The 57509-nt window shown below is 41.4% G+C and carries 66 protein-coding genes, 6 tRNA genes, 3 rRNA genes and 2 other annotated features (2 of these 77 cut by a window edge); all 75 genes read right to left on the bottom strand.

The genetic code is table 11. The features are described from left to right. Positions 1–509: the 5' portion of a tRNA pseudouridine(38-40) synthase TruA gene (gene truA / locus CEF19_RS10450; protein WP_100406023.1), read on the bottom strand. The gene continues 247 nt to the left of window position 1, outside the view; only the first 509 of its 756 coding nucleotides appear in the window; the start codon lies at positions 507–509; its stop codon lies off the left edge, out of view. 12 nt (positions 510–521) lie between these two features. Beyond that, entirely contained in the window at positions 522–1322 is an 801-nt protein-coding gene (locus CEF19_RS10445; RefSeq protein ID WP_100406022.1) for an energy-coupling factor transporter transmembrane component T family protein, read from the bottom strand. After that, complete coding sequence (locus CEF19_RS10440) at positions 1322–2194, bottom strand: energy-coupling factor ABC transporter ATP-binding protein (protein WP_100406021.1); 873 nt, start codon at positions 2192–2194, stop codon at positions 1322–1324. Before CEF19_RS10440 ends, CEF19_RS10445 begins: the two co-directional genes overlap by 1 nt. After that, positions 2170–2997, bottom strand: coding sequence for an energy-coupling factor transporter ATPase (locus CEF19_RS10435; RefSeq protein ID WP_100406020.1), 828 nt, complete (start codon positions 2995–2997; stop codon positions 2170–2172). Before CEF19_RS10435 ends, CEF19_RS10440 begins: the two co-directional genes overlap by 25 nt. A gap of 179 nt (positions 2998–3176) precedes the next feature. Continuing rightward, positions 3177–3539: a 50S ribosomal protein L17 gene (gene rplQ / locus CEF19_RS10430; protein ID WP_100406019.1), complete on the bottom strand. Its 363-nt coding sequence runs from the start codon at positions 3537–3539 to the stop codon at positions 3177–3179. A gap of 78 nt (positions 3540–3617) precedes the next feature. Beyond that, positions 3618–4562: a DNA-directed RNA polymerase subunit alpha gene (locus CEF19_RS10425; RefSeq protein WP_100406018.1), complete on the bottom strand. Its 945-nt coding sequence runs from the start codon at positions 4560–4562 to the stop codon at positions 3618–3620. A 169-nt stretch (positions 4563–4731) separates the two neighbouring features. Further along, positions 4732–5124 carry a 30S ribosomal protein S11 gene (gene rpsK / locus CEF19_RS10420; protein WP_100406017.1) on the bottom strand — a complete coding sequence of 131 codons (393 nt, stop codon included), beginning with the start codon at positions 5122–5124 and terminating at the stop codon, positions 4732–4734. Positions 5125–5144: 20 nt separating this feature from the next. Further along, positions 5145–5510, bottom strand: a complete 366-nt coding sequence (rpsM, locus tag CEF19_RS10415) for a 30S ribosomal protein S13 (RefSeq protein WP_100406016.1) — start codon at positions 5508–5510, stop codon at positions 5145–5147. Between the two features lie 22 nt (positions 5511–5532). Next, on the bottom strand, positions 5533–5646 hold the full coding sequence (rpmJ, locus tag CEF19_RS10410; protein ID WP_026688601.1) for a 50S ribosomal protein L36: 114 nt from the start codon (positions 5644–5646) through the stop codon (positions 5533–5535). A gap of 98 nt (positions 5647–5744) precedes the next feature. Next, the gene (gene infA, locus CEF19_RS10405) at positions 5745–5963 is read right to left on the bottom strand and encodes a translation initiation factor IF-1 (RefSeq protein ID WP_010896341.1); all 219 of its coding nucleotides are present in this window, start codon (positions 5961–5963) and stop codon (positions 5745–5747) included. 4 nt (positions 5964–5967) lie between these two features. After that, on the bottom strand, positions 5968–6273 hold the full coding sequence (locus CEF19_RS10400; RefSeq protein ID WP_100406015.1) for a KOW domain-containing RNA-binding protein: 306 nt from the start codon (positions 6271–6273) through the stop codon (positions 5968–5970). A gap of 16 nt (positions 6274–6289) precedes the next feature. Beyond that, positions 6290–7036, bottom strand: coding sequence for a type I methionyl aminopeptidase (gene map / locus CEF19_RS10395; protein WP_100406014.1), 747 nt, complete (start codon positions 7034–7036; stop codon positions 6290–6292). Further along, positions 7033–7686 (bottom strand): adenylate kinase, encoded by a 654-nt coding sequence (locus CEF19_RS10390; RefSeq protein WP_100406013.1) that lies wholly within the window; start codon positions 7684–7686, stop codon positions 7033–7035. The genes map and CEF19_RS10390 overlap by 4 nt, the downstream gene beginning before the upstream one ends. A 76-nt stretch (positions 7687–7762) precedes the next feature. After that, positions 7763–9055 (bottom strand): preprotein translocase subunit SecY, encoded by a 1293-nt coding sequence (secY, locus tag CEF19_RS10385; RefSeq protein ID WP_100406012.1) that lies wholly within the window; start codon positions 9053–9055, stop codon positions 7763–7765. After that, a complete protein-coding gene (gene rplO, locus CEF19_RS10380) occupies positions 9055–9495 on the bottom strand; it encodes a 50S ribosomal protein L15 (RefSeq protein WP_100406011.1) in 441 nt (146 codons plus the stop codon). The genes secY and rplO overlap by 1 nt, the downstream gene beginning before the upstream one ends. Before the next feature lie 31 nt (positions 9496–9526). After that, positions 9527–9715, bottom strand: a complete 189-nt coding sequence (gene rpmD / locus CEF19_RS10375; protein WP_100406010.1) for a 50S ribosomal protein L30 — start codon at positions 9713–9715, stop codon at positions 9527–9529. A gap of 13 nt (positions 9716–9728) precedes the next feature. Next, the gene (gene rpsE, locus CEF19_RS10370; RefSeq protein WP_100406009.1) at positions 9729–10229 is read right to left on the bottom strand and encodes a 30S ribosomal protein S5; all 501 of its coding nucleotides are present in this window, start codon (positions 10227–10229) and stop codon (positions 9729–9731) included. A gap of 21 nt (positions 10230–10250) precedes the next feature. Next, complete coding sequence (rplR, locus tag CEF19_RS10365) at positions 10251–10613, bottom strand: 50S ribosomal protein L18 (protein ID WP_100406008.1); 363 nt, start codon at positions 10611–10613, stop codon at positions 10251–10253. A 30-nt stretch (positions 10614–10643) separates the two neighbouring features. Then, entirely contained in the window at positions 10644–11180 is a 537-nt protein-coding gene (gene rplF, locus CEF19_RS10360; RefSeq protein ID WP_100406007.1) for a 50S ribosomal protein L6, read from the bottom strand. Between the two features lie 33 nt (positions 11181–11213). Beyond that, complete coding sequence (rpsH, locus tag CEF19_RS10355) at positions 11214–11612, bottom strand: 30S ribosomal protein S8 (RefSeq protein WP_100406006.1); 399 nt, start codon at positions 11610–11612, stop codon at positions 11214–11216. Positions 11613–11640: 28 nt separating this feature from the next. After that, complete coding sequence (locus tag CEF19_RS10350) at positions 11641–11826, bottom strand: type Z 30S ribosomal protein S14 (protein WP_012957149.1); 186 nt, start codon at positions 11824–11826, stop codon at positions 11641–11643. 32 nt (positions 11827–11858) lie between these two features. Further along, the gene (gene rplE / locus CEF19_RS10345) at positions 11859–12398 is read right to left on the bottom strand and encodes a 50S ribosomal protein L5 (RefSeq protein WP_100406005.1); all 540 of its coding nucleotides are present in this window, start codon (positions 12396–12398) and stop codon (positions 11859–11861) included. Between the two features lie 26 nt (positions 12399–12424). Continuing rightward, positions 12425–12736 carry a 50S ribosomal protein L24 gene (rplX, locus tag CEF19_RS10340; protein ID WP_100408277.1) on the bottom strand — a complete coding sequence of 104 codons (312 nt, stop codon included), beginning with the start codon at positions 12734–12736 and terminating at the stop codon, positions 12425–12427. 46 nt (positions 12737–12782) lie between these two features. Next, a complete protein-coding gene (rplN, locus tag CEF19_RS10335) occupies positions 12783–13151 on the bottom strand; it encodes a 50S ribosomal protein L14 (protein ID WP_100406004.1) in 369 nt (122 codons plus the stop codon). Positions 13152–13183: 32 nt separating this feature from the next. Then, entirely contained in the window at positions 13184–13444 is a 261-nt protein-coding gene (gene rpsQ / locus CEF19_RS10330) for a 30S ribosomal protein S17 (RefSeq protein WP_100406003.1), read from the bottom strand. A gap of 16 nt (positions 13445–13460) precedes the next feature. Beyond that, positions 13461–13664: a 50S ribosomal protein L29 gene (gene rpmC, locus CEF19_RS10325; protein ID WP_100406002.1), complete on the bottom strand. Its 204-nt coding sequence runs from the start codon at positions 13662–13664 to the stop codon at positions 13461–13463. Continuing rightward, complete coding sequence (gene rplP / locus CEF19_RS10320) at positions 13654–14088, bottom strand: 50S ribosomal protein L16 (RefSeq protein WP_100406001.1); 435 nt, start codon at positions 14086–14088, stop codon at positions 13654–13656. The genes rpmC and rplP overlap by 11 nt, the downstream gene beginning before the upstream one ends. A gap of 2 nt (positions 14089–14090) precedes the next feature. Next, the gene (rpsC, locus tag CEF19_RS10315; RefSeq protein WP_100406000.1) at positions 14091–14750 is read right to left on the bottom strand and encodes a 30S ribosomal protein S3; all 660 of its coding nucleotides are present in this window, start codon (positions 14748–14750) and stop codon (positions 14091–14093) included. 3 nt (positions 14751–14753) lie between these two features. After that, positions 14754–15095, bottom strand: a complete 342-nt coding sequence (rplV, locus tag CEF19_RS10310; protein WP_100405999.1) for a 50S ribosomal protein L22 — start codon at positions 15093–15095, stop codon at positions 14754–14756. Positions 15096–15121: 26 nt separating this feature from the next. Then, entirely contained in the window at positions 15122–15400 is a 279-nt protein-coding gene (gene rpsS, locus CEF19_RS10305) for a 30S ribosomal protein S19 (RefSeq protein WP_100405998.1), read from the bottom strand. 61 nt (positions 15401–15461) lie between these two features. Next, positions 15462–16292 carry a 50S ribosomal protein L2 gene (gene rplB, locus CEF19_RS10300; RefSeq protein WP_100405997.1) on the bottom strand — a complete coding sequence of 277 codons (831 nt, stop codon included), beginning with the start codon at positions 16290–16292 and terminating at the stop codon, positions 15462–15464. Between the two features lie 28 nt (positions 16293–16320). Next, entirely contained in the window at positions 16321–16611 is a 291-nt protein-coding gene (rplW, locus tag CEF19_RS10295; RefSeq protein ID WP_100405996.1) for a 50S ribosomal protein L23, read from the bottom strand. Beyond that, complete coding sequence (gene rplD, locus CEF19_RS10290; protein ID WP_100405995.1) at positions 16611–17234, bottom strand: 50S ribosomal protein L4; 624 nt, start codon at positions 17232–17234, stop codon at positions 16611–16613. The genes rplW and rplD overlap by 1 nt, the downstream gene beginning before the upstream one ends. A 25-nt stretch (positions 17235–17259) precedes the next feature. Then, a complete protein-coding gene (rplC, locus tag CEF19_RS10285; protein ID WP_100405994.1) occupies positions 17260–17889 on the bottom strand; it encodes a 50S ribosomal protein L3 in 630 nt (209 codons plus the stop codon). A gap of 92 nt (positions 17890–17981) precedes the next feature. Then, positions 17982–18290 carry a 30S ribosomal protein S10 gene (gene rpsJ / locus CEF19_RS10280; RefSeq protein ID WP_100405993.1) on the bottom strand — a complete coding sequence of 103 codons (309 nt, stop codon included), beginning with the start codon at positions 18288–18290 and terminating at the stop codon, positions 17982–17984. A 294-nt stretch (positions 18291–18584) separates the two neighbouring features. Next, on the bottom strand, positions 18585–19775 hold the full coding sequence (gene tuf, locus CEF19_RS10275; protein WP_100405992.1) for an elongation factor Tu: 1191 nt from the start codon (positions 19773–19775) through the stop codon (positions 18585–18587). A 133-nt stretch (positions 19776–19908) separates the two neighbouring features. Then, on the bottom strand, positions 19909–21987 hold the full coding sequence (fusA, locus tag CEF19_RS10270; protein WP_100405991.1) for an elongation factor G: 2079 nt from the start codon (positions 21985–21987) through the stop codon (positions 19909–19911). A 52-nt stretch (positions 21988–22039) separates the two neighbouring features. After that, entirely contained in the window at positions 22040–22510 is a 471-nt protein-coding gene (gene rpsG, locus CEF19_RS10265) for a 30S ribosomal protein S7 (RefSeq protein ID WP_100405990.1), read from the bottom strand. A gap of 38 nt (positions 22511–22548) precedes the next feature. After that, on the bottom strand, positions 22549–22968 hold the full coding sequence (gene rpsL, locus CEF19_RS10260) for a 30S ribosomal protein S12 (protein ID WP_100408276.1): 420 nt from the start codon (positions 22966–22968) through the stop codon (positions 22549–22551). 110 nt (positions 22969–23078) lie between these two features. Then, positions 23079–23327 carry a 50S ribosomal protein L7ae-like protein gene (locus CEF19_RS10255; RefSeq protein ID WP_100405989.1) on the bottom strand — a complete coding sequence of 83 codons (249 nt, stop codon included), beginning with the start codon at positions 23325–23327 and terminating at the stop codon, positions 23079–23081. Between the two features lie 90 nt (positions 23328–23417). Next, positions 23418–27041: a DNA-directed RNA polymerase subunit beta' gene (gene rpoC / locus CEF19_RS10250; protein WP_100405988.1), complete on the bottom strand. Its 3624-nt coding sequence runs from the start codon at positions 27039–27041 to the stop codon at positions 23418–23420. 120 nt (positions 27042–27161) lie between these two features. After that, a complete protein-coding gene (gene rpoB, locus CEF19_RS10245; RefSeq protein WP_100405987.1) occupies positions 27162–30701 on the bottom strand; it encodes a DNA-directed RNA polymerase subunit beta in 3540 nt (1179 codons plus the stop codon). 308 nt (positions 30702–31009) lie between these two features. Then, positions 31010–31615, bottom strand: a complete 606-nt coding sequence (locus tag CEF19_RS10240; protein WP_100405986.1) for a class I SAM-dependent methyltransferase — start codon at positions 31613–31615, stop codon at positions 31010–31012. Between the two features lie 81 nt (positions 31616–31696). Continuing rightward, positions 31697–32059 (bottom strand): 50S ribosomal protein L7/L12, encoded by a 363-nt coding sequence (rplL, locus tag CEF19_RS10235; RefSeq protein WP_100405985.1) that lies wholly within the window; start codon positions 32057–32059, stop codon positions 31697–31699. A gap of 84 nt (positions 32060–32143) precedes the next feature. Then, positions 32144–32641, bottom strand: a complete 498-nt coding sequence (gene rplJ / locus CEF19_RS10230) for a 50S ribosomal protein L10 (RefSeq protein WP_100405984.1) — start codon at positions 32639–32641, stop codon at positions 32144–32146. A 37-nt stretch (positions 32642–32678) separates the two neighbouring features. Next, positions 32679–32811, bottom strand: a sequence feature (ribosomal protein L10 leader region). Positions 32812–32867: 56 nt separating this feature from the next. After that, on the bottom strand, positions 32868–33563 hold the full coding sequence (gene rplA / locus CEF19_RS10225) for a 50S ribosomal protein L1 (RefSeq protein ID WP_100405983.1): 696 nt from the start codon (positions 33561–33563) through the stop codon (positions 32868–32870). A gap of 97 nt (positions 33564–33660) precedes the next feature. Continuing rightward, positions 33661–34086, bottom strand: coding sequence for a 50S ribosomal protein L11 (gene rplK, locus CEF19_RS10220; RefSeq protein WP_157800928.1), 426 nt, complete (start codon positions 34084–34086; stop codon positions 33661–33663). 157 nt (positions 34087–34243) lie between these two features. Further along, positions 34244–34777 (bottom strand): transcription termination/antitermination protein NusG, encoded by a 534-nt coding sequence (nusG, locus tag CEF19_RS10215; RefSeq protein WP_100405981.1) that lies wholly within the window; start codon positions 34775–34777, stop codon positions 34244–34246. A 75-nt stretch (positions 34778–34852) separates the two neighbouring features. Then, complete coding sequence (secE, locus tag CEF19_RS10210; protein WP_100405980.1) at positions 34853–35047, bottom strand: preprotein translocase subunit SecE; 195 nt, start codon at positions 35045–35047, stop codon at positions 34853–34855. Between the two features lie 101 nt (positions 35048–35148). After that, the gene (rpmG, locus tag CEF19_RS10205) at positions 35149–35298 is read right to left on the bottom strand and encodes a 50S ribosomal protein L33 (protein WP_100405979.1); all 150 of its coding nucleotides are present in this window, start codon (positions 35296–35298) and stop codon (positions 35149–35151) included. 118 nt (positions 35299–35416) lie between these two features. After that, positions 35417–36070 carry an RNA polymerase sporulation sigma factor SigH gene (gene sigH, locus CEF19_RS10200; RefSeq protein ID WP_100405978.1) on the bottom strand — a complete coding sequence of 218 codons (654 nt, stop codon included), beginning with the start codon at positions 36068–36070 and terminating at the stop codon, positions 35417–35419. Positions 36071–36142: 72 nt separating this feature from the next. Next, positions 36143–36652 carry an NYN domain-containing protein gene (locus CEF19_RS10195; protein ID WP_100405977.1) on the bottom strand — a complete coding sequence of 170 codons (510 nt, stop codon included), beginning with the start codon at positions 36650–36652 and terminating at the stop codon, positions 36143–36145. A 1-nt stretch (position 36653) separates the two neighbouring features. After that, positions 36654–37400 (bottom strand): 23S rRNA (guanosine(2251)-2'-O)-methyltransferase RlmB, encoded by a 747-nt coding sequence (rlmB, locus tag CEF19_RS10190; RefSeq protein WP_100405976.1) that lies wholly within the window; start codon positions 37398–37400, stop codon positions 36654–36656. Between the two features lie 15 nt (positions 37401–37415). Beyond that, positions 37416–37829 carry a Mini-ribonuclease 3 gene (locus tag CEF19_RS10185; protein ID WP_100405975.1) on the bottom strand — a complete coding sequence of 138 codons (414 nt, stop codon included), beginning with the start codon at positions 37827–37829 and terminating at the stop codon, positions 37416–37418. Positions 37830–37833: 4 nt separating this feature from the next. Continuing rightward, a complete protein-coding gene (cysS, locus tag CEF19_RS10180; protein ID WP_100405974.1) occupies positions 37834–39231 on the bottom strand; it encodes a cysteine--tRNA ligase in 1398 nt (465 codons plus the stop codon). 69 nt (positions 39232–39300) lie between these two features. Then, positions 39301–39936 (bottom strand): serine O-acetyltransferase, encoded by a 636-nt coding sequence (cysE, locus tag CEF19_RS10175; RefSeq protein ID WP_100405973.1) that lies wholly within the window; start codon positions 39934–39936, stop codon positions 39301–39303. 116 nt (positions 39937–40052) lie between these two features. After that, positions 40053–40268, bottom strand: a binding site (T-box leader). A 26-nt stretch (positions 40269–40294) separates the two neighbouring features. Further along, complete coding sequence (gene gltX / locus CEF19_RS10170; RefSeq protein WP_100405972.1) at positions 40295–41749, bottom strand: glutamate--tRNA ligase; 1455 nt, start codon at positions 41747–41749, stop codon at positions 40295–40297. Positions 41750–41834: 85 nt separating this feature from the next. Further along, positions 41835–42314: a 2-C-methyl-D-erythritol 2,4-cyclodiphosphate synthase gene (gene ispF, locus CEF19_RS10165; RefSeq protein ID WP_100405971.1), complete on the bottom strand. Its 480-nt coding sequence runs from the start codon at positions 42312–42314 to the stop codon at positions 41835–41837. Further along, the gene (gene ispD / locus CEF19_RS10160) at positions 42315–43004 is read right to left on the bottom strand and encodes a 2-C-methyl-D-erythritol 4-phosphate cytidylyltransferase (protein WP_100405970.1); all 690 of its coding nucleotides are present in this window, start codon (positions 43002–43004) and stop codon (positions 42315–42317) included. Between the two features lie 140 nt (positions 43005–43144). Next, entirely contained in the window at positions 43145–44245 is a 1101-nt protein-coding gene (locus CEF19_RS10155; protein WP_100405969.1) for a PIN/TRAM domain-containing protein, read from the bottom strand. Between the two features lie 184 nt (positions 44246–44429). Continuing rightward, the gene (disA, locus tag CEF19_RS10150; RefSeq protein ID WP_100405968.1) at positions 44430–45503 is read right to left on the bottom strand and encodes a DNA integrity scanning diadenylate cyclase DisA; all 1074 of its coding nucleotides are present in this window, start codon (positions 45501–45503) and stop codon (positions 44430–44432) included. Between the two features lie 3 nt (positions 45504–45506). Then, complete coding sequence (gene radA / locus CEF19_RS10145) at positions 45507–46880, bottom strand: DNA repair protein RadA (protein ID WP_100405967.1); 1374 nt, start codon at positions 46878–46880, stop codon at positions 45507–45509. A gap of 153 nt (positions 46881–47033) precedes the next feature. Continuing rightward, complete coding sequence (clpC, locus tag CEF19_RS10140) at positions 47034–49475, bottom strand: ATP-dependent protease ATP-binding subunit ClpC (RefSeq protein ID WP_100405966.1); 2442 nt, start codon at positions 49473–49475, stop codon at positions 47034–47036. An 18-nt stretch (positions 49476–49493) separates the two neighbouring features. Next, a complete protein-coding gene (locus CEF19_RS10135; protein ID WP_100405965.1) occupies positions 49494–50570 on the bottom strand; it encodes a protein-arginine kinase McsB in 1077 nt (358 codons plus the stop codon). 4 nt (positions 50571–50574) lie between these two features. After that, entirely contained in the window at positions 50575–51108 is a 534-nt protein-coding gene (locus CEF19_RS10130; protein ID WP_100405964.1) for a protein-arginine kinase activator protein McsA, read from the bottom strand. Positions 51109–51139: 31 nt separating this feature from the next. Beyond that, positions 51140–51607: a CtsR family transcriptional regulator gene (locus tag CEF19_RS10125; protein WP_100405963.1), complete on the bottom strand. Its 468-nt coding sequence runs from the start codon at positions 51605–51607 to the stop codon at positions 51140–51142. Positions 51608–51864: 257 nt separating this feature from the next. Continuing rightward, a 5S ribosomal RNA gene (rrf, locus tag CEF19_RS10120) occupies positions 51865–51980 on the bottom strand. 156 nt (positions 51981–52136) lie between these two features. Then, positions 52137–55074, bottom strand: a 23S ribosomal RNA gene (locus CEF19_RS10115). Between the two features lie 190 nt (positions 55075–55264). Next, a 16S ribosomal RNA gene (locus tag CEF19_RS10110) occupies positions 55265–56817 on the bottom strand. Together the 16S, 23S and 5S rRNA genes with 6 tRNA genes alongside form the textbook arrangement of a ribosomal RNA operon. A gap of 201 nt (positions 56818–57018) precedes the next feature. Beyond that, a tRNA-Ala gene (locus CEF19_RS10105) sits at positions 57019–57094 on the bottom strand. A gap of 4 nt (positions 57095–57098) precedes the next feature. Next, positions 57099–57175, bottom strand: a tRNA-Pro gene (locus CEF19_RS10100). A 23-nt stretch (positions 57176–57198) separates the two neighbouring features. Next, a tRNA-Arg gene (locus CEF19_RS10095) sits at positions 57199–57275 on the bottom strand. Between the two features lie 10 nt (positions 57276–57285). Beyond that, a tRNA-Leu gene (locus CEF19_RS10090) sits at positions 57286–57374 on the bottom strand. Between the two features lie 32 nt (positions 57375–57406). Continuing rightward, positions 57407–57481, bottom strand: a tRNA-Gly gene (locus CEF19_RS10085). A gap of 8 nt (positions 57482–57489) precedes the next feature. Beyond that, positions 57490–57509, bottom strand: a tRNA-Leu gene (locus tag CEF19_RS10080); it runs 62 nt beyond the window's last position.

Below are 57509 nucleotides of genomic sequence, written 5' to 3'. Positions count from 1 at the left end.
ACCGTTCTAATTTTATCCTTTACATCGGTATTTGCAGCACAAAATGAACTGAAATCAAAAGTCCCTACTAAGTAACTAGCAGCCTCTCTCATCGCACTTATATCTAAAAAATAGGGTACAAAATACTGAAAATTTCTTGTGAATACATTGGTTTCTTTATATTGCACCTTGTATCGATACTCTTTCTCACGTACTGAGTATCTCGCATGAAATTCATTCTCTACAATTGCAGCCTCTAAAATTCGAATATCATTTGGTAAGCAAGCATTAAGCGCCTTAGGCCATTGGTGTTCTCCTATATTTAAAGGGCTATCAAAATGAATAACCTGCCCTCTAGCATGAACTGTGGCATCTGTCCTACCAGATGCCACAACTTTAATTTGCGCCCCCTTATGAAGGACATGCAATGCCTTCTCTAGCTCATATTGCACAGTTCGTTTTTCGGGCTGGACTTGATAGCCAGAGTAATTAGTCCCGTCGTAAGACACTTTACACGCAATTCTCTTCATAAGGTCACACTCCTATAAAGCTCTTAATAAGCTAACTAGTATGCACATTAATACACATACGGACAACGCGATATGGTCTTTCCACGACCAAGTTAAAACCCGTAGCTTTGTACGTCCCTCTCCACCATGATAACCTCTAGCTTCCATAGCTAGAGCTAGTTCCTCTGCCCGTTTAAACGCACTAATAAAGAGTGGTACCAAAAGGGGGATCAATGCTTTTATACGGTGAGTAATTGGTCCAGATGTAAAGTCCACCCCTCGAGCCATTTGTGCCTTCATTATTTTCTCTGTCTCCTGTAAAAAAGTCGGAATAAACCGAAGAGCAATCGACATCATTAATGCTAAATCATGCGCTGGCACACCTATTTTTTTAAGTGGAGCAAGTAGGGATTCCAAGCCATCTGTTAACATAATCGGACTTGTTGTTAAGGTAACTAGTGAAGTTAATAAGACTAATACGAGTAGCCTTATAGAAATAAACAAACCCTGCATTACTCCACCTTCATGTATCGAAAGGGGCCCAAGTGCAACCAAAAGGGAGCCTTCCTTTGTCAGAAAAACGTGAAGGGCACATGTAAATAAAACGAGCCATAAAATTGGTTTAATTCCACGATAAATAAACGTGAGGGGCACATGTGATAATAAAATCGTTATTCCTGTAAATAAAATGATAAGGGCATTAGCATACCAATTATTCGCAAAAAAGATTACAAAAACGAGCAAAAAAACCGAAATTAACTTGGAGCGGGGATCTAATCGATGTAACAAAGATTCTACTGGCACATACTGGCCGATAAGAACATTTTGTAGCATTAGGAGTCAGCCTCCCTTGTACGAAGTAATTTAGCTACAAATTCGATAAGTTCCTTTTCCTCAAAAATCATTGGTACTTCGCTTAGGTCAAATTTCTCTTTAATTAATTGTAAAAATCGAATCGTTTTCGGTAAATCAAGCCCAATGCTCATTAACCTGTCCACCTGTTTAAATATGTCTTCTCTCGACCCTTCCATTTCAACTCTTCCGTTATTCAGGACAATAATATGATCAGCGTAACGAGCAGCATCCTCCATATGGTGAGTAACCAATACCGTTGTTGTCTCATGTTCACGATGGTAGGTAGTGAACAAATCCATCATTTGCTCTTTACCTACAGGATCAAGGCCCGCTGTTGGCTCATCTAACACTAATACCTCGGGTCGAGTCGCTAGCACACCAGCAATCGCAACTCTTCTCATTTGCCCCCCGCTAAGCTGAAAGGGAGATACTTGCAGAAAATCTTCAGATAAACCCACTTGCAAAATAACTGCTTTCGCTCTGTTCAATGATCGTTCCTCGGAAACCCCAAAATTAACTGGGCCAAAACAAATATCCTTCTCCACTGTCTCCTCAAATAACTGGTGTTCAGGATATTGGAAAACGAGACCTACTCTCTTTCGTAGCTCTTTTAGATTCTTGTTTTTCTCAATAGAGTTAAGCTCATACGGACCAACGTAAACAGTCCCTGCTGTTGGTTTTAACAAACCATTTACATGTTGAATGAACGTCGATTTGCCCGATCCAGTGTGACCGATTACGGCTGTAAAAGAACCGGTTGGAATCGTTAACGTAATTCCATTTAACGCTAATTTTTCAAAAGGCGTGCCTGGCATATAGCAATGTTCTACTTCTTTGAACTGTATGTCCATAACGAATCCACCAGCTCCTTCTCACTAAGACACATCGTATCTAAAGTCACACCTTGAGATTCAAGTTCCTTTTGCAATTTTAAAGAGAAAGGCATGGCTAGACCTGCTTTCCCAATCCACTCAACAGAACGAAATACATTTGATGGACTTCCATCCTCGATAATAGTTCCTTGGTTTAAAACAACCACACGATCAGATAAGGCCGCCTCTTCCATATCATGTGTAATAGACAAGATAGACAGACCTTGTTTGTGAAGATTTCTCATTGTCTTTAAAACATCTAGTCGGCCGATTGGATCCAACATAGAAGTCGCTTCATCAAAAATAATAAAGTCAGGCTCTAATGCGATAATACCTGCAATGGCAACTCTTTGTTTTTGGCCTCCTGATAGACGATGAGGCTCTTTATCTAACAACTGATTCACGCCTACTTGCTTCGAATACAAATCAATGCGACGCAACATCTCTTCACGTTCAATTCCGCGATTCTCCAGTCCGAATGCTATATCGTCACGAACGGTTGTTGCAACAAACTGATGGTCCGGATTTTGAAATACCATACCAACCCGTTTTCTAACTTCCCAAAGAGAAGATTCATCACTCGTCGAAAAACCATCTACCTTCACCGTGCCAGAGACCGGTGTTAGTAGACCATTAAATAAGCGGCCAAGTGTTGATTTACCTGATCCATTTTGTCCAAGAATCGCGACCCATTCATTGTTCTTCAATGTAAGGGACAGATTACTTATAGCCAATCTTTCCGAGCCTTCATAACGGTATGAAACGTCCTTAAGCGTAATCAAGCGATTTCACCTCTAACCTTTTAAACAACATGTTATAACAGCTGATTAAAAAGAGCGATTTCCCTTTTTTAATCAGCCTTCTTTTATAGATAAACAAAAAAGGGCCCAGAGTCAGAGCGTTGCATGCTCAGATCCTGTAATGCCCTTTGTCGCCTCATATAGTGATCCGAAGTAATCAGTTATACAAGCTCAATAATAGCCATAGGTGCACCGTCTCCACGACGCGGTCCTACTTTAAGGATACGTGTGTAGCCACCTTGGCGCTCTTCGTAACGTGGTGCAATATCAGAGAAAAGCTTTTGGATTGCATCTTGACCACTCTCAGTGTCTGCTACTTCTCTACGAATAAAAGAAGCAACTTGACGGCGAGCATGTAAATCTCCACGTTTTCCAAGTGTAATCATTTTCTCAACGATTGAGCGAAGTTCTTTCGCCTTCGATTCAGTCGTTTCGATACGTTCGTTGATGATAAGATCTGTAGCTAAATCACGGAAAAGTGCTTTACGTGCAGAGCTATCACGACCTAATTTTGCGTATGCCATGTTCGTTTCCCTCCTTTGTAGGTTTTTTAAACCAAATTACATGAAAAATCCTTATCAAGACACACTGAGTATAGATAATTAGTCTTCCTTACGAAGACCTAACCCCAACTCACCAAGTTTCTCTTGAACTTCTTCTAACGATTTACGTCCAAGATTCCTTACTTTCATCATGTCTTCCTCTGACTTTTGCGTAAGCTCTTGTACCGTGTTAATACCAGCACGCTTCAAGCAGTTATAAGAACGAACAGATAGATCAAGTTCTTCAATCGTCATTTCAAGAACCTTTTCCTTTTGATCTTCTTCTTTTTCAACCATGATTTCAGCATTTTGTGCTTGATCCGTTAAACCTACAAAAATATTTAAATGCTCAGTCAAAATCTTCGCTCCAAGAGAAACAGCTTCCTCTGGACGAATACTTCCATCAGTCCATACATCAAGGGTTAGTTTATCATAGTTGGTAACTTGACCAACACGCGTATTCTCAACTTGATAATTCACACGTGAGACCGGTGTATAGATAGAATCAATAGGAAGAACACCGATTGGTTGTTCATCGTTTTTGTTACCTTCTGCAAGAATGTAGCCACGACCACGCTTAGCAACTAAACGCATACGTAGATTGGCACCTTTAGCAAGCGTAGCAATATGCAACTCAGGATTTAGCACTTCGATATCACTATCATGTGTTAAGTCTCCAGCTGTAACTACACCTTCTCCTTGGACATCGATCTCAAGTGTCTTCTCTTCGTCAGAGTAAATCTTTAGCGCAAGCTTTTTTAAGTTTAAAATAATCGTTGTTACATCCTCGACAACACCTTCAACTGTTGAAAATTCATGTAACACACCATCAATTTGAACTGATGTAACAGCCGCACCCGGTAACGAAGAAAGAAGAATACGACGTAACGAGTTGCCAAGTGTTGTTCCATACCCACGCTCGAGTGGTTCAACGACAAACTTTCCATACTTTGCGTCTTCTCTTATTTCAACCGTTTCAATATTTGGCTTTTCGATTTCAATCATTAAACAAACCCTCCTTCAAAACGTCGAACTCCGGTAGACTGCCAGGAAAGCCTAACCGGAAATCCCCATTAGGCCGTTCCCAACCGTTTCTCCTTTTTGTCAACAGGATATTTATTTCATCTCATCCATTATTGACACTTTTAGGAAATCTATACAATGATTGATTCCGTTACACTCTACGACGTTTTGGCGGACGGCAGCCGTTATGTGGAACAGGAGTAACATCTTTAATCATATTTACTTCTAAACCAACAGCTTGTAATGAGCGAATCGCAGCTTCACGACCAGCCCCAGGGCCTTTAACGGAAACTTCAATGATTTTCATACCATGTTCCATTGCCGTTTTTGCAGCTGTTTCAGCAGCCATTTGAGCAGCAAATGGAGTGGATTTACGAGAACCTTTAAATCCTAATGCGCCTGCACTAGCCCAAGAAATAGCATTACCATGCGTATCTGTAATTGTCACAATCGTATTGTTAAATGTTGAGCGGATGTGAGCCACACCAGTCTCGATATTTTTACGTTGACGACGCTTTGGACGAGTATTCGTTTTCTTAGCCATTATTTATTCTACCTCCTTTACTACTTTTTCTTATTCGCTACTGTACGACGAGGACCTTTACGTGTACGAGCATTATTTTTAGAGTTTTGACCACGAACTGGTAACCCACGACGGTGACGGACACCACGATACGAACCAATTTCGATTAAACGTTTGATGTTAAGTGAAATCTCACGACGAAGATCCCCTTCAACTCGATAAGCTTCAATTGCTTCACGAATACGGCCTAATTCTTCTTCTGTCAAATCACGAACGCGAGTATCCTCAGATACACCAGCAGTCGCTAAAACTTGAGCTGATTTTGCTTTACCGATTCCATAGATATAAGTAAGTGAAATAACCACTCGCTTATCACGAGGAATATCGACACCTGCAATACGTGCCATATATTTAGCACCTCCTTAAATATTACCCTTGTTTTTGTTTGTGTTTCGGGTTTTCACAAATGACCATAACCGTCCCTTTTCGACGGATAACTTTACACTTTTCACACATAGGTTTGACTGATGGTCTTACCTTCATTTCCGTTTACCTCCTTATGGTACGGAGTGCATCTAATTATCGTTCAATCAGATAAAAGCAAAACTACATCGTTTTGCTAGTCGCTCTCGCAACGCCTATTATTTGTATCGATATGTGATTCGTCCACGAGTTAAATCATATGGCGATAATTCAACAGTCACTTTATCACCAGGTAGAATTCGAATGAAATGCATACGAATCTTCCCGGAGACATGTGCTAAAATTTTATGACCATTTTCTAACTCAACACGAAACATAGCGTTTGGAAGTGGTTCAATTACCGTTCCTTCTACCTCAATAACATCCTCTTTGGCCATGGATTTACTCTCCTTCCTGTAACAATAATTCTTGTTTGAGAAAGTTGCTTATCGCATACCGCAGCTTCCCATTAGTAACACGTCCTGTTTCATCAAAGCTATTGCTTACTTCCTCAGAAATGTAATCCACCAGTTTAATATGATTAATGTTTTTCTTTTTTGGACGATCCACTTTACGTTTATCGCCATCTGCAACACTTACAAAACGATGGTCAAGAAGTTTGACAATAATACTATATTGATTACAATCTCGACCTTTTGTAACTTTTACAATTTGACCGATCTTAGGACTCGGTTCAGAGTCTACCATCGTTCCATCACCCACACTAAACTTTTGTTAAGATTTCATAGCCTGTATCAGTAATTGCAATTGTATGCTCAAAGTGTGCACACTTCTTACCATCTACCGTCACAACCGTCCAGTCATCCGATAACGTACGCACATAGCGATTCCCAGCATTAATCATTGGTTCAATTGCTAAAACCATACCTGTCTTAAGACGTGGACCTTTACCTGGTGGTCCGTAGTGAGGAATTTGTGGGTCTTCATGTAAGTCTTGACCGACTCCATGTCCCACATACTCACGAACAATCGAGAAACCAAAAGGTTCAGCATAAGACTGAATTGCATGTGAGATGTCCGATAAACGCCCACCCGGCAAAGCAAAGTCTAACCCTTTATATAAGGATGCTTCTGTTACCTCTAAAAGTTTCTTATCTTCGTCCGAGACTTCTCCTACTGCATACGTCCAAGCAGAATCTCCGTGATAGCCATTTAGAAATGCCCCAATATCAACACTAATGATGTCGCCATCTTTTAATACGCGCTTTCCAGGAATACCGTGCACCAATTCTTCATTGACTGAAGCGCAGATGCTACCTGTAAATCCATTGTAGCCTTTGAACGAGGGTGTAGCACCGTGTGAACGAATCAACTTTTCTGCAATCTCATCCAATTCTAACGTCGTAATACCCGGTTGAATATGCTCTTTTAACGCAATATGCGTTAAAGCAACGATTTTTCCAGCTTCACGCATGATTTCTATTTCGCGCTTCGTCTTACAAATAATCATGCATGGAGTCCTTTCAGTAGTTCATTTAAATCTTCAAAAACTTTTGAAATATCTTGGTTACCATTTATATTCTTAAGATAGCCCTTTTCTGAATAAAAATCAATTAAAGGCTGTGCTTGACTTTGATTTACTTCAAGACGTTTTTTTACAGTCTCTGGTTTATCATCATCACGTTGGATAAGAGTGCTACCATCGACATCACACTTACCTTCAACCTTTGGAGGATTGAAAACTGTGTGATACGTCTTACCTGAGGTAGGTGATACCCATCTTCCTGTTAAACGCTCCATCAATAACTGTTCTGGAACATCAATGTTCAAAACATAATCAAGAGAACGCCCTAATGAAGAGAGTATTTCCTCTAGTGCCTCCGCTTGAGCAACAGTTCTAGGGAAACCATCTAATAAAAACCCTTTTTCACAATCACTTTGAGAAAGTCTTTCGCGAACAATACCAATTGTTACATCATCAGGAACAAGTTCCCCTGCATCCATAAACGACTTTGCTTTTAAGCCAAGTTCAGTCTCGTCTTTAATTGCAGCGCGAAACATATCACCCGTTGAAATATGAGGAACCCCATAATTCTCAACAATACGCTCAGCCTGAGTACCTTTTCCAGCACCCGGTAAACCCATCAAAATCAGATTCATATAAAAATACCTCCATCGTACCGTCTTAACAACATAAGGCGAACGGGAAGTCATGACTCCCCTCTTGTTCCCCTTGTTACTTAATAAACCCTTTATAAGAACGCTTGATAAGCTGACTCTCAATCTGTTTCATCGTGTCTAATGCTACACCAACAACGATTAATAATCCAGTACCACCAATTTGAATAGCCGGCGGTAATTCCATTAACCTTGTAAAGAATACAGGAATGACAGCAACAACTGCCAAGAAGAGTGCACCAACAAACGTTAAACGGTATAAAATGCGTGTTAAGTACTCTTGTGTTGTACGTCCGGGACGAATGCCTGGAATATATCCACCTTGTTTTTTAAGGTTTTCAGCCATTTGTTCCGGGTTAACTTGTATAAATGTATAAAAATACGTAAAGCCGATAATTAAAGCAGCATAGAAAATCATTCCATAAGGATTTGTATAGTCAAATACCCGTGTTACCCAAGCGGCGATTGCATTATCCGTTCCAAAAAAGCCAGCGACTGTTGGTGGAAAGATAAACAAAGACATTGCGAAGATAACTGGAATAACACCAGAAGCATTAACTTTTAAAGGCAAGTGAGTAGATTGACCACCAACAGGACTACGACCAACTAAACGTTTTGCATATTGAACTGGAATCTTACGTAAAGCTTGCTGAACAAAAATGACACCAACAATTATAGCCAAAATCGCTAAAGCAAGTAAAAGAACTGTTACAATACTAAGAAATAACTGTTCTCCTGCATTCTCAATCTGAGTTGCATATACTTGGTTAATACCATTTGGAATTCCTGCAGCAATACCTCCAAAGATGATAATCGAGATACCATTCCCGACACCTTTAGCTGTAATTTGTTCACCAAGCCACATAAGAAAGGCAGTTCCAGCAGTTAATACCAGTGCTATAAATAAATATGTTTGAATGCTTGGATTTGGAATAAGCCCTGGAAAGAGCGTATTAAAACCAATAGACATTCCTAAAGCTTGAATAAAACCTAAAACGATCGTTCCATATCGAGTAAACTGTGCTAACTTGCGTCGACCGGCTTCTCCCTGTTTTGCCCATTCTGCGAACTTAGGTACAACATCCATTTGTAACAACTGAACAACAATAGAAGCTGTAATATAAGGCATGATACCCATCGCAAAAATAGAGAAGTTTCCTAACGCTCCACCACCAAAGGTATTTAAAAAGCCAAACGCATTTGCTTGGTCCATAAAATTTAAAGCGGTGCTATCTGCACCAGGAACAGGAATAAAGCTTCCAATACGAAAAACAATAAGCATGAGTAGGGTGAAAAGCACTTTTTGGCGTAAATCACCCACTCGAAAAATGTTGGAGATCGTCTTAATCATTAAATCACCTCAGTTTTTCCGCCAGCAGCTTCAATTGCCTCGACAGCAGATGCAGAAAACTTATGTGCTTTGACAGATAGGTTCTTTTCAATCTTGCCGTTACCTAAAATCTTAATACCATCCTTCACGTTCTTCACAACACCGGTTTCGATAAGAAGTTCAGGAGTTACCTCGGCACCCGCATCAAAGCGGTTAAGCGCCTCAAGGTTAAGAACTGAATATTCTTTACGAGTTGGGTTTGTAAAACCACGCTTCGGTAAACGACGGTACAAAGGATTTTGACCACCTTCGAAACCTGGACGAACACCACCGCCAGAACGAGAGTTTTGACCTTTATGTCCTCTTCCAGATGTTTTACCATTTCCAGAGCCAATTCCACGACCTACGCGATTGCGTACTTTACGTGAACCTTCTGCAGGCTTCAACTCATGAAGTTTCATGTTGACACCTCCTCATGTATAAATTAAGCTATTAAGCTTCGATTTCTTTCACTGTTAACAAGTGAGAAACCTTGTTTACCATACCGCGAATCGCTGCGTTATCTTCTTGGATAACTGAATGATGCATTTTACGTAATCCAAGTGTATTTACTGTAACGCGTTGGTCTTCCGGACGTCCGATTAGACTACGAGTGAGGGTAATTTCTAATTTCTTAGCCATTTACTTTCCCCCCTTATCCTAATAGTTCTTCCACTGTTTTACCGCGTAATTTCGCTACTTCTTCGGCCTTTTTCATACCTTTAAGACCTTCCATTGTTGCACGTACCATGTTGATTGGGTTATTTGAACCCAATGATTTAGAAAGAATATCACCAACACCTGCAAGATCTAGTACTGCACGTACAGGTCCACCCGCGATAACTCCAGTACCCTCAGAAGCTGGTTTAAGTAATACTCGACCTGCTCCAAAATGTCCAAGAATTTCGTGTGGAATTGTTGTACCTACGATAGGTACTTCAATGAGGTTTTTCTTTGCATCTTCAACTGCTTTACGGATTGCTTCAGGAACTTCCTGAGCTTTACCCATACCAAACCCAACATGACCGTTTTTATCGCCAACAACAACCAATGCAGCAAAGCGGAATCGACGTCCACCTTTAACTACTTTTGCTACACGATTGACTGCTACTACTTTTTCTTCAAGTTCCAACGTATTAGGGTCAATACGACGCATTCGTTTTCCCTCCTTTGTTCTTTAGAATTGCAAGCCCGCTTCACGCGCTGCATCTGCTAATGTTGCTACACGGCCGTGATATACATATCCACCACGGTCAAACACAACAACTTTATGACCATTTTCAATCGCACGTTTCGCTACAAGTTCACCAACTTGTTTCGCAGCGTCTTTGTTTCCACCGTTCTCAACATTGATCTCTTTATCCAGTGATGAAGCTGAAGCAAGAGTTACACCATTTACGTCATCGATAAGCTGTGCGTAAATGTTTTTTGAAGAACGGAAAACATTAAGACGTGGACGTTCAGGTGTTCCTGTTATCGCACGACGAACATGAGCGTGTCTTTTCTTACGTGCCGAGTTTTTATTAGGCTTCGTAATCATTGAACGTCATTCCTTTCCGTAAGTTAATGATTATTTACCAGTCTTACCTTCTTTACGACGTACATATTCACCTTCATAACGAATCCCTTTACCTTTATATGGCTCTGGAAGACGTACTGAGCGGATGTTTGACGCAAGTGCTCCTACGCGCTCTTTATCGATTCCCTTAACAATCACTTTCGTGTTTGAAGGTACTTCGATTTCGATTCCTTGTTCAGGTTCGATTTCAACTGGATGAGAATATCCTACATTTAGTACAAGTTTTTGTCCGGACTTCGTTGCGCGATAACCAACACCAATAAGTTCAAGACCGCGTTCAAAACCTTTCGTAACGCCCTCAACCATATTGTTGATTAAACTACGAGTTGTTCCGTGAAGAGCTCTATGTTCCTTATTATCAGAAGGACGCTCAACAACAACTTGATTTTCTTCTACATTAATTTTCATGTCTTGGTGAAGATTACGTTTCAATTCACCTTTAGGACCTTTAACCGTCATTAATGTTCCGTCAAGTGTAATCGTTACACCACTAGGAACCTCAACTGGCTTTTTACCAATACGAGACATTCTTGTACACCTCCATTCATTTCAAGGATTGCATTACCAAACGTATGCTAATACTTCGCCGCCGACTTGTTGTCCGCGTGCTTCCTTGTCTGTCATTACGCCTTTAGATGTTGATACAAGCGCAATTCCAAGCCCACCAAGTACACGTGGTAATTCTCCAGCCTTCGCATACACACGAAGTCCTGGCTTACTGATGCGCTTAAGGCCAGTAATTACTCTTTCATTTGTTACACCGTACTTTAAGAAAATACGGATAACACCTTGCTTACTGTCTTCAATATATTCATAGTCACGGATAAAGCCTTCTCGCTTAAGAATATCAGCGATCTCCTTCTTCACCTTTGAAGCAGGCAATTCTAGCTTCTCGTGACGAACCGTGTTCGCATTACGAATACGAGTCAGCATATCTGCAATTGGATCTGTCATGACCATAATGTTAACCTCCTTCCCGTTCTTGGGCTTACCAACTAGCTTTCTTCACACCAGGAATTTGCCCTTTGTGAGCAAGCTCTCTGAAGCAAATCCGGCAAAGTTTAAACTTACGTAATACTGAATGAGGACGACCGCAACGTTCACAGCGAGTATACTCTTGTACTTTATACTTCTGTGTGCGTTTTTGCTTTGCAATCATTGATTTCTTCGCCAACGTTTTCCCTCCTCTTCGTAAATATCATTAAATTATTTTTGAAATGGCATTCCCATTTGTGTTAATAATTCACGAGCTTCTTCATCCGTATTAGCTGTTGTTACGATAACAACATCCATACCGCGAACTTTATCAACTTTATCGTAGTTGACTTCCGGGAAAATTAATTGTTCTTTTACACCAAGTGTGTAGTTACCACGACCATCAAAAGCTTTCTTTGAAATACCGCGGAAATCACGTACACGTGGTAAAGATACACTCACTAATTTATCAAGAAATTCATACATACGCTCGCCACGAAGGGTAACTTTCGCACCAATTGGCATACCTTCACGTAGCTTGAAACCTGCGATAGATTTTTTAGCTTTTGTAATTAGTGGTTTTTGTCCAGTGATTTCAGCTAACTCTTCAACAGCTTTATCTAAAGCTTTAGCATTAGAAACTGCATCACCAACACCCATGTTAACAACGATTTTTTCCAATTTTGGTACCGCCATAACAGATGAGTAATTAAACTTCTCAACTAGAGAAGGGACGATTTCTTGTGAATACTTCTCTTTTAATCGGTTCATACGATTGACCTCCTTTCACACTCTGACTACTTATCTAAAGACTCGCCAGACTTTTTAGCAATACGTACTTTATTTCCATCTTTTTCACTAAAACCTACACGAGTAGGTTCGCCTGATTTAGGGTCAATAGGCATAACGTTTGAAGAATGAATCAGCGCTTCTTGAGTCAAGATACCACCTTGTGGATTATCCTGAGATGGCTTCGCGTGTTTCTTCACTACGTTTACACCTTCAACAAGAACGCGACTTTTCTTAGGAAACGCTTCTAAAACCACACCTTGTTTCCCTTTGTCTTTACCAGAGATGACCTTTACTGTGTCACCTTTTTTGACATGCATTTTCGCCATGTTCGCACCTCCTTGACAGGGCCTTTCCATAATCTATTTAGATAACTTCTGGAGCAAGAGACACAATCTTCATGAATTGATTGTCACGAAGCTCACGTGCTACTGGTCCGAAAATACGAGTTCCGCGTGGGCTTTTATCATCACGTACAATAACAGCAGCATTCTCATCAAACTTAATATAAGAACCATCTTTACGACGCGCACCACTCTTCGTACGAACGATAACAGCTTTAACTACTTCACCCTTTTTGACAACGCCACCTGGTGTTGCTTGTTTCACCGAACAAACGATAATATCACCAATGTTAGCAGTCTTACGACCAGAGCCACCAAGCACCTTGATACATAGTACTTCACGTGCACCAGAGTTGTCAGCAACTTTTAAACGGGATTCTTGTTGAATCATGCGATCTTACCTCCCTTCGAATAAGGACTATATTAAATAATAACCGATTCTTCTACGATTTCTACTAAGCGGAAACGTTTATCTTTTGAAAGAGGGCGTGTTTCCATGATTTTAACAACATCACCAATTTTAGCAGTGTTCTCTTCGTCATGAGCCTTAAACTTTTTAGAGTACTTTACACGCTTTCCATAAAGACGGTCTTTCTTATATGTTTCTACAAGAACAGAAATCGTTTTATCCATCTTGTCAGAAACGACGCGCCCTGTGTAAACCTTACGTTGGTTGCGTTCCATTCAGCAAACCTCCTTTTTAACCGTTGTTGATTCCAAGCTCACGTTCACGCAAAACAGTTTTTGCACGAGCAATTGCTTTACGAACTTCACGAATACGGGTTGGATTATCCAATTGACCTGTCGCTAGTTGAAAGCGAAGGTTAAACAATTCATCTTTAAGTGACTTCGTTTTTTGCTCAATTTCAGCAGTGGTCAAATTACGAATATCATTAGCTTTCATTTGCGTCACCACCCACTTCTTCACGTTTTACAAACTTACATTTAATAGGTAATTTATGAGAAGCAAGACGTAAAGCCTCACGAGCTACTTCTTCAGAAACACCAGCAATTTCAAACATAATCTTACCAGGTTTTACTACGGCAACCCAACCTTCAGGAGCCCCTTTACCAGAACCCATTCGAACTTCAAGTGGCTTTGCAGTGTATGGCTTAGAAGGGAAAATCTTAATCCAAACCTTACCACCACGCTTCATGTAACGAGTCATCGCAATACGAGCAGACTCAATTTGACGGTTAGTAATCCATGAAGCTTCTACAGCTTGCAATCCATACTCACCGAAATGTACTTCAGTACCGCCTTTTGCACGTCCGCGCATATTTCCGCGATGTTCGCGACGGTATTTTACACGTTTTGGTAATAACATGATTAGTTGCCTCCTTCCTCTTTTTTCGTTCCTTTCGTTGGAAGGACTTCACCACGATAAATCCAGATTTTAACGCCTAGCTTACCGTATGTTGTATCAGCTTCAGCTGTACCATAATCGATATCAGCACGAAGTGTGTGAAGTGGAACAGTTCCTTCGCTATAATGTTCAGAACGCGCGATATCAGCACCACCAAGACGACCAGATACTTGAGTTTTAATACCCTTTGCACCTGAACGCATAGTACGTTGGATAGCTTGCTTCATAGCACGACGGAACGAAATACGATTCTCTAATTGACGAGCAATATTCTCAGCAACAAGCTTCGCATCTAAATCAGCTTGCTTTACTTCGAAAATGTTAATGTGTACTCTTTTGCCTGTAAGTTCGTTTAGTGCTTTACGCAGTGCTTCAACTTCTGAACCACCTTTTCCGATCACCATTCCTGGTTTAGCAGTAGAAATTGTAATGTTTACGCGGTTAGCAGCACGTTCGATTTCAACTTTAGACAAAGAAGCAACTTTTAAACGTTTTTCAATGTATTCACGAATTTTGATGTCTTCATGAAGTAAATCTGCATAATCTTTTTCTGCGAACCATTTTGATTCCCAGTCACGAATGACTCCTACCCGAAGTCCTATCGGATTGATTTTTTGACCCACGCGTTATCCCTCCTTCTTTTCAGTAACTACTAATGTAATATGACTTGTGCGTTTATTTATACGACTAGCACGACCCATCGCACGTGGACGGAAACGTTTCAAAGTTACTCCCTCGTCGACAAACACTTCGCTAATCACAAGATTGTTTGGCTCCATCTCATAGTTGTGCTCCGCATTCGCGATTGCAGAATTTAATAACTTTTCCACAACTGGTGAAGCAGACTTTGGTGTATGGCGAAGAATTGCAATCGCCTCTCCAACTTGCTTACCGCGAATTAGGTCAACAACTAAACGAACTTTACGAGGAGCAATACGAATTTGTTTTGCTACAGCTTTAGCTTGCATAGCCTGGACCTCCTCTCTAACTTAGCTTAACGTCTAGTTTTCTTATCATCAGAAGCATGGCCTTTGTACGTACGACTAGGCGCAAACTCACCAAGCTTGTGACCCACCATGTCTTCAGATACATAAACCGGAACATGCTTACGGCCATCATAAACTGCAATTGTATGACCAATAAACTCAGGGAAAATCGTTGAACGGCGAGACCAAGTTTTAATCACTCGCTTATCTTCAGTTCCATTCATTACTTCAACTTTTTTCATCAAATGATCATCGACAAAAGGTCCCTTTTTCAAACTACGACCCATGAGAAAACCTCCCTTCGCGATTGTAGAACGGTTCTAGTCTTAGAACCGTACTGCAACCTCGTTATTTTTTACGACGACGTACAATATACTTATCAGAAGCTTTGTTCTTCTTACGCGTTTTGTAACCAAGCGTCGGCTTACCCCAAGGTGACATTGGCGACTTACGTCCGATAGGAGAACGACCTTCACCACCACCATGTGGGTGATCATTCGGGTTCATAACAGAACCACGAACAGTTGGACGCTTACCTAACCAGCGAGAACGACCAGCTTTACCAATATTGATAAGCTCATGTTCTAAGTTACCAACTTGACCGATTGTAGCACGACAAGTTGCTAATACATAACGAGTTTCACCAGAATTCAAACGAACTAATACGTAGTCGCCTTCTTTACCAAGAAGTTGAGCTTCCGTACCAGCTGAACGTACTAGCTGTCCACCTTTACCGGGTTTCAACTCGATGTTGTGTATCACTGTACCAACTGGAATATTCTTAAGTGGTAATGTATTACCTACTTTAATATCAGCTTCTGGCCCAGATTCAATCATCAAACCAACTTTAAGACCTTTTGGAGCAAGGATATAACGCTTTTCTCCATCGGCATAGTTGATTAAAGCAATATTCGCTGTACGGTTTGGATCATACTCAATCGTAGCAACGCGTCCTGGAATTCCATCTTTGTTACGCTTAAAGTCAATTACACGATACTGACGTTTATGTCCGCCACCTTGATGACGTACCGTTAATTTACCTTGGTTGTTACGACCACCTTTTTTGTGTAAAGGCGCAAGTAACGACTTCTCCGGCTTATCCGTTGTGATTTCCGCAAAATCTGAAACGGACATACCACGACGACCAGCACTGGTCGGTTTATACTTTTTAATTGCCATGTTCAGTTCCCTCCTTCACTCTTAAACTTTATACACCTTCGAAAAATTCTAACTCTTTGCTTTCAGCAGTTAATGTAACAATTGCTTTTTTACGACGAGCAGTAAAACCCGTGTAACGTCCAAAGCGTTTAGATTTTCCTTTATAGTTCATTGTGTTAACTTTTTCAACTTTCACTTCAAAGATTTCTTCAACAGCATCTTTGATTTGAGTTTTGTTCGCACGAACATCTACATCGAATGTATACTTTTTCTCACCCATTAGGTCAGTTGAACGTTCTGTAATTACGGGGCGCTTAATGATATCACGAGCGTTTGACATTACGCAAGCACCTCCTCTACCTTTTCAACGGCCTCTTTAGTGATGACAAGCTTATCATGCTTAAGCACATCAAGTACGTTAACTCCGCTAGCTGTAACAAAAGTCACACCCGGTAAGTTGCGTAATGATAATGCAACTGTATCATTGTAGTCTGCTGTTACAACAAGAGCTTTACTATCAATAGATAAGCCTGAAAGGACATTTACCATATCCTTTGTTTTTGCTGTATCAAACTTTAAATCTTCTAAAACAATGATTTCAGCAGATTTCACCTTGCTAGAAAGTGCTGATTTAATCGCTAAACGACGAACCTTTTTAGGAAGGTTGTAGCTGTAGCTTCTTGGTGTTGGACCAAAAACTACACCACCACCAACCCACTGTGGTGAACGAATCGAACCTTGACGGGCACGACCTGTACCTTTTTGACGCCATGGTTTACGTCCGCCGCCGCGAACTTCAGAACGTCCTTTTGTTTTGTGAGTACCTTGACGAAGTGATGCCTGTTGCATCACAACAGCGTCATGAAGTACACTTTCGTTTGGCTCAATGCCAAAAACCGATTCTGATAACTCAATATCCCCTACTTGTGAACCAGTCTGGTTATATAATGCTACTTTCGGCATGATGTGTCCTCCTTTCTTTCAGTCTTTATTTTACTTTAATCGCAGTTTGAACAGTTACGTAGCTTTTTCTAGCTCCAGGTACATTACCTTTTACCAAAAGTAAGTTACGCTCTGTGTCAACTTTGACGATTTCAAGATTTTGAATTGTAATTTGCTCTCCACCCATACGTCCAGGTAATGCTTTACCTTTGAAAACGCGGTTTGGAGCAACAGGACCCATCGAACCTGGGCGACGGTGGTAACGAGAACCATGGGACATAGGCCCGCGAGATTGGTTATGGCGCTTAATGGCACCTTGGAAACCTTTACCCTTAGACTGTCCAGTAACGTCTACTACGTCACCTTCTGCAAATGTATCAACCTTAACCTCTTGACCTACTTCAAAGTCGCCAAGAACTACGTTACGGATTTCCTTGATGAAGCGCTTAGGAGCCGTGTTTGCTTTTGCAGCATGGCCTTGAGCTGGTTTGTTTGAATTTGCTTTCTTTTGATCAGCAAAACCGATTTGGATTGCTTCGTATCCGTCAGATTCAACTGTTTTTAATTGAAGTACCACGTTTGGTTCTGCTTCAATTACTGTTACAGGAATGACTTCACCATTTTCAGAAAACACTTGAGTCATACCAATTTTTCTACCTAAGATTCCTTTGGACATCCGTTACACCTCCTATAAAAAACGTATTATTTTTATGCCATTTTCATATACTTCATATATAGTTGTTTCAATTAATATAGAAGAAACTTCTATTAGAGTTTAATTTCAATATCAACGCCAGACGGTAAATCCAAACGCATAAGTGCATCCACAGTTTGTGGTGTTGGATTCACAATATCAATTAAGCGCTTGTGAGTACGCATCTCGAACTGTTCACGAGCGTCTTTATACTTGTGCACCGCACGAAGTACAGTATACACCGACTTCTCAGTTGGAAGTGGAATCGGTCCAGAAACATTAGCACCTGAACGTTTTGCTGTTTCAACAATCTTTTCTGCAGATTGATCAAGTACACGGTGATCATACGCTTTTAAACGAATGCGAATCTTTTGCTTTGCCATTATAGCCCCTCCTTTTTCGTCCATTTTATAAACAGACATACTCCGCGAAAATTTCCTACTCCCTGCCATGGCAATGGGGCCGGGTGTATCAGCAACCTTCCGCATCATCGCTGCCAATGACCAACATTAAACATTATACATAATTCATTTACACAAATCAAGTATAATTTCTGCTAAGTCACACTCCTACTATTATATAGATGCATTTATTTGATTGCAAGTTATTTTTAAAATTATTTAAATAGAAAAGAAGCACCTCTTTTAGAAAGAGATGCTTCTTTGAAAGTAAGTTAATTACTTTTGAATTGAAGCAACAACGCCAGCACCAACTGTACGTCCACCCTCACGGATAGAGAACTTAGTACCTTCTTCGATAGCGATTGGAGCGATAAGCTCAACCGTCATTTCGATGTTGTCACCAGGCATTACCATCTCAACGCCTTCTGGAAGTTGGCAAATTCCAGTTACGTCAGTTGTACGGAAGTAGAACTGAGGACGGTAGTTTGAGAAGAATGGAGTGTGACGTCCACCCTCTTCTTTTGATAATACATAAACTTCAGCTTTGAAGTTTGTATGTGGAGTGATTGTACCTGGCTTAGCAAGTACTTGACCACGTTGTACTTCATCACGGCTTACACCACGAAGAAGGGCACCGATGTTGTCACCAGCTTCAGCATAATCAAGAAGCTTACGGAACATTTCAACACCTGTACAAGTCGTTTGCTTAGGCTCTTCAGTAATACCGATGATGTCGATAACGTCACCTACATTAAGTTGACCACGCTCTACACGACCAGTAGCAACTGTACCACGACCAGTAATTGAGAATACATCCTCAACAGGCATCATGAAAGGCTTTTCTTTATCACGCTCTGGTGTTGGGATATAATCATCAACTGCAGCCATAAGCTCAACGATTTTCTCTTCCCAAGCAGCATCTCCTTCAAGAGCTTTAAGAGCAGAACCTTGGATAACAGGAATGTCATCACCAGGGAAGTCATACTCAGAAAGAAGATCACGCACTTCCATTTCAACTAATTCAAGAAGTTCTTCATCATCAACCATGTCACACTTGTTCATAAATACAACAAGGTAAGGTACACCTACTTGACGAGAAAGTAAGATATGCTCACGTGTTTGTGGCATTGGACCATCAGCAGCAGAAACTACTAAGATTCCACCATCCATTTGTGCAGCACCAGTGATCATGTTCTTAACATAGTCGGCATGTCCTGGGCAGTCAACGTGTGCATAGTGACGGCTGTCAGTCTCATACTCAACGTGTGCAGTAGAGATTGTGATACCGCGCTCACGTTCTTCTGGAGCACCATCAATAGCATCATATGCCATTGCCGTACCTTTACCAGAACGCTTAGCAAGTACAGTTGTAATTGCAGCAGTTAAAGTTGTTTTACCATGGTCAACGTGACCAATTGTACCGATATTGGCATGTGTTTTCGAGCGGTCGAATTTTTCTTTACCCATGATTCATTTCCTCCCTTAATTTAAGCTTTACACTTAGAAATTTTTATGGATAAGAAAGGTAAAATACCCATAAGTGAATATCACCTTTCTTAGCTTATAACAAAATGTTTCTTGAAACAATTATTAACAAAAATTATTGTCCTGTTTGCTTCTTGATAATCTCTTCAGCAATACTCTTAGGAGCTTCCTCATAATGATCGAAGAACATAGAATATGTACCGCGACCTTGAGTACGAGAACGTAATGATGTTGCATAACCGAACATTTCGGCTAAAGGAACGAATGCTTTAACAATTTGTGCGTTACCGCGTGCTTCCATTCCGTCAACTCGTCCACGACGTGCAGTAATATCACCCATGATATCACCCATGTACTCTTCAGGAACAACAACTTCAACTCTCATTAATGGCTCTAGTAAAACTGGAGCACATTTTGCTTTTGCGTTTTTAAGTGCCATTGATGCAGCAATTTTAAACGCCATTTCATTTGAATCGACATCATGGTAAGAACCATCATAAAGCTTAGCTTTAAGGTCAATAATTGGGAAACCTGCAATCATACCATTTCCAAGTGACTCTTCGATACCAGCTTGCACTGCACCAATGTATTCACGAGGAACAGATCCACCAACTACTGCATTAATGAATTCAAACCCTGCGCCCTCTTCGTTAGGAGAGAACTCGACCCATACGTGACCAAATTGTCCACGACCACCAGATTGTCGAACAAATTTACCTTCAACCTGAGCAGACTGACGAATTGTCTCACGATATGAAACTTGAGGTGCACCAACATTAGCCTCTACTTTAAACTCACGTCTCATACGGTCAACGATGATATCAAGGTGAAGCTCACCCATACCAGAAATGATTGTTTGACCAGTTTCTTCGTTTGTTTCAGTACGGAAAGTTGGATCCTCTTCAGCAAGCTTCGCAAGTGCCATACCCATTTTATCTTGGTCTGCCTTAGACTTAGGCTCAACAGATAAAGAAATAACTGGGTCTGGGAAATCCATAGATTCAAGAATAACTAGATTCTTTTCATCACATAGAGTATCACCTGTTGTCGTATCTTTCAAACCAACAGCTGCCGCGATATCACCAGAATAAACGGTTGAAATTTCTTCACGAGAGTTTGCATGCATTTGTAGGATACGACCAACACGCTCACGCTTGCCTTTAGTAGAGTTCTTAACATAAGAACCCGCATTCAATGTACCAGAATAAACACGGAAGAATGTTAACTTACCAACAAATGGGTCACTCATAACCTTAAATGCAAGTGCGGAGAATGGTTGATCATCACCAGACTCACGAATAACTTCTTCTTCCGATTCAGGAACAATACCTCTAATTGCTGGTACATCTAGTGGTGAAGGTAAGTAATCAAGAACAGCGTCAAGCATAAGTTGAACACCTTTGTTCTTAAAAGCAGAACCACAAATTACTGGATAAAATTCAACGTTACACGTTCCTTTACGGATCGCCGCTTTAATTTCTTCCGTTGTGATTTCTTCACCTTCTAGATACTTCATTGTAAGTTCTTCATCTAGTTCAGCAACAGCTTCAACTAGTTTTTCATGATATTCTTGGGCTTGTGCTTTATATTCTTCTGGGATTTCTTTGATATCAGTACGAGTACCAAGATCATCCTCATAGAAATATGCTTTCATTTCTACAAGGTCAATGATTCCTTCAAAGTTGTCTTCCGCACCAATTGGTAATTGGATTGGATGAGCGTTTGCTTGAAGGCGATCACGAAGTGTACCTAGTGAATATATAAAGTCAGCGCCTGTTTTATCCATTTTGTTAACAAACACAACACGTGGAACACCATAAGTTGTTGCTTGGCGCCAAACAGTTTCTGTTTGAGGCTCTACACCTGACTGTGCGTCAAGTACTGCTACAGCTCCGTCCAATACGCGTAGTGAACGTTCTACTTCTACTGTGAAATCTACGTGTCCTGGTGTATCAATGATGTTAATACGGTGATCTTTCCATTGAGCTGTTGTCGCAGCAGACGTGATTGTAATACCACGCTCTTGCTCTTGCTCCATCCAGTCCATTTGAGAAGCACCTTCATGAGTTTCACCAATTTTATGAACACGTCCAGTATAGAAAAGTACACGCTCAGTTGTTGTTGTTTTACCAGCATCAATGTGAGCCATGATGCCGATATTACGCGTATCCTTTAAGGAGAACTCTCTTGCCATAGGTTATTTCTCCTTCCTATTTAAGAACAATTTATTTAGGATAACTAAAATTCTACCAACGATAGTGAGCAAACGCTTTGTTCGCTTCAGCCATCTTATGAGTATCTTCACGTTTCTTGACTGCTGAACCTGCATTGTTTGCAGCATCTAGAATTTCGTTAGCTAAACGCTCTTCCATCGTTTTTTCACCACGAAGACGAGAGTAGTTCACTAACCAGCGAAGTCCTAAAGTTGTACGACGTTCAGGCTTAACTTCAATCGGTACTTGATAGTTTGCACCACCAACACGACGAGCTTTAACTTCAAGAACAGGCATGATGTTCTTAAGAGCTTGATCGAATACTTCCATAGGGTCATTACCACTACGTTCTTTTACTAGTTCAAACGCGTTATATAAAATCGTTTGAGCGATACCACGCTTTCCATCAACCATAATACGATTAATTAAACGAGTTACAAGCTTTGAATTATAAATTGGATCTGGTAACACATCACGACGGGCGACTGGTCCTTTACGAGGCATTGTTTCCCCTCCTTTCAACTATTAAACAATTATTTTTATTACTTTTTCTCTTTTGGACGTTTTGTTCCATACTTAGAGCGACCTTGCATACGGTTTTGAACACCAGCTGTATCAAGCGCACCACGAACAATGTGGTAACGTACCCCTGGTAAATCCTTTACACGGCCACCACGGATAAGAACAACACTATGCTCTTGAAGATTGTGTCCAATACCTGGGATATATGCTGTTACTTCAATACCATTTGTTAAACGCACACGCGCATACTTACGAAGAGCCGAGTTCGGTTTCTTCGGTGTCATTGTACCAACACGAGTACAAACACCACGTTTTTGCGGTGAAGAAAGATCTGTTTGAGATTTCTTGAAGCTGTTGTAGCCTTTGTTAAGAGCTGGTGAGTCAGACTTCTTAATTTTAGCTTCACGACCCTTACGAATTAACTGATTAATTGTAGGCATGATTTTTCCTCCTCTCTTGTAAAAAGATAAGACCACTGATCCTGGTGGTTCATATTTTGGCAAAAGTAAAGTTTTTGCCACACGGTTCACTCCGAATGGCAAAAACACAATTACTTCCTTAAAGCAACAGTGGCTGCACTAACTTCAATTCCACAAGCTTTACCAAGCTTCTTCATTGAATCTACATAATGAATTGGGATGCGTTTCGAAACTGCCAATGCCTCTACCTTGTTTATCACTCGGTATTCAGCATCTTTTGCAACAATTAATTCAACAACATCGCCATTATCAAGCGCCTTAAGCGTTTGTTTTGTCCCTATTATAAGGTTCTCAGCCTGCAGTACTTTTTCATAAGACATGAATTCATCCTCCAAAGTTACAGGTATTCTCAGGCACACTTTGATATCTTATCACCGCGATATCAAAGTGTCAACAAAATCTTATCGAATTTATTCGTGTAATAATACTTCTTCTGCTAAGCTACTGTCTGATGCCTCTGTATCTGACTCATCATATTTTGAAACAATGTTTATATTACGATAGCGCGCCATCCCTGTACCAGCAGGAACAAGCTTACCTATAATAACATTTTCTTTTAACCCAAGAAGCTCATCCCGCTTACCTTTAATGGCAGCGTCTGTTAGAACACGAGTTGTTTCTTGGAAAGATGCAGCAGATAAGAAAGAATCAGTTTCAAGCGAAGCTTTTGTAATACCTAGTAATACAGGTCGACCTGTAGCAGGACGTTTTCCACTACGTAACATTTCTTGGTTTTCATCATTGAAATGTTGAATCTCAATTAATGAACCTGGAAGTACATTCGTTTCTCCTGCATCAACCACACGTATTTTACGAAGCATTTGTCGTACCATTACCTCAACGTGCTTGTCACCAATTTCTACCCCTTGCATACGGTATACTTTCTGAACTTCACGAAGGAGGTACTCTTGAACACCATTCATCCCTTTAACCTTAAGAAGTTCCTTAGGGTCAATAGAACCTTCTGTAATGCTTTCACCAGCTACAAGCTTATCCCCAACTGAAACCTTGATACGCGCCCCATAAGGAATTGCGTATGCCTTTGTTTCCATTTCACTTTTCAGAGTAACTTCGCGTTTGTCGCCATCTTTAAAGTCAACGACTTCCCCTTCAATTTCGGAGATTACCGCTTGACCTTTTGGATTACGTGCTTCAAAGATTTCTTGGATACGCGGAAGACCTTGCGTGATATCGTCTCCTGCTACCCCACCTGTATGGAATGTACGCATTGTAAGCTGTGTACCTGGCTCACCGATTGATTGTGCTGCGATAATTCCAACAGCTTCTCCAACTTCAACATCACTACCTGTCGCAAGGTTTCGTCCATAACACTGCTTACACACACCATGACGGGTGTCACAAGTAAATACAGAGCGAATCGTTACGCCTTCAATGTCTGAATCGATAATATGCTTTGCGATGTCTTCGTCAATTAGATCATTCTTTTTAACAATAACATCATTCGTTTCAGGATGACGTAACGTTTTAAAGGCCACACGCCCAACTAGACGGTCATAGAGACCTTCAATTACTTCATTACCTTCTTTAATTGCTTTTACCTCAAGTCCACGATCTGTACCACAATCAGTTTCACGAACGATAACATCCTGTGCAACATCAACTAGACGACGAGTAAGGTAACCTGAATCAGCTGTTTTAAGGGCTGTATCCGCAAGACCTTTTCGCGCACCATGTGTAGAGATAAAGTACTCAAGAACCGTTAAACCTTCACGGAAACTTGATTTAATTGGAAGTTCAATGATTCGACCTGATGGATTGGCCATTAGACCACGCATACCCGCAAGTTGTGTAAAGTTTGAGGCGTTACCACGGGCACCGGAATCACTCATCATAAAGATTGGGTTACTACGATCTAAAGTTCCCATTAGCTTGTTTTGAATGACATCCTTCGCTTCACTCCAGATGGAGATAACTCGGTCATAACGCTCTTCCTCCGTAATTAAACCACGACGGAACTGTTTAAGAACACGCTCAACCTTTTTCTCTGATTCACCAATAATTTCTTTTTTCTCAGCAAGTACAACGATATCAGCAACACCAACAGTTATTCCTGCTTTGGTTGAATATTTGAACCCAAGGTCCTTCATGCGGTCAAGCATTTTAGACGTTTCTGTTATCTTAAATTTCTTGAAAACTTCCGCAATAATGTTACCTAAGAAACCTTTTTTGAATGGCGGAACTGTTTCTCGCTCTTTAAATTGTTTCTTTACATCAGTTGTAGTAGATACTAAATACTTACTTGGCGTAGCCACTTCTAAGTTCATTTCTGAAGGCTCATTCATATACGGGAATGAATCAGGCAGAATTTCATTAAATATTAGCTTCCCTACTGTTGTAAGAAGTAGCTTGCTATTTTCATCCTCGTTAAACGTTGACTTACCAAGTGAAGCAACAGGAATCGCTACTCGACTATGCAAATGAACATATCCATTTTGATAAGCAACAATTGCTTCGTTAGTATTAATGAAGATAGACCCTTCACCCTTGGCACCTTCGCGCTCCATCGTTAAATAATAGTTCCCGAGAACCATATCTTGGGATGGTGTAACGACAGGCTTACCGTCTTTCGGGTTTAAGATATTTTGTGCAGCCAACATAAGGATACGAGCTTCGGCTTGTGCTTCAGCTGATAACGGAACATGCACCGCCATTTGGTCACCATCAAAGTCAGCGTTATAAGCAGTACAAACAAGTGGATGCAACTTAATCGCACGACCTTCAACTAGCGTTGGTTCAAAGGCTTGAATACCTAAACGGTGAAGTGTTGGTGCTCGGTTTAGAAGAACCGGATGCTCACGAATGACTTCTTCAAGGACATCCCACACTTCAGGCTGAACACGTTCAACTTTACGCTTTGCGCTTTTGATATTGTGTGCAAGACCTTTACTTACAAGCTCCTTCATTACAAATGGCTTAAATAACTCAAGAGCCATTTCTTTCGGAAGACCACATTGATACATCTTAAGGTTTGGCCCTACAACGATAACCGAACGACCTGAATAGTCAACACGCTTACCAAGTAGATTTTGACGGAAACGACCTTGCTTACCTTTAAGCATGTGAGATAACGATTTAAGTGGACGGTTACCAGGTCCAGTAACCGGACGACCGCGACGACCATTATCAATTAAAGCATCAACTGCTTCTTGAAGCATTCTTTTTTCATTTTGAACAATGATATTTGGCGCTCCTAAATCAAGAAGACGCTTCAAACGATTATTACGGTTAATCACTCGACGATACAAGTCATTTAAATCAGATGTTGCAAAACGTCCACCATCTAATTGAACCATCGGACGTAATTCAGGTGGAATAACCGGAAGTACATCTAAAATCATCCAAGATGGATCATTCCCTGAGTTACGGAATGCCTCTAACACTTCAAGACGCTTTATCGCACGAGTACGGCGTTGTCCTTGAGCTGTTAAAAGTTCCTCTTTTAACCCTTCAACATCCTTTTCAAGGTCTATGTCAGAGAGAAGCTTTCTAATCGCTTCGGCACCCATTTGCGCCGTGAAAGAACGACCATACTTATCATAGTAGGCACGATATTCTTTCTCTGATAGAAGTTGCTTTCTTTCTAAAGGAGTGTCGCCTGAATCTGTCACAACGTATGAAGCAAAATAGATGACTTCCTCTAATGAACGAGGAGACATATCCAATACAAGACCCATACGACTTGGGATACCTTTGAAATACCAAATATGTGAAACTGGCGCAGCTAACTCGATGTGTCCCATACGTTCACGACGAACTTTTGCACGTGTGACTTCTACTCCACAACGGTCGCATACAACCCCTTTGTAACGAACGCGCTTGTATTTACCACAATGACATTCCCAGTCTTTTGTTGGGCCAAAGATACGCTCACAAAAAAGACCGTCTTTTTCAGGCTTTAATGTACGGTAATTAATTGTTTCTGGCTTCTTAACTTCCCCTCTTGACCACGAACGGATTTTGTTCGGTGAAGCAAGACCAATTTTCATATATTCGAAGTTATTTACATCTATCAAGGGGTCAACCTCCCTTTTGGTTTCCGTATCTCAGACGTCAGTACTACTATTTATCAATCTCTATTTATAAGAGATTAAGAAAGCAACAGGGGAACTGCATATGCTAGCCCCCTAATTACTTTAAGCTTGTGATTCGCTTGATTCAAAATTGAGATTTAACTTCTCACTTGTCTGCTCATCATCATCTAAATCTCTCATTTCAATTTCTTCCTCGTTACTCGAGAGCATTTTAACATCCATGCCAAGCGATTGTAACTCTTTAATTAATACCTTGAATGATTCTGGTACACCAGGTTCAGGTACATTCTCACCTTTAACGATCGCTTCGTAAGTTTTCACACGACCGATAACGTCATCGGATTTCACTGTAAGGATTTCTTGAAGTGTATAAGCTGCACCATATGCTTCTAGTGCCCAAACCTCCATCTCACCGAAACGTTGTCCACCAAATTGAGCTTTACCACCCAATGGTTGCTGCGTTACGAGTGAATATGGTCCTGTCGAACGCGCATGGAGTTTATCATCAACCATGTGTGCAAGTTTAATCATATACATGATACCAACAGAAACACGGTTATCAAATGGCTCACCTGTCCGACCATCATACAAGACAGTTTTCCCATCACGAGCCATGCCAGCTTCATCAAGCGTTCCCCAAACGTCTTCCTCACGAGCACCATCAAATACAGGTGATGCAACATGAATACCAAGTTTGCGGGCAGCCATACCTAAATGAAGTTCAAGCACTTGTCCGATATTCATACGAGAAGGTACACCCAGTGGATTTAACATGATATCAATTGGCGTTCCATCTGGTAAATAAGGCATATCTTCTTCTGGAAGAATCCTTGAGATAACCCCTTTGTTACCATGACGACCAGCCATCTTATCACCTTCGTGAATTTTACGCTTCTGTACAATATAAACACGAACAAGTTGATTTACACCTGGTGGTAGTTCATCACCATCTTCACGGTTGAAGATTTTCACATCAAGGATGATTCCATCCCCCCCATGAGGAGCTCTTAAAGATGTGTCACGAACTTCACGAGCCTTCTCACCGAAAATAGCATGTAGGAGACGTTCTTCTGCTGTAAGCTCAGTTACCCCTTTAGGCGTTACTTTACCTACAAGAATGTCGCCGTCTTTTACTTCCGCACCAACACGAATAATTCCTCGATCATCTAAGTTACGTAATGCGTCTTCTCCGACATTTGGAATATCCCTTGTAATTTCTTCAGGTCCTAATTTCGTGTCGCGAGCTTCAGATTCATATTCTTCAATATGAACAGAAGTATACACATCATCTTTCACAAGACGCTCACTTAAGATAATTGCATCCTCATAGTTATAACCTTCCCATGTCATGAAACCAACAAGAACGTTACGACCTAATGCCATTTCACCTTGTTCCATTGATGGACCATCTGCAAGGATTTCACGTTTTTCAACGACATCACCCTCGGCCACAATCGGGCGTTGGTTGTAGCTTGTTCCTTGATTAGAACGGATAAACTTTTGAAGCTTATACTTATCAAGGTCACCTTTTGTTTCTTGGCCTTCGACTGTTTCAATACGACGAACCCATATTTCTTTCGCTGTTACACGTTCAACGAGACCAGGGAACTTCGACACAATCGCCGCACCAGAGTCTTTCGCCGATACATGTTCCATCCCGGTACCCACAAGTGGTGCTTCGGGAACTAAAAGCGGAACCGCTTGACGTTGCATGTTCGCTCCCATTAGTGCACGGTTAGAGTCATCATTCTCTAAGAAAGGGATACACGATGTTGCAGCCGAAACAACTTGTTTTGGCGATACATCCATGTAATCAAGGCGGTCACGTGGAACCACGGTATTTTCCCCTCTGAAACGTGCGATGATATTGTCATCAATGAAAGACCCATCATCTGCTAACTTCGCATTAGCCTGAGCGACAACATAGTTATCCTCTTCATCTGCTGTTAAGTAATCAATTTGAGTTGTTACTTTCCCTGTTTCGGGGTCAACACGACGATAAGGCGTCTCCATAAAGCCAAACTCGTTCACTTTTGCATAAGATGAAAGTGAGTTGATTAAGCCAATGTTAGGACCTTCCGGTGTTTCAATCGGACACATACGACCATAGTGAGAGTAGTGAACGTCACGAACTTCAAAACCAGCACGTTCACGGGTTAAACCACCGGGTCCAAGTGCCGATAGACGGCGCTTATGTGTTAACTCAGCTAATGGATTTGTTTGGTCCATAAATTGAGACAACTGGGAGCTACCAAAGAACTCTTTAATCGACGCAATGACTGGTCGAATATTAATTAACGCTTGTGGAGTAATCATATTTGGGTCTTGAATTGACATACGCTCACGAACCACACGTTCCATTCGAGATAATCCTATACGGAATTGGTTTTGTAGTAATTCACCAACTGAACGTAAACGACGATTCCCTAAATGGTCGATGTCATCTGTATCGCCGACACCATGTAATAGATTAAAGAAGTAATTAATAGAAGCAATGATATCCGAAGGTGTAATGTGTTTCACATCACGATCAACCATACCATTTCCAATGACACGAATAATGCGTTCGCCTTCTTGGTCATCAGGTGCATAAATTTTAATTGATTGAAGTTGAATATCGTCATCCTGAACAACGCCGCCAGATGCACGAACATCTCTAAAACCTACGTTCTTCTCTAATTGAGGAATAATACGGTCGAGTGTTCGACGATCAAGTAACGTTCCTTCTTCAGCGATAACCTCGCCTGTTTCAGGATCAACTAAGGTTTCTGCTAGGCGCTGATTAAACAAACGGTTTTTAATATGAAGCTTTTTATTAATCTTGTAACGTCCAACATTCGCCAAGTCATAGCGTTTCGGATCAAAAAAGCGAGAATCCAACAAGCTTTTAGCGTTATCAACTGTTGGTGGTTCACCTGGACGTAATCTCTCATAAATTTCAAGGAGAGCTTTCTCTGCACTATCGGTATTATCCTTTTCTAGTGAATTGCGCAGGTACTCATCTTCTCCCAGTAAGTCAATGATCTCTTGATCAGAACCAAACCCAAGCGCACGCAAAAGAACCGTCACTGGTATTTTTCTTGTACGGTCGATACGGACATACACAATATCCTTCGCGTCAGTTTCAAGCTCTAACCAAGCTCCTCGGTTTGGAATAACAGTAGCGGTAAAGCCTTTTTTTCCATTCTTATCCGTTTTTTGACTGTAATACACACTCGGCGAACGAACAAGCTGTGAAACGATTACTCGTTCCGCACCATTAATTACAAACGTCCCTGTTTCTGTCATTAACGGGAAGTCTCCCATGAATACTTCCTGTTCCTTTACTTCACCAGTTTCTTTATTAATTAGACGAACCTTCACTCGTAAAGGAGCAGCAAATGTAACATCACGTTCCTTTGATTCATCAACTGGGTATTTCGGATCCCCAAGACTGTAATCAATAAACTCTAAAACTAAATTGCCAGTGAAGTCTTGAATAGGGGAAATGTCTTGGAACATTTCTCTAAGTCCCTGATCAAGAAACCATTGATAAGAAGCGGTTTGGATTTCAATTAAGTTTGGCAACTCCAACACTTCATTAATACGTGCATAGCTTCTTCGTTGGCGGTGGCGTCCATACTGAACTAGTTGACCTGTCAACTGATTCACCCCTCAAATCTCGCGTTATAGTATCTAAAAACATATCTAGCTCAAGTCAAAAGAAAAGAGCGACAATACATTTTTATAGATTAGTGCGTACTTGCACCAAAAGTACAAGCAATAAAACCTTTCGTTCAAAAAGAAAAAACAACAATAAATAACCAATTTTTTCCTAGAAACGTTCGATTATACTAGTATAACCAAATCCCCTATATGCTAAACAATAAATACCACTTGACTTTTTAAAATTTATCAGTCTAAAAAAGGGTAGTTATACGCATTAAATAACAGTACCACAAAAGTTAGGCTCAGTCAATTTTTTTTGCGCACAATATATAATAGCCCTTTTTCTTTTCACGAATCTCTACTTGTTGAAAAAACTGCTCTAACTTCTCTATTGCCGACGGTGCCCCTTGTTTCTTTTGAATCACTACCCATAATTCCCCGTTCGTTTGTAAATGACTGTAGGATCTTTCAAAAATATCATGAACTACACTTTTTCCCGCCCTAATAGGTGGATTTGTTAAAATTGCAGCGAAATCCTTTTTACTCACCTGATCAAAGCTTGAACTCTTGTAAATCATCACGTTATCTAGTTCATTTTGCAAAGCATTTTTACGAGACAATTCAAGAGCGCGTTCATTTACATCAATCATATGAACGGTTCGGCCCTCATCAGCTTTTGCTATCGTCAGGCCAATAGGACCATATCCACAGCCGACATCTAGCACATCACCATGGTTTGAAGGAAAGCGAAATGCCTCGACTAATAAACGACTTCCGAAATCAACTTCCTTTTTTGAGAATACCCCTCGGTCAGATGTAAATGATAACGTTATTCCCTTTAACGTGAAAGTCCAAGTTCGCTCCTGGCTTTCCACTTCTGGTTTATCTGAATAATAGTGATCAGACATTTCCATCCTCCCTTCTAAGATAACCTACGTAAATCTGTCAAAAAAAGACTCGCAATGACGCGAGTCTCTTCCCTTAAAAAATTACTTAACTTCAACTGATGCGCCAGCTTCTTCAAGCTTAGCTTTTGCTTCTTCAGCTTCTTCTTTAGAAGCGCCTTCTTTAATTGGAGCAGGAGCACCATCAACAAGTGCTTTTGCTTCTTTAAGACCAAGGCCAGTGATTTCACGTACAACCTTGATAACATTGATTTTAGAACCACCTGGAGATGTAAGGATTACATCAAACTCAGTTTGTTCAGCAGCACCAGCGTCTCCGCCGCCAGCAGCTACAGCTACAGGAGCAGCAGCAGATACACCGAATTCCTCTTCGATTGCTTTTACAAGGTCATTTAATTCTAAAACTGTCATTTCTTTAACCGCTTCAATGATTTGTTCTTTAGTCATTGTTAAATCCTCCTATTTTTTGTTTTGATTTTAATCGTTAACTAGTAACCAGGTACATCATTCCAGCATAACTGCTTGGAAAGATTAAGCACCTTGCTCTTCTTTTTGCTCTGCAACAGCTTTTGTAACCAATGCGAGACCACGCATAGGAGCTTGAAGTACGTTTGCAAGCATCGAAAGTAGACCTTCGCGAGATGGAAGTTCCGCTAATGCTTTAACTTCTTCAACTGAAGCTACTCGGCCTTCGATAACACCAGCCTTAAGTTCAAGGGCATCATGTTTTTTCGCGAATTCATTAAGAATCTTAGCAGGAGCAATAACATCATCTACACTAAAAGCAATCGCTGTTGGTCCAACAAGATTTGCATCTAAATCTGTTAATTCAGCTTCAGCTGTAGCACGACGAGCTAATGAGTTCTTGTATACCTTGAACTCAACACCTGCTTCACGAAGTTGTTTACGAAGCTCTGTTACTTCAGCAACATTCAACCCGCGATAATCAACAACGATTGTTGATTTACTCTCACGTAGTTTTGTTGCGATATCTGATACGACTTGTTGTTTCTGTTCTAGCACGCTCATTTTTACACCTCCCGTGGTTTGGATACATACCCGACTCAGAAGCATATAAAAAGCCCCCATGTAATAGACATGAGGGCATACGGATTCAAAACAATGAATCTATAGCTTACCTCGGTAGGAAATTAAGCGAAATACGCACCTACGGTCTACGGTATGATCTTTAAATATATATAACTGTGTAAGACACTGTTATGATTATAAACATCTCAATTAAAGAAGTCAATAATTATCTTGTTAAAGCAGATACATTTACACGTACACCAGGGCCCATAGTTGCTGCAACCGCTACGTTTTTCATGTACGTACCTTTTGAAGCAGCAGGTTTAACCTTCACAAGTGTTTCGATAATTGTTTTGAAGTTCTCAACAAGTTTCCCTGTTTCGAATGAAACTTTACCGATCGGCACGTGAATGTTACCAGCTTTATCAACACGGTATTCTACTTTACCGGCTTTAATTTCGTTAACAGCCTTAGTCACATCAAAAGTAACAGTACCTGTTTTAGGGTTCGGCATTAAACCTTTCGGTCCAAGCACACGACCTAATTTACCAACTTGAGCCATCATGTCAGGTGTCGCTACGATTACATCAAAATCAAACCAACCTTGATTGATTTTATTAATGAAATCCTCTTCACCTACATAATCAGCACCAGCTGCTTCTGCTTCTTTTGCTTTTTCACCTTTAGCGAAAACCAATACTCGCTGTGTCTTACCTGTACCATTTGGAAGAACAACAGCACCACGAATTTGTTGGTCTGCTTTCTTAGGGTCAACACCTAAACGTACAGCAACTTCAACCGTCTCATCGAATTTAGCTGTAGCTGTCTTTTTTACAAGCTCAACTGCTTCTTCCACTTGATATACCGCATCGCGGTCAACTAGTTTCAAAGCGTCTTGGTATTTTTTACTTTTCTTAGCCATACTATTTCCTCCTCGAATGTGGTTTTAGCGGTAGGAACCTCCCACTATGAAAGGTTGCGAACCCACAATAGGTTGCAACCTCACGTAAGCTTACAAATTAATCTTCAATTACGATACCCATGCTGCGCGCAGTACCTTCTACCATACGCATAGCAGACTCAACACTTGCAGCGTTAAGATCTGGCATTTTTGTCTCAGCAATCTCGCGTACTTTATCACGCTTGACAGTTGCAACTTTTTTCTTGTTTGGTTCACCAGAACCAGACTCGATACCAGCAGCTACTTTAAGAAGAACAGCAGCAGGTGGAGTTTTTGTGATGAATGTAAACGAACGGTCTTCAAATACCGTAATTTCTACCGGAATGATAAGACCGGCTTGGTCTGAAGTACGAGCGTTAAATTCTTTACAGAATCCCATAATGTTAACTCCAGCTTGACCTAATGCAGGACCAACCGGGGGAGCTGGATTTGCTTTCCCAGCAGGGATTTGTAATTTAACCATTTTAATTACCTTTTTAGCCACGTGACACACCTCCTTAGTCCGTGATGTGGTTATCCGGGTGTTTCACCCTCCCACTCAAAAAACGGATGCATTCATGCACCCGATGGCTCGTGTAAGAAACCATTATCAAACATGAAGATTTTATCACCTTCACAAGCAGATAGCAAGTTAAATTCAATTAAATCTTTTCAACTTGTGTAAAATCAAGCTCTACTGGTGTTTCACGACCAAACATATTTACATGGACCTTAACCTTTTGCTTCTCGACTTGAATTTCTTCAATCGTACCAATAAAGTTTGCAAAGGGACCCTCTTTCACCTTCACTGACTCCTTCATTTCGAAGTCAATTTCAGCTCTTGGTTCCTCGACTCCCATTTGTTTAAGTATTGATTCAACTTCATCAGGTAACAACGCTGTTGGCTTAGAACCCGCGCCCGAGGAACCAACAAATCCAGTTACCCCTGGCGTGTTTCTTACGACATACCAAGAATCATCTGTCATAATCATCTCGACAAGAACATACCCAGGAAACACCTTTCGTGTGACCTGTTTACTTTTTCCATTCTTAATTTCTGTCTCTTCCTCAACAGGCACAAGAACACGGAAAATTTTATCGGTCATTTCCATGGATTCTACACGCTTTTCTAAATTTGCTTTAACTTTATTTTCATACCCTGAATACGTATGCACTACATACCAATTTTTTTCCATTCTAAATAGGACGGTTGTGTCCTTCCCTCCTCTTCGGTTTAATACTCAGCATCTCCCACCATTATTAACGGAAAACTACCCGAGTAATACACGAACAAGCCATGAAATACCGTAATCTATAATTGCAAAGAAGACAGTAATAAACGCAACCGTTCCGAGAACCACCCAAGTATAACGCGTAAGCTCTTTACGAGTTGGCCATGATACACGTTTCATCTCTGATACAACATCTTTCAAAAACTTCCCGCTGTTTTTAACTCCGTCAGCCATAACAGACACCCCCAGCACCAATCAATATAGACAAATAAATACTCATCTATTCGAAATTTGTATAAAGTTCAACTTTCAACCAATAAAAAAAGAACCGCTAGTTACTTTGTTTCACGATGAAGAGTGTGTTCATTACACGTTTTACAAAACTTCTTCATCTCAATGCGGTTTACGTGAGTGAGCTTATTCTTTTGCGTTGAATAGTTTCGAGATTGACAGACCTCACAGGCTAGTACAACTTTACTCCGCACACCGCACCTCCACACATGAAAATACACACTATTTTACTCTAGCATACGAAAAATAGTGTGTCAATTCTTACTTATGTGAAGTTTCTTACAAAAATAGGTGAGTTATACCGCTTGGTTCTTACAACGTTACGCCTTTTAATTCCACATAGCGCTCGAGTTTACGCTTAACCCGTTGCAAGGCATTATCTATTGATTTGACATGACGATTTAAATCTACTGAAATTTCCTGATAGGATCGTCCATCCAGATAGAGCATAAGCACTTGTTGTTCAAGTTCACTTAAAATCTCTCCCATCTTTAATTCAATGTCTTCAAATTCTTCTTGATTTATTAGTAACTCTTCTGGATTTGTCACCTTAGTACCGCAAATAACATCCAACAATGTACGGTCTGATTCTTCATCATACATCGGTTTATCCAATGAAATATATGAATTCAAAGGTATGTGCTTCTGTCTTGTTGCCGTCTTAATTGCCGTAATAATTTGACGAGTTATACAAAGTTCAGCAAAGGCTTTAAAAGAGGAGAGCTTGTCCCCTTTAAAATCACGGACTGCCTTGTAGAGTCCAATCATTCCTTCTTGTACAATATCTTCATGATCGGCTCCAATTAGGAAGTATGATCTCGCCTTTGCCCTTACAAAATTCTTATATTTGTTAATTAAGTATTCAAGGGCTCCACTGTCTCCAATACGTACCTGTTCCACTAATAAATCGTCATCCAATTGGTTATAATTTGGCTTTAATACGGTTTCATGCAGGTCTACGTTCACGACAATCCCCCTGACCTTTGGCTGTTAATAGGAACATTATATAGCACAGATTTCCAGGAGGTCAACCACCCATTATTGGCCTCGACGCCATTTTTCAAAAATTTCAACTATTTCTTTAGAAAGGGGAATCTTTGTCGAATTTCGGTTTTTTTTCCTAGTTTCGACATCTTGATTAATCCCTTTTCCAACGACCTCCGTTTCAATTAATAGTTCCCTGGCCGACTTTCTTAGTGCCCCGCTTCCAAATACTAGGGATTGTTCTGTAAAGTCCGAAGTTGCTACATGTATTCGCGTATCAATTTGCTTCAATTCGTGGACAAGCTTTTCAATATGTTCATCTGCCGTTTCACTTTCTCGGGTGTACAGTACATTGATGCGAAAATTATTATACTTTTTTCCAATTCCAGGCACCATATGAGCATCAAAAATAATGTTTACTTCAAAACCAGTATAGGCTTGATACTCGGCCATGATTTCAACTAATCGATCTCGTGCAAGACCCAGGTCTCGGTCTTTCAGTTGACGAAGCTCTGGCCAAGCACCAATCATATTATACCCATCAACAAGCAAAATGTCTTTCATACTATTTATCCCTTAGATTTCGCCTGCGATATACCTCATACATTAATAAACTTGCCGCCACAGACGCATTTAAGGATGTTACTTTTCCGACCATCGGAATATGGATTAAAAAATCACACTTTTCCTTTACAAGGCGACTAATCCCTTTACCCTCACTGCCAATAACAAGACCGATCGGCATATCTAACGCCGCTTCTCTATAATCATCATTTCCTAAGGCATCGGTTCCTGCAAACCATATCCCTTTCTTTTTTAGGTCTTCCATCGTTCGGGCAATGTTCGTTACTCTTACAACAGGTACATATTCAATCGCTCCCGCCGAAGACTTTGCTACGGTTTGTGTTAAGCCTACAGCACGACGTTTTGGGATAATGACACCATGTGCACCAACAGCATCTGCTGTACGCAGGATTGAACCTAGATTATGAGGGTCCTCCACTTCGTCCAAAATGAGAAAAAATGGCTCTTCCCCTTTTTGCTCTGCATTACTAAATAAATCTTCCATCTCGGCATACTCATAGGCAGCAACAGAGGCAACAACCCCTTGATGATTCGTAGTATCTGTGAGCTGTTCAAGCTTTTTTTTCGGCGCATTCTGAACAAGAACACCATGTTCTTTAGCAAGCTCTAAAACCTTTGACATCTGCCCTTTTTGAGAACCCTCCGCAATCCAAATTTTGTTAATTGAATGCCCTGATTTTAATGCCTCAATTATTGGGTTTTTCCCGACAATAAACTCTTGATTCATGGCTGTTCCTCCTTTCTAAGCTTGTTTATTTTCAATATAGACAAATGTACGCATCATAATCTCATCTAAACGCCCTTGTTTCTCCTGCAAATATAAAAAACCAAGTAGGGCTTCAAAAGCTGTAGAGTAACTGTACGTTGCAGCATCCGTATTTTTTGGAATGGTTCCCGACTTGGCATTTCGTCCACGTTTAATTAAAGCTTCTTCTTCCTCTGAAAAAAACCCTTCTTCACTTAAAAAGTGAAGCACATCTGCCTGCGCTTTAGCAGAGACATATTTAGTGGCCTCAGTATGAAGACGATTAGGGCGCACCTTCCCTTTTGCAATTAAATAATAACGTACATAGGTATCCAAAACCGCATCGCCCATATAGGCTAGAGCAAGGGCATTTAACTGACGTAAATCAGTTGTTGCTTCAATTAATCTCATATACCTAGCCTCTTTTCCAACGAATACCCTGAGCTGTATCCTCAAGGAGAATTCCCTGCTCTTTAAGCTGGTCACGGATTTGGTCGGCTAACCCAAAATCACGATTTTTACGGGCTTCATTTCTTTTAACAATTAATTGTTCAATTTCCTCATCAAGTAATGTTTCTTGTTCATCTAATTCTAATCCTAATACACTTGCAAATTCTTGGAACTGGGCAATAAAAGCCTTTAGTACTTGTTGAGACGTTTGCTTTTCCCGCAAGTAATAGTTTGCCTCTTTGGCTAAATCAAACAAAACGGAGATTCCATTCGCACTATTAAAGTCATCATCCATCTCAGCAATAAAGCGTTCTTTAAAGGTCTTTATCGTTTTTAGCCACGAACCCTCTCCGCCATAGTCTGCTGATTCTTGTAAGCGATGTTTTAAACTTGATACTACAGTTTTTAATCGTTCTAATCCATTTTTTGCCCCTTCAAGTAGTTCATCACTGAAGTTAATTGGACTTCTGTAATGTGCGGTCAGCATGAAAAAGCGGACGACTTCTGCAGAATGTTGTCGAATGATTTCATTAGCTAAAACAAAATTTCCGAGTGATTTCGACATCTTTTCGTTCTCGATATTAATAAATCCGTTATGAAGCCAATAATTTGCCATTGTCTTTCCCGTTAGGGCTTCAGATTGTGCAATTTCATTTTCATGATGAGGGAATGTTAAATCTTGCCCGCCGGCATGGATGTCAATTGTATCTCCTAAATATTTCTTTACCATTGCTGAACATTCGATATGCCAACCTGGTCGTCCGTTTCCCCATGGACTTTCCCAAAATACTTCTCCTTCTTTAGCTGTTTTCCAAAGAACAAAATCCAGGGCATCTTCTTTTCGTTCATCGATTTCGATACGCGCCCCTGAACGAAGATCCTCAATAGACTGGGAGGAGAGTTTTCCATACTCTTTAAATTTTCTAGTACGATAATAAACATCGCCACCAGATTCATAAGCGAAGCCCTTTTTTACTAATTTTGTAATAAAGTCAATAATTTCAGGAATGGTTTCAGTTACTCGTGGATGGTAATCTGCCTTTTTGACTCCAAGTGCACAAGTATCCTGGTGATAGGCTTCAATAAATCGGTTGGCGACATCCAACACTTCTTCCCCTAGTTCGGCTGCCGCTCGGATAATTTTATCATCAACATCCGTAAAATTAGATATAAATGTAACGTCATAACCTCGGTATTCTAGGTAACGGCGAACCATATCATAAACGATAGGTGGTCTTGCATTCCCTATATGGATATAATTATAGACAGTTGGACCACAAACATACATTTTTACTTTACCCTCTTTTAGCGGAATAAAGGTTTCCTTTTTTCTTGATAAGCTGTTATAAAGCTGTATGGCCATCTGAAGACTCCTCCTTTGCTAACTTCTTATAAACTATGTTGCCAACTAATTGATACGTGATGGATGTACTCACTTTTTTATTTCTTCGCGTAACATTTTTATTTCTTCTTCCAGTTCCTTAAGTTTATCTGAAACTGGATCAGGCATAAGGTGATGATTAAGACCATTCTCTACCTTAATCCCATTTTGAATAACAATCCTACCCGGGATACCCACAACCGTTGAATTTTCTGGCACTTCCTTTAAAACAACCGCGCCAGCTCCTATCCTTGCATTTTCCCCAATTGTAAATGAACCTAATACCTTTGCCCCTGACGCAATAAGGACTCCGTCTCTCACGGTTGGATGCCGCTTTCCTTTTTCCTTACCGGTACCACCTAAAGTCACACCTTGGAAAATTGTCACGTCATTCCCAATTTCACAGGTTTCGCCAATGACAACGCCCATCCCATGGTCAATAAATAGACGTTGTCCAATAACGGCTCCAGGATGTATCTCTATTCCTGTTATAAAGCGACTAACTTGCGAGATAAACCGCGCTAAGAAGAATAACCTTTTCGTCCAAAACCAATGGGCAAACCGATGTGACCAAATGGCATGGACCCCTGAGTAGGTAAAAATAACTTCAAGCCGACTTCTCGCTGCTGGATCTTGTTCAAAAACTACGTCTACATCATTTAATAAAGTTCGAAATATCTTTCCCATTTTTCTCTCTCCCCTCCTAATAAAAATAAAATAGAATTTATCGTCTCAAGTAGAACAGCCATCCTTGCATAAATACTTTTGATTATACAAAAAAAACACCTCTGTGCAATATATTGCACAGAGGCGCTTTTGCGCGGTTCCACTCTGTTTTAAGAGACTAGGTCTACTTATCTTTTTAGCAGATAACGAAGCCACTCGCCCTTTCCTACTATATGTTCAGAAAGAGACTCAAGGGTGCATTTCAAAAGCACGGGTCTAAACCACTTCCAGCCAAAGGTGATTTTCTCTGAAAGACACGAATACTTTTTACTTTTCCCTCTCAATACGTTACGATTATTTATACATCAGTTATACATGATTAAATCAGTTTTTGCAATCTTGCGGAGACACTTGACTTTCCAACTATTTCAATTGAATCGGCTAGCTCTGGGCCATGTGTTTGACCTGTTGTTGCCACACGAATCGGCATAAATAGTTTTTTCCCTTTTTGCCCTGTTGCTTTTTGAGTTGCCTTTATGGCAGCCTTAATGTTTGCTGCCGTAAACTCTTCTAGCTGTTCAACCTCAGCTAAGAATTGCTTTAAAACATCTGATACTTGTTCTTCGGCGAGTACCTCTTTTGCTTCTTCATTATACTCAATTTCCACTTTAAAGAACAACTCTGTCAACTCAACAATTTCCGCTCCGTACTGCATTTGTTCTTGATAAAGTCCGATAAGTCGAGTTGCCCATTCACGTTGTTCGGCACTCATCTCCTCTGGTAGCCTACCTGCTTTCACAAGATGAGGTAAAGCTAACGAAACGACTGTTTCCAAATCGGCCTTTTTTAAGTATTGATTATTCATCCAAGCAAGCTTATCTGTATCAAAAACCGCAGGCGCCTTCGAAACCCGCTCTAAACTAAATTGTTGTCCTAACTCTTCCATCGAAAATATTTCTTCTTCGCCGACGGGAGACCAACCAAGTAATGCCAGGAAGTTAACCAGAGCCTCTGGTAAATAACCCAGGTCTTTATATTGCTCTACAAATTGAATAATTGATTCATCACGCTTACTCATCTTTTGACGATTAGGATTTAAAATTAATGATGCATGAGCAAAGCGCGGTGGCTCCCATCCAAATGCCTCGTAAAGCATAACCTGTCTCGGCGTATTCGAGAGATGCTCTTCACCTCGTATAACATGTGACATTTTCATCAGGGCATCATCAATAACAACAGCAAAGTTATACATCGGAATCCCGTCTTTTCGAGCAATAACAAAGTCTCCAATTCCGTTTGATTCAAACGTCACGTTTCCGCGCACCGCATCATCAATGGTTATTTCTTTTCCTTCAGGAACACGGAAACGAACAACTGGCTTCAATCCTTTTTCTTCGTAAGCTTGACGATCTTTTTCCGTTAAATTCCGATCTCTTCCACTATAACGTGGCATTTCGCCTCGGGCAATTTGAGCTTCTCTTTCAGCTCCAAGTTCTTCCTCCGTCATATAACAGTAATATGCTTTCCCCTCATCAAGAAGCTGTTTAATATGTTTCGTGTAAATATCTAAACGCTCCATACAGCTATAAGGACCATAGTCACCACCAACATCAATACTCTCTTCCCATTCAATTCCTAGCCATTTTAAGCTATTAAGAAGCTTTTCTTTCGCCTCTCCTACATTTCTAGCTTGGTCTGTATCCTCAATACGTAAAATAAATTTACCGCCCTGACTACGTGCAAATAAATAATTAAAAAGAGCGGAACGGGCACCACCAATATGCAAATGTCCTGTTGGACTTGGGGCAAAGCGAACTCGTACATCGTTTCCCATGCTTACACCATCCATTTCTAGCATCTGAATATGCCATATTTTTCACTTTCTCTATTTTAGCACCAACAACAGACTGGTCAAGTCTCTATACACGTTTTAATAGAAGAATTGTTGCTTGCGCAGCAATTCCTTCACCTCGCCCTGTAAATCCTAATTTTTCTGTGGTTGTTGCTTTAACGTTTACTTGATCTGTTTCAGACTCCAAGAGTTCTGCGATGCGTTCTCGAATCGATTTAATATGAGGAGCCATCTTCGGAGCCTGAGCAATAATCGTACAATCAATATTCCCCAATTGATAGCCTTTCTTTTTTACAAGCTTCCATACATGTTCTAGAAGCTTTGCCGAATCTGCGTCCTTAAATTCAGCATCTGTGTCCGGGAAATGCCTCCCAATATCACCTTCTGCAATCGCACCAAGGGCTGCATCAGCAATTGTATGTAATAATACATCCGCATCAGAATGTCCCAACAAACCTTTATCATAAGGAATGGTGATTCCTCCTATTATCAATGGGCGCCCTTCAACTAATTGGTGTACATCAAAGCCTTGTCCTATTCTCATCATTTATTTGTTCTCCTCTATTTTACTTAAAATCGCTTCAGCAAAAATAAGATCCTCAGGCGTCGTCAACTTTATGTTAAGATAATCTCCTTCTACAACTGTAACTTTGTGATTATACCATTCCATTAAGCTCGCATCATCAGTACCAATCTTTTGTTCTCGTTCTGCTTGTATATGTACCTGTTTAATAAGTTCTCGTTTAAAGGCTTGAGGGGTTTGCACAGCCCACAGCTCAGAACGGTTAATGGTTTCAGATACTTCTAACTGCTTCACCCGTTTAACGGTGTCTTTAATGGGTACTGCAACAATGGCTCCACCCGTTTTTGCCGCTTGTTCAACAAGTTGATGAATAGTTCTGAAATCAATAAACGGTCTAGCACCATCATGAATTAACACAATATCATGGTTCTTTACAGCATCGATTCCTCTCCTTACACTATGTTGCCGTTCCTCTCCCCCTCTAACAATACAACTTACTTTTTCAATTGAGTAGGTTGTTAGGATCTCTCTCATCGCCCCACACTCGTGCTCATTGGCCACTAGAATAATTTCCTGACACCACGGGTCTTCTTCAAATACTTTGAGCGTATGAATGATAATTGGCTCACCACGTAAAGTAATGAACTGTTTGTTTTTTCCTGCCTTCATACGTTTCCCTTGTCCTGCTGCTGGGATGACAACACTATACTCCATCCTTTTCTCCCCATTTCGTGCTTTCATCCGTTTATTTTAGCATGTTCTGTTCTTTTATCGCATACTTAATATTAAAAGGCTTGTACATCTTTACAAAAGACAAGCGCCCTCTTCTAGTAAATAGAAACTGGCGCTTGCTCTTATAAAGCTTTTTCAAGTAACTTCGGTTTTGCAAAAATCATTCGGCCAGCACTTGTTTGCAGTACACTTGTTACCACAACGTCTAGATGCTTTCCAATATACTCACGTCCACCTTCAACCACAATCATCGTCCCATCGTCTAAGTAAGCGACACCTTGATGATGTTCTTTCCCATCTTTGATAACTTGAACCTTCATTTCCTCACCTGGCAAGACCACTGGTTTCACTGCATTTGCTAAGTCATTAATATTCAAAACCGGTACCCCTTGTAATTCACACACTTTATTTAAGTTAAAGTCATTTGTGACGACAACTCCACAAGATAGCTTGGCAAGCTTCACTAATTTGCTATCCACTTCATGAATTTCTTCAAAATCGCCATCATAAATTTCTACTTTTATTGGTAATTCTTTTTGAATTTTATTTAAAATATCTAATCCGCGGCGTCCGCGATTTCTTTTTAATACATCTGAAGAATCAGCAATATGCTGAAGCTCTTCTAAAACAAACTCAGGAATAACTAACGTACCTTCGAGGAACCCCGTTTTACAAATATCTGCAATGCGTCCATCTATAATAACACTTGTATCAAGTATCTTTAGTTCTAATCCACTCTTTTTTGCAGCTTCTTCTTCTTCTTTTTTTCTATCTTTTCCAAAACTTCTTGTCATTGTGAAAAGGTTGATTAATTCATCTCGCTTTTTAAAACCAATTTGAAACCCAAAGTACCCAAGAATAATCGTCACGAAAATTGGTAAAACCGTACTGACGACTGGGATCGCAATTGCATTAAGAGGAATTCCAATTAAATAAGCTACTATAAGTCCAATAATTAAGCCCATTGACCCAAATAACACATCAGTGACTGGTGCCCTTACGATAGCCTCTTCCATCAACTTCATGATGTTTACAATGTAATCCGCAACCCAGAAAGTCGCAATAAAAAACAGAATCGCCCCTACAATTGCCCCAACATATGGACTCATCACCCATAAAGGAACATCACCTAAATTGATAACATGAATTAATTCGGGTATAAATAAAAATCCTAGTGTTCCTCCAACTAACAAGAAAAACAATTGTACAATCCGCCTTAACATCCATATTCACCTCCTTCACTTATTATAGACAAGAATTCAAATTCAAAACCTAGCAAACTTGATTTCACATAAAATTCCATGAATTTTGTTTGTTTCCTCTAAAATACCAAATCAGAAATTGTTTGTCAATTTCGAAAACTTACAATTATACAGTCGCAAGAATGATTAGTCAAGGACTCTAAAATTAAATGTGCCTATCGACAAATAACTGCTCTTGAATTCGATTAAGCCCGCCTTTAATCATTTTTGCGCGTGCTTCGCCTATTCCTTCTACCTCATCAAGTTCTTCAATGCTCGCAAACATGATACTCGTAAGGTCGCCATACTTTTCAATAAGATTATCGATAATTAATGATGGAAGTCGCGGAATTCTGTGAAGTATTCGGTATCCACGCGGTGACACCGCTTGCTCCTGAACATTAATATTCTTTCCATACCCCAGAGCTTTGACGATTTCTTGTTCATCCAGAAGTTCCTCTGTTTGGAATTTCGTTAGTTCCTTTAAGGTATTAATCGCATCTTGTTTTTTATCTCTCATGTAATCCTTTATTAAATGAACAGCTTCTTTCTCAATGTTTGAAACAAGTTCATTAAGTTGCATTGTAATTAATCGTCCTTCATCTCCTAGTTCGTTAATGTAATTTAGAACCTCACGCTTAATTCGAAGTACCATCTGAACACGATGAATCACTTGAGTTACTTCATGAAACGTCACAAGCTGTTCAAATTCTAAAGCCCCTAGGTTAGTAATCCCTTGATCAAGTACAACCTTATACTTCTCTAACGTTTGAATAGCTTGGTTCGCTTTTGTGAGGATGACACCGATGTCCTTTAACGAATAACGGTGGTCTCCTTGGTACAAAGTTATCACATTTCGCCTTTGAGAAATGGAAACTACCAAGTTTCCAGTTTGCTTCGCTACTCGCTCCGCCGTCCGATGCCGAATTCCAGTTTCATTAGATTCAATACCATTATTTGGAACTAATTGTGTGTTTGCATATAATATTCTCGCAGCATCTTCACTTAAAATGATTGCCCCGTCCATCTTTGCTAATTCATATAAATAAGCCGGCGAAAAGTTACAATTAATAAAGAAGCCTCCATCTACAATATTCATCATTTCATTATTATATCCTAATACAATTAATCCACCTGTTTTAGCACGGAGAACATTATCTATCCCTGAACGCAATGCAGTACCCGGCGCCACAAGCTTTAACACATCTTGAATAAATGCACCCTTCTTCCTGTCATCCATTTTTCACCCTCCTAATGCTACCTCTAACGCACGCTCTAAAGTTGGTATACCAATTACTTCGATTCCTTTCGGCTTTGTCCAGCCCTCAAGGTTTTTCTCAGGTATAATCGCCCTCTTAAATCCAAGCTTTGCAGCCTCATTCACACGCTGATCAATTCGTGATACTCTTCGTATTTCTCCAGTCAAGCCGACTTCCCCAATGACCACATCGGTTGGGCTTGTTATTTGATTCCGAAAACTTGAAGCGACGCAAAGTGCTATTGCTAAATCAATTGCAGGTTCATCCAACCTGACACCACCTGCCACATTCAGATAGGCATCCTGATTTTGTAAAAGTAGCCCTACACGTTTTTCTAAAACAGCCATTAACAATGATACCCGGTTATGGTCAATTCCTGTGGCCATCCTTCTTGGGTTTCCGAAGCTAGTCGGAGAAATCAGCGCCTGAAGTTCAACAAGAACTGGCCGAGTTCCTTCCATCGAAGCAACGACTATAGATCCGGCTGTGCCTTGTGACCGCTCTTCTAAAAAAATTTCAGAGGGATTTAACACTTCTTCCAATCCGAGTTCCTTCATTTCAAAGATACCCATTTCATTGGTTGATCCAAACCGGTTTTTTACTGCACGCAAAATTCGATACGTATGATGTCGTTCACCTTCAAAATAAAGAACAGAATCGACCATATGTTCAAGAAGTTTTGGACCAGCAATAGACCCTTGCTTTGTAACGTGACCAACAATAAAAATGGCAATTCCTCTCGTTTTTGCAATTTTCATAAAGGCTGCTGTACACTCCCTAACTTGTGAAACACTTCCTGGTGCCGAAGTGATTTCTTCTTGATACACAGTCTGAATGGAATCAATGACGACGAGCACAGGATTTACCTCATCAATCGCTTTTTCTATAAAAGTTAAATCTGTTTCTGCTAGAACAAACAGATTTGGAGAAATGACTCCAAGACGGTCTGCTCGAAGTTTGGTCTGTTTTACAGATTCTTCACCCGATATATAGAGAACTTTTTGGTTGATTTCTGCTAATTTTGCTGATAACTGCAATAACAATGTAGATTTACCGATTCCCGGATCGCCTCCAACTAACACTAAAGAACCTGGTACTATTCCCCCACCTAATACACGGTTTAACTCAATCATCGTTGTATTTATTCGTGGTTCCTTTTCACTTTCAACGTCTGTAAGTCTCTGTGGCTTTGAGCCTGTTAATGATGATGTCACATAGCTTCTACTTGATTGCTTTGCCGACGGTTCAAACTCTTCGACCATCGAATTCCAAGCCTGGCACCCAGGACATTTCCCCATCCATTTTGCTGATTCATAGCCACATTCCTGACAGATAAATTTTGTTTTTTTCTTTGCCATCGCTTCTTTCAACGCCCCTTTAACACATCTCTTTTTTTAATTGTAACAGAGTTCTGTATCAAAGTCGGTTTCTAACTATATGTATGGCAAAAAGCCGAGGGATTATGACTATCCCTCGGCTTTTTCTAGACCGAAACCCCTAATGAACAACTTTTAAACTTGTGCATTTTCAATTGTTTGTACGAATAATTCTCCGTCTTTCACATCAATAATTGCTTTTTGCCCTTTTATAATTGTTCCTTTTAGCAACTCTTCAGATAGACGGTCTTCAACTTGCTTTTGAAGAGCTCGTCGTAATGGACGTGCACCATACTCTGGATCATATCCAAGATCAGTGATTTTATCCTTTGCTTCTTCTGTTAATTCAAACTCAATTCCTTGTTCCAAAAGACGTTTCTTTAAGTGATCAGACATGAGCGTAATAATTTCACGTATATGTCTCTTCTCTAATGAGTGGAACACAACGATTTCATCAATACGGTTTAAGAATTCTGGACGGAAGCTACGTTTTAATTCGCCCATTACCTTATCCTTCATATCCGAATGTTCTTGCCCTTCTGTTTCTGTTGTAAATCCAAGATGTTTATTCTTACGTAGTAAACTTGCTCCAACATTTGAAGTCATTATAATCGCTGTATTTCTAAAGTCGACTGTACGACCTTTAGAATCTGTTAAACGGCCATCTTCTAGAACTTGAAGAAGAATATTAAACACATCTGGATGTGCTTTTTCAATTTCATCTAAAAGAATCACTGAGTAAGGTTTACGACGAACTTTTTCTGTTAATTGTCCGCCCTCTTCATGACCAACATATCCAGGAGGAGAACCAACTATGCGACTTGTTGCATGCTTCTCCATATACTCAGACATATCTACACGAATAACCGAGTCTTCATCACCAAAGAGCGTCTCAGCTACCGCACGAGCAAGTTCAGTTTTACCTACCCCTGTTGGCCCTAAGAAGATAAATGAACCAATTGGGCGCTTAGGATCCTTTAATCCTGCACGAGCACGTCTAACGGCTAATGATATCGATTTAACTGCTTCTTCCTGTCCAACGACACGTTCATGAAGAATGCTTTCCATTTTTAATAGACGATCTGTTTCTTCCTCTGCTAGCTTAGAAACTGGAATTCCAGTCCAACTAGCAACAACCTGTGCAATATCCTCGACAACCACTTCCGTATTTTCTTGCCCTTGCTTTTGCTTCCATTCATTCTTCATTTCTTCTAGTTCTTCCCGTAAACGCTGTTCTGAGTCCCTGAGCGATGCAGCCTTCTCGAATTCTTGACTTTGGACGGCTGCATCCTTTTCTTTACGAGTTTCTTCTAGACGAGCCTCAAGCTCTTTTAAGTTAGGTGGTGCTGTATACGACCGAAGACGAACTTTTGAACCAGCCTCATCAATTAAATCAATCGCCTTATCTGGTAAAAAGCGGTCTGGAATGTACCGATCTGAAAGCTTTACCGCTTCTTCGATTGCTTCGTCTGTAATCGTTACACGATGATGAGCTTCATATCGATCACGTAAACCTTTTAGAATTTGAATTGACTCATCCAAAGTAGGTTCATTAACTTGAATTGGTTGGAAACGCCGCTCTAATGCAGCATCTTTTTCAATGTACTTACGGTATTCATCTATCGTGGTTGCCCCGATACATTGAAGTTCTCCTCGTGCAAGAGATGGTTTTAAAATATTCGATGCATCAATCGCACCTTCAGCACCACCTGCACCGATTAACGTATGAAGCTCATCAATGAATAAGATAACATTTTGTGCAGCCCTAATTTCGTCCATGACTTTTTTCAATCTATCTTCAAATTCACCACGATATTTTGTCCCTGCAACAACAGTCCCCATATCAAGTGTCATTACTCTTTTATTACGCAGTGTTTCAGGAACTTCATTTGCAATAATAGCTTGTGCCAGACCTTCAGCAATAGCAGTTTTACCTACACCGGGCTCACCAATAAGCACTGGGTTATTCTTCGTACGACGACTAAGTACTTGAATAACACGTTCAATCTCCTTGCTACGTCCAATCACCGGGTCTAAAGATTCTTCTCTAGCAATCGCGGTTAAATCACGTGCCAAGCTATCTAATGTTGGTGTGTTAGCGTTAGTCGCTCCACCGCCTTGTTGAGATGATCCGCCTACTTCATTGCTCCCTAAGAGCTGGAGCACTTGCTGACGTGCTTTATTTAAGCTTACACCAAGATTATTAAGGACACGTGCTGCGACTCCTTCTCCTTCTCGTATAAGGCCAAGTAAAATATGTTCTGTTCCCACGTAAGAATGACCTAGTTTCCGTGCTTCATCCATTGATAGTTCAATTACCTTTTTCGCCCTAGGTGTATAATGAATGGTTTTAGAGCCTTCTTGCCCTTTACCAATTAACGTCTCGACTTCATTTTGTATCTTTTCGGAACCCAAGCCTAATGCTTGCAACGCTTTTGCAGCAATGCCTTCTCCTTCCCGAATTAAACCGAGTAAGATATGCTCTGTTCCAATATTATTATGACCTAGACGAATGGCTTCCTCTTGTGCTAAAGCTAGTACCTTCTGTGCTCTCTCTGTAAAACGTCCAAACATCATTGACGTCCACCTCCATAATTATTCTTTGGTCTCATTTTCTAATTTTAGTCTTTCGCGAATTAGTGCCGCCCGCCGTTCGTCTCGTTGATCTGGGGCTAGCACCTCACCTGCGAACTGTTGTAGGAAGCCTGGCTGTGTTAAAATCATCAACTCATTAAGGATATTCCCTGAAATGCCCTCGATTAATCCTACATCAATACCAAGTCTAACATCAGATAGTCGCTGAGTTGCTTCTTTTGATTCAATAACTCGACTATTGGAAAGTATTCCGAATGAACGATATACACGATCCTCTAATTGTAATCTTGAATTTTGGACGAGCATTTCACGGGCTGCGCGTTCTTGTTGGATAAGCTGTAAAACCACACCACGCAGATCCTCGACTATATCCTTTTCAGGTTTCCCTAAGGTTAATTGGTTCGAAACCTGAAAGAGGTTACCTAAAGCTTCGCTACCCTCACCGTAAATTCCTCTAACAACTAAACCTAATTGATTAATTGCCGGTAAAATTCTGTTTAATTGTTGAGTAATAGCTAAAGCCGGCAAGTGCATCATTACCGATGCTCTTAACCCAGTCCCAACATTCGTTGGGCAACTAGTTAGAAACCCTCTCTTTTCGTCGAAAGCATATGTTATTTTTTGTTCAATCCAATCATCTAAATAGCTTGCTATTTCTAGTCCTCTATTAAGTTCGAAACCCGGAAATAAACATTGAATTCGCAAATGGTCTTCTTCATTAATCATAATGCTGATTGATTCATCTTCGCTCAGTAGGACGGCTCCATACTTTGATTGTTCTGCTAAATTGGGACTAATTAAATGCTTTTCAACAAGGACACGTTTTTCATTGGCTTTCATATCATCCATATGAAAAATTTCCAATTTGCCAATAGTGTCAGATGAAGTTTTTAGTAACGCATCTTCAATATGTCTGACAACAGCGTGTGATTCTTCCATTGAGGCTAACAAAGGGAATTTGTATTCCTCTAGGTTTCTAGCTAATCTTATTCGGCTACTCAAGACAATATCCGAATCAGCCCCATCTTTTTTCATCCAAGGACTAATTGCTTCTTTTATAAAACGTTGGAGTGACATACTCTCATCCCTCCCCTTGGTTATTAATTTGTTTTTCTAATAAACGAATTTGGTCTCTAACTTCTGCAGCTAATTCAAACTCTTCCTGCTCAATATGTGCTCTTAAATTCTTCTTTAGAGAATCAATTTCCCTTTTTAATTGGATGCCTCCACCAATCCGTACTGGTATCTTTCCTGCATGAACATGGTTTCCACTGTGTACGCGTTTCAGAAGTGGCTCAAGTTTAGAGTCGAAGTTTTGATAACAATCTGCACAACCAAAACGACCAACTCTGGTAAATTGTTCATACGTCATTCCACATTTTTCACAAGATAATTCAGTATTCTCTGTAGATTTTCCTTGTTCGGCATTTATAGGTTGTTCAAAATGTAGCAATCCCGATAAAAGTTGATGTATGGAGAAACTATTTGAACCCGGGAACTGCTCTCCTTTTTCTTTTGCACAATGTTCGCAAATATGAAATTCTGTTTTTTTTCCGTTAATAATTTTTGTAAAATGCAGTGTTGCTTGTCGCTGCCCACATTCTTGGCACTTCACCTCATACCACCCTTTCTTAGGTTTGGTTGCTCTAATCTTCTTTGTATCTCAATGTTTCTAACATAGCTTTTAAGATATTTGCTCTAATTTCATCACGTTGTGGGATATTGGTTTGGTATAGCGAACGATTTATAACGCTAAGCATTAAACTAGCTTCTCGTTTCGAAATAACTTCTTCATCATGGAGACGAATAATTACATTTTCTGCAGTATTTTGATCAATGCCTCTTCCAACAATTTTTATCATTTGATTAAAAAGTGCTAGGCTATCGTGGGGCTTTACTTTTATTATTCGTATATATCCACCACCGCCTCTTTTACTCTCAACAATATATCCCTTTTCAACTGTAAACCGTGTACTAATTACATAATTGATTTGAGATGGAACGCACTGGAACTGTTTTGCTAACTCACTTCTTTTAATTTCTAATAAATCTTCATCGCTATTTAGTAAATTAGCCTTCAAATAATTTTCAATAATATCTGAAATGTTCTTCAAGCATAGCCCCCCCTCTAGCAATTTTGACTTTGACTATCTTTGACTTTGTGTATAGTATAATGAATTTTTTGTAATTCTGCAATCATTTTACTTTAGCTAGTATTGCCACACCTTATTTATTTTCTACGTTACTTGGTCATTTTACTCACGACGAAAAAACGCAATCTAAATAGATTACGTGCTCTACTACATTTAAAGTTGTTTCTTTTATATATGTAACATAAAAAAAGCACAACCCGATTGGGTTGTGCTTTATCGCCTGGCAACGTCCTACTCTCACAGGGGGAAGCCCCCAACTACCATCGGCGCAAAAGAGCTTAACGACCGTGTTCGGCATGGGAACGGGTGTGACCTCTTCGCTATCGCCACCAAGCTTACGACCTGATTATACTTCCTTGCTAGCTTGCGACGAGTAGCGCAGCACGCAGAAGCAGACCAAGTAGCTTTGTCTTGATGTTAAATCAAGATGTAATTGAAAGAATAGTTCTCTCAAAACTAGATAATGTGTAAACATTCATGTCAAGAAATATTGGATAAGTCCTCGACCGATTAGTATCTGTCAGCTCCACGTGTCGCCACGCTTCCACACCAGACCTATCAACCTCATCATCTTTGAGGGGTCTTACTGGATTACTCCATGGGAAATCTCATCTCGAGGGGGGCTTCATGCTTAGATGCTTTCAGCACTTATCCCTTCCACACGTAGCTACCCAGCGATGCTCCTGGCGGAACAACTGGTACACCAGCGGTGTGTCCATCCCGGTCCTCTCGTACTAAGGACAGCTCCTCTCAAATTTCCTGCGCCCGCGACGGATAGGGACCGAACTGTCTCACGACGTTCTGAACCCAGCTCGCGTACCGCTTTAATGGGCGAACAGCCCAACCCTTGGGACCTACTTCAGCCCCAGGATGCGATGAGCCGACATCGAGGTGCCAAACCTCCCCGTCGATGTGGACTCTTGGGGGAGATAAGCCTGTTATCCCCAGGGTAGCTTTTATCCGTTGAGCGATGGCCCTTCCATGCGGAACCACCGGATCACTAAGCCCGACTTTCGTCCCTGCTCGACTTGTAGGTCTCGCAGTCAAGCTCCCTTATGCCTTTGCACTCTACGAATGATTTCCAACCATTCTGAGGGAACCTTTGGGCGCCTCCGTTACTGTTTAGGAGGCGACCGCCCCAGTCAAACTGCCCACCTGACACTGTCCCTGAACCGGATCACGGTCCGAGGTTAGAATGTCAGCACAGTCAGGGTAGTATCCCACCGACGCCTCCACGTAAGCTGGCGCTCACGCTTCCAAGGCTCCTACCTATCCTGTACAAACTGTACCAACATCCAATATCAAGCTACAGTAAAGCTCCATGGGGTCTTTCCGTCCTGTCGCGGGTAACCTGCATCTTCACAGGTACTATAATTTCACCGGGTCTCTCGTTGAGACAGTATCCAAATCGTTACACCATTCGTGCGGGTCGGAACTTACCCGACAAGGAATTTCGCTACCTTAGGACCGTTATAGTTACGGCCGCCGTTTACTGGGGCTTCAATTCAGAGCTTCTCCTAAAAGGATAACCCCTCCTCTTAACCTTCCAGCACCGGGCAGGTGTCAGCCCCTATACTTCGCCTTGCGGCTTCGCAGAGACCTGTGTTTTTGCTAAACAGTCGCTTGGATCTATTCACTGCGGCTCTCTCGGGCTTGCACCCTACTAGAGCACCCCTTCTCCCGAAGTTACGGGGTCATTTTGCCGAGTTCCTTAACGAGAGTTCTCCCGCGCGTCTTAGAATTCTCTTCTCGCCTACCTGTGTCGGTTTGCGGTACGGGCACCTCTCACCTCGCTAGAGGCTTTTCTAGGCAGTGTAGGATCAGGAACTTCGGTACTTAATTTCCCTCGCCATCACAGCTCAGCCTTCGCGAGAAGCGGATTTGCCTACTTCTCAGCCTAACTGCTTGGACGCACATATCCATCAGTGCGCTTACCCTACCTTACTGCGTCCCCCCATTACTCAAACGGTGAGGAGGTGGTACAGGAATTTCAACCTGTTGTCCATCGCCTACGCCTTTCGGCCTCGGCTTAGGTCCCGACTTACCCTGAGCGGACGAGCCTTCCTCAGGAAACCTTGGGCTTTCGACGGAGGGGATTCTCACCCCTCTTTTCGCTACTCATACCGGCATTCTCACTTCTAAGCGCTCCACCAGTCCTCTCGGTCTGACTTCGCTGCACTTAGAACGCTCCCCTACCACTGACACCATACGGTGTCAATCCATAGCTTCGGTGATACGTTTAGCCCCGGTACATTTTCGGCGCAGAGTCACTCGACCAGTGAGCTATTACGCACTCTTTAAATGGTGGCTGCTTCTAAGCCAACATCCTGGTTGTCTGGGCAACTCCACATCCTTTTCCACTTAACGTATACTTTGGGACCTTAGCTGATGGTCTGGGCTGTTTCCCTCTTGACTACGGATCTTAGCACTCGCAGTCTGACTCCCGAGGATAAGTAATTGGCATTCGGAGTTTGACTGAATTCGGTAATCCTGTGGGGACCCCTAGTTCAATCAGTGCTCTACCTCCAATACTCTTACCTCGAGGCTAGCCCTAAAGCTATTTCGGGGAGAACCAGCTATTTCCGAGTTCGATTGGCATTTCACCCCTACCCACACCTCATCCCCGCACTTTTCAACGTGCGTGGGTTCGGGCCTCCATTCAGTGTTACCTGAACTTCACCCTGGACATGGGTAGATCACACGGTTTCGGGTCTACGACCACGTACTATGGCGCCCTATTCAGACTCGCTTTCGCTACGGCTCCGCCTTATCAGCTTAACCTTGCACGGGATCGTAACTCGCCGGTTCATTCTACAAAAGGCACGCTGTCACCCATTAACGGGCTCCAACTAGTTGTAGGCACACGGTTTCAGGATCTGTTTCACTCCCCTTCCGGGGTGCTTTTCACCTTTCCCTCACGGTACTGGTTCACTATCGGTCACTAGGGAGTATTTAGCCTTGGGAGATGGTCCTCCCGGATTCCGACGGGGTTTCACGTGTCCCGCCGTACTCAGGATCCGTCTCGGAGAGAAGGGCATTTCGGTTACAGGATTGTTACCTTCTATGATGGGCCTTTCCAGACCGCTTCACCTATGCTCTTCTTTTCTGACTCCGTATGAGACGTCCTACAACCCCAAGAGGCAAGCCTCTTGGTTTGGGCTGTTTCCGTTTCGCTCGCCGCTACTTAGGAAATCGCATTTGCTTTCTCTTCCTCTGGGTACTTAGATGTTTCAGTTCCCCAGGTCTGCCTCCTCGTATCCTATGTATTCAGATACGGGTATCATCCCATTACGGATGATGGGTTCCCCCATTCGGATATCCTCGGATCAAAGCTTACTTACAGCTCCCCGAGGCGTTTCGTCGTTCGTCACGTCCTTCTTCGGCTCCTAGTGCCAAGGCATTCACCGTGCGCCCTTTCTAACTTAACCAAATTAAAAAAGGTTTTTGTTTAATCGTCTCCGATTAAACATGAATTTTCTTGACTTTCATGTTTACATTTCATTATCTAGTTTTCAAAGAACTATCCTATAGAAAGAACAAAAGTTCCTTCAAAACTGAACAAAAGACCAAAGCGTATATGACCTACGTCATATATCGACTAGAGTAAAAACTCCATAGAAAGGAGGTGATCCAGCCGCACCTTCCGATACGGCTACCTTGTTACGACTTCACCCCAATCATCTGTCCCACCTTAGGCGGCTGGCTCCATAAAGGTTACCCCACCGACTTCGGGTGTTACAAACTCTCGTGGTGTGACGGGCGGTGTGTACAAGGCCCGGGAACGTATTCACCGCGGCATGCTGATCCGCGATTACTAGCAATTCCGGCTTCATGTAGGCGAGTTGCAGCCTACAATCCGAACTGAGAATGGCTTTCTGGGATTGGCTCCACCTCGCGGCTTCGCAACCCTTTGTACCATCCATTGTAGCACGTGTGTAGCCCAGGTCATAAGGGGCATGATGATTTGACGTCATCCCCACCTTCCTCCGGTTTATCACCGGCAGTCACCTTAGAGTGCCCAACTAAATGCTGGCAACTAAGGTCAAGGGTTGCGCTCGTTGCGGGACTTAACCCAACATCTCACGACACGAGCTGACGACAACCATGCACCACCTGTCACTTTGTCCCCCGAAGGGGAAAGCCCTATCTCTAGGGTGGTCAAAGGATGTCAAGACCTGGTAAGGTTCTTCGCGTTGCTTCGAATTAAACCACATGCTCCACTGCTTGTGCGGGCCCCCGTCAATTCCTTTGAGTTTCAGCCTTGCGGCCGTACTCCCCAGGCGGAGTGCTTAATGTGTTAACTTCGGCACTAAGGGCATCGAAACCCCTAACACCTAGCACTCATCGTTTACGGCGTGGACTACCAGGGTATCTAATCCTGTTTGCTCCCCACGCTTTCGCGCCTCAGCGTCAGTTACAGACCAGAGAGTCGCCTTCGCCACTGGTGTTCCTCCACATATCTACGCATTTCACCGCTACACGTGGAATTCCACTCTCCTCTTCTGTACTCAAGTCTCCCAGTTTCCAATGACCCTCCCCGGTTGAGCCGGGGGCTTTCACATCAGACTTAAAAGACCGCCTGCGCGCGCTTTACGCCCAATAATTCCGGACAACGCTTGCCACCTACGTATTACCGCGGCTGCTGGCACGTAGTTAGCCGTGGCTTTCTGGTTAGGTACCGTCAAGGTGCCGCCCTATTTGAACGACACTTGTTCTTCCCTAACAACAGAGCTTTACGATCCGAAAACCTTCATCACTCACGCGGCGTTGCTCCGTCAGACTTTCGTCCATTGCGGAAGATTCCCTACTGCTGCCTCCCGTAGGAGTCTGGGCCGTGTCTCAGTCCCAGTGTGGCCGATCACCCTCTCAGGTCGGCTACGCATCGTCGCCTTGGTAAGCCGTTACCTTACCAACTAGCTAATGCGCCGCGGGCCCATCCCTTAGTGATAGCCGGAGCCATCTTTGAGAACATGCGCATGAACGCTCGTTCTATCATCCGGTATTAGCACCGATTTCTCGATGTTATCCCGGTCTAAGGGGCAGGTTGCCCACGTGTTACTCACCCGTCCGCCGCTAACCTTTAGGAGCAAGCTCCTAAAGGTCCGCTCGACTTGCATGTATTAGGCACGCCGCCAGCGTTCGTCCTGAGCCAGGATCAAACTCTCCATAAAAGTGTTTGAGTTGTTTTACCAACAGGCTCAAAAATATCGCTAACGATATTACATAATAAATTGACGAGATTTGATTTATCGAAATAAAACAATCTCTATTTTTTCGCTTGGCTTTTGTTCAGTTTTCAAAGAACTATAGTGTTGCTAAGTGGCAACTTTTATATCTTAACAAAACTAAAAAGTTATGTCAATATACTTTTTTGGTGGAGCCTAGCGGGATCGAACCGCTGACCTCCTGCGTGCAAGGCAGGCGCTCTCCCAGCTGAGCTAAGGCCCCTAAATGGTCGGGAAGACAGGATTTGAACCTGCGACCCCCTGGTCCCAAACCAGGTGCTCTACCAAGCTGAGCCACTTCCCGTAACTATTATATTCAAATAAAAATGGCGCGCCCTGAGAGATTCGAACTCCCGACCTTTTGATTCGTAGTCAAACACTCTATCCAGCTGAGCTAAGGGCGCAATATTAAAATGGTGCCGAGGGCCGGACTTGAACCGGCACGATAGTCACCTACCGCAGGATTTTAAGTCCTGTGTGTCTGCCAATTCCACCACCCCGGCACGGGGTCTAAAAGGACTAACTATATTAAGCTTGGAGCGGAAGACGAGATTCGAACTCGCGACCCCCACCTTGGCAAGGTGGTGTTCTACCACTGAACTACTTCCGCCTAATAAATGCGGGTGAAGGGACTTGAA

The sequence above is a fragment of the Bacillus solitudinis genome, assembly GCF_002797395.1.
Taxonomy (GTDB): Bacteria; Bacillota; Bacilli; order Bacillales; family Bacillaceae_D; genus Halalkalibacter_A; species Halalkalibacter_A solitudinis.
This window is presented reverse-complemented; position numbering and strand designations above follow the sequence as displayed.

Bases quoted from the DNA above. Each gene is read 5' to 3' on its own strand.
- rplP (WP_100406001.1), bottom strand. From the start codon at position 14,088: ATGTTATTACCAAAACGTGTAAAATACCGTCGCGAACATCGCGGAAAT.
- rplL (WP_100405985.1), bottom strand. From the start codon at position 32,059: ATGACTAAAGAACAAATCATTGAAGCGGTTAAAGAAATGACAGTTTTA.
- cysE (WP_100405973.1), bottom strand. From the start codon at position 39,936: ATGGGAAAGATATTTCGAACTTTATTAAATGATGTAGACGTAGTTTTT.
- CEF19_RS10445 (WP_100406022.1), bottom strand. From the start codon at position 1,322: ATGCTACAAAATGTTCTTATCGGCCAGTATGTGCCAGTAGAATCTTTG.
- CEF19_RS10240 (WP_100405986.1), bottom strand. From the start codon at position 31,615: ATGTCTGATCACTATTATTCAGATAAACCAGAAGTGGAAAGCCAGGAG.
- CEF19_RS10255 (WP_100405989.1), bottom strand. From the start codon at position 23,327: ATGTCTTATGAAAAAGTACTGCAGGCTGAGAACCTTATAATAGGGACA.
- rplF (WP_100406007.1), bottom strand. From the start codon at position 11,180: ATGTCTCGTATTGGTAAAAAGCCAGTTGAGGTTCCTAGTGGTGTAACG.
- map (WP_100406014.1), bottom strand. From the start codon at position 7,036: ATGATTATTTGTAAGACGAAGCGCGAAATAGAAATCATGCGTGAAGCT.
- rpmC (WP_100406002.1), bottom strand. From the start codon at position 13,664: ATGAAAGCTAATGATATTCGTAATTTGACCACTGCTGAAATTGAGCAA.
- cysS (WP_100405974.1), bottom strand. From the start codon at position 39,231: ATGGCCATACAGCTTTATAACAGCTTATCAAGAAAAAAGGAAACCTTT.
- rpsH (WP_100406006.1), bottom strand. From the start codon at position 11,612: ATGGTCATGACAGATCCAATTGCAGATATGCTGACTCGTATTCGTAAT.
- rpmJ (WP_026688601.1), bottom strand. From the start codon at position 5,646: ATGAAGGTAAGACCATCAGTCAAACCTATGTGTGAAAAGTGTAAAGTT.
- rpsM (WP_100406016.1), bottom strand. From the start codon at position 5,510: ATGGCACGTATTGCAGGTGTCGATATTCCTCGTGATAAGCGAGTGGTT.
- rplC (WP_100405994.1), bottom strand. From the start codon at position 17,889: ATGTCCAAAGGAATCTTAGGTAGAAAAATTGGTATGACTCAAGTGTTT.
- rpmD (WP_100406010.1), bottom strand. From the start codon at position 9,715: ATGGCTAAGAAATTAGAAATTACCCTCACTCGTAGTCTAATCGGACGT.
- rpsJ (WP_100405993.1), bottom strand. From the start codon at position 18,290: ATGGCAAAGCAAAAGATTCGCATTCGTTTAAAAGCGTATGATCACCGT.
- rplO (WP_100406011.1), bottom strand. From the start codon at position 9,495: ATGAAACTTCATGAGTTGAAGCCTGCAGAAGGTTCACGTAAAGTACGC.
- CEF19_RS10195 (WP_100405977.1), bottom strand. From the start codon at position 36,652: ATGAAAGACATTTTGCTTGTTGATGGGTATAATATGATTGGTGCTTGG.
- rplQ (WP_100406019.1), bottom strand. From the start codon at position 3,539: ATGGCATACGCAAAATTAGGTCGTGATAGCTCTGCACGTAAAGCACTT.
- rplV (WP_100405999.1), bottom strand. From the start codon at position 15,095: ATGCAAGCTAAAGCTGTAGCAAAACAAATTCGTATTGCTCCTCGTAAA.
- rpsE (WP_100406009.1), bottom strand. From the start codon at position 10,229: ATGCGTCGTATTGACCCTAATACGTTGGAACTTGAAGAAAAAGTAGTA.
- rplW (WP_100405996.1), bottom strand. From the start codon at position 16,611: ATGTCAAACGCTCGTGATATCATTAAGCGCCCCGTAATTACAGAACGT.
- CEF19_RS10185 (WP_100405975.1), bottom strand. From the start codon at position 37,829: ATGAGATTAATTGAAGCAACAACTGATTTACGTCAGTTAAATGCCCTT.
- clpC (WP_100405966.1), bottom strand. From the start codon at position 49,475: ATGATGTTTGGACGTTTTACAGAGAGAGCACAGAAGGTACTAGCTTTA.
- rplE (WP_100406005.1), bottom strand. From the start codon at position 12,398: ATGAACCGATTAAAAGAGAAGTATTCACAAGAAATCGTCCCTTCTCTA.
- rpsG (WP_100405990.1), bottom strand. From the start codon at position 22,510: ATGCCTCGTAAAGGACCAGTCGCCCGTCGTGATGTGTTACCAGATCCA.
- tuf (WP_100405992.1), bottom strand. From the start codon at position 19,775: ATGGGTAAAGAAAAATTCGACCGCTCGAAAACACATGCCAATATCGGT.
- rplX (WP_100408277.1), bottom strand. From the start codon at position 12,736: ATGCATGTCAAAAAAGGTGACACAGTAAAGGTCATCTCTGGTAAAGAC.
- infA (WP_010896341.1), bottom strand. From the start codon at position 5,963: ATGGCCAAAGAGGATGTTATTGAGGTAGAAGGAACGGTAATTGAACCA.
- CEF19_RS10425 (WP_100406018.1), bottom strand. From the start codon at position 4,562: ATGATTGAAATCGAAAAGCCAAATATTGAAACGGTTGAAATAAGAGAA.
- rplJ (WP_100405984.1), bottom strand. From the start codon at position 32,641: ATGAGCGTGCTAGAACAGAAACAACAAGTCGTATCAGATATCGCAACA.
- ispF (WP_100405971.1), bottom strand. From the start codon at position 42,314: ATGATGAGAATAGGACAAGGCTTTGATGTACACCAATTAGTTGAAGGG.
- CEF19_RS10440 (WP_100406021.1), bottom strand. From the start codon at position 2,194: ATGGACATACAGTTCAAAGAAGTAGAACATTGCTATATGCCAGGCACG.
- ispD (WP_100405970.1), bottom strand. From the start codon at position 43,004: ATGGAGTATAGTGTTGTCATCCCAGCAGCAGGACAAGGGAAACGTATG.
- fusA (WP_100405991.1), bottom strand. From the start codon at position 21,987: ATGGCAAGAGAGTTCTCCTTAAAGGATACGCGTAATATCGGCATCATG.
- rpsS (WP_100405998.1), bottom strand. From the start codon at position 15,400: ATGGGTCGTAGTTTGAAAAAGGGACCTTTTGTCGATGATCATTTGATG.
- rpsK (WP_100406017.1), bottom strand. From the start codon at position 5,124: ATGGCTAAGAAAACGAATACTCGTCCAAAGCGTCGTCAACGTAAAAAT.
- secE (WP_100405980.1), bottom strand. From the start codon at position 35,047: ATGGCTGACGGAGTTAAAAACAGCGGGAAGTTTTTGAAAGATGTTGTA.
- rpsL (WP_100408276.1), bottom strand. From the start codon at position 22,968: ATGCCTACAATTAATCAGTTAATTCGTAAGGGTCGTGAAGCTAAAATT.
- nusG (WP_100405981.1), bottom strand. From the start codon at position 34,777: ATGGAAAAAAATTGGTATGTAGTGCATACGTATTCAGGGTATGAAAAT.
- rplR (WP_100406008.1), bottom strand. From the start codon at position 10,613: ATGATTACGAAGCCTAATAAAAACTCGGCACGTAAGAAAAGACACGCT.
- rplD (WP_100405995.1), bottom strand. From the start codon at position 17,234: ATGCCGAAAGTAGCATTATATAACCAGACTGGTTCACAAGTAGGGGAT.
- rpsQ (WP_100406003.1), bottom strand. From the start codon at position 13,444: ATGGAACGCAACCAACGTAAGGTTTACACAGGGCGCGTCGTTTCTGAC.
- CEF19_RS10135 (WP_100405965.1), bottom strand. From the start codon at position 50,570: ATGTCACTCCAACGTTTTATAAAAGAAGCAATTAGTCCTTGGATGAAA.
- CEF19_RS10155 (WP_100405969.1), bottom strand. From the start codon at position 44,245: ATGTTAAGGCGGATTGTACAATTGTTTTTCTTGTTAGTTGGAGGAACA.
- rplA (WP_100405983.1), bottom strand. From the start codon at position 33,563: ATGGCTAAGAAAAGTAAAAAATACCAAGACGCTTTGAAACTAGTTGAC.
- CEF19_RS10400 (WP_100406015.1), bottom strand. From the start codon at position 6,273: ATGGTAGACTCTGAACCGAGTCCTAAGATCGGTCAAATTGTAAAAGTT.
- gltX (WP_100405972.1), bottom strand. From the start codon at position 41,749: ATGGGAAACGATGTACGAGTTCGCTTTGCCCCAAGTCCAACAGGACAT.
- rplN (WP_100406004.1), bottom strand. From the start codon at position 13,151: ATGATTCAACAAGAATCCCGTTTAAAAGTTGCTGACAACTCTGGTGCA.
- secY (WP_100406012.1), bottom strand. From the start codon at position 9,055: ATGATTAAGACGATCTCCAACATTTTTCGAGTGGGTGATTTACGCCAA.
- rplB (WP_100405997.1), bottom strand. From the start codon at position 16,292: ATGGCAATTAAAAAGTATAAACCGACCAGTGCTGGTCGTCGTGGTATG.
- disA (WP_100405968.1), bottom strand. From the start codon at position 45,503: ATGGATGACAGGAAGAAGGGTGCATTTATTCAAGATGTGTTAAAGCTT.
- radA (WP_100405967.1), bottom strand. From the start codon at position 46,880: ATGGCAAAGAAAAAAACAAAATTTATCTGTCAGGAATGTGGCTATGAA.
- rlmB (WP_100405976.1), bottom strand. From the start codon at position 37,400: ATGAATCAAGAGTTTATTGTCGGGAAAAACCCAATAATTGAGGCATTA.
- CEF19_RS10390 (WP_100406013.1), bottom strand. From the start codon at position 7,686: ATGAATCTGATTTTGATGGGTTTACCGGGTGCTGGAAAAGGTACTCAG.